The sequence below is a fragment of the Pilimelia anulata genome, from assembly GCF_014647895.1.
In the GTDB taxonomy this organism is placed as follows: Bacteria; Actinomycetota; Actinomycetes; order Mycobacteriales; family Micromonosporaceae; genus Pilimelia; species Pilimelia anulata.
In genome coordinates this window covers 112,339-170,009 of the sequence record NZ_BMQB01000001.1, presented here as the reverse complement: position 1 = coordinate 170,009, position 57,671 = coordinate 112,339, and the positions used below count along the sequence as shown (strand labels likewise).

At 74.9% G+C, this 57,671-nt stretch carries 39 protein-coding genes and 1 pseudogene (2 of these 40 only partly in view); 12 read left to right on the top strand and 28 right to left on the bottom strand.

Annotated elements, in window-relative coordinates:
- The 4 genes from IEY94_RS00750 to IEY94_RS00735 all read right to left on the bottom strand — a co-directional run.
- Nucleotides 1-991, bottom strand: partial view of an SCO6880 family protein gene (locus tag IEY94_RS00750; protein ID WP_189168037.1) — the 5' portion only. Its footprint begins 554 nt before the window's first position; 991 of the gene's 1,545 nt are visible here — the first part of the coding sequence; the start codon lies at nucleotides 989-991; its stop codon lies off the left edge, out of view.
- Entirely contained in the window at nucleotides 988-2,391 is a 1,404-nt protein-coding gene (locus tag IEY94_RS00745) for a hypothetical protein (RefSeq protein ID WP_189168036.1), read from the bottom strand. The genes IEY94_RS00750 and IEY94_RS00745 overlap by 4 nt, the downstream gene beginning before the upstream one ends.
- A 35-nt stretch (nucleotides 2,392-2,426) precedes the next feature.
- Nucleotides 2,427-2,909: a DUF8175 domain-containg protein gene (locus IEY94_RS00740; RefSeq protein WP_189168035.1), complete on the bottom strand. Its 483-nt coding sequence runs from the start codon at nucleotides 2,907-2,909 to the stop codon at nucleotides 2,427-2,429.
- A 265-nt stretch (nucleotides 2,910-3,174) separates the two neighbouring features.
- Nucleotides 3,175-3,474 (bottom strand): hypothetical protein, encoded by a 300-nt coding sequence (locus tag IEY94_RS00735; protein WP_229783214.1) that lies wholly within the window; start codon nucleotides 3,472-3,474, stop codon nucleotides 3,175-3,177.
- A gap of 411 nt (nucleotides 3,475-3,885) precedes the next feature.
- On the opposite strand from IEY94_RS00735, the gene IEY94_RS00730 reads away from it, so the two are divergent.
- The 7 genes from IEY94_RS00730 to IEY94_RS00700 all read left to right on the top strand — a co-directional run bounded on the left by IEY94_RS00730 (nucleotide 3,886) and on the right by IEY94_RS00700 (nucleotide 14,451).
- On the top strand, nucleotides 3,886-4,944 hold the full coding sequence (locus IEY94_RS00730) for a M23 family metallopeptidase (protein ID WP_189168033.1): 1,059 nt from the start codon (nucleotides 3,886-3,888) through the stop codon (nucleotides 4,942-4,944).
- A 127-nt stretch (nucleotides 4,945-5,071) separates the two neighbouring features.
- Complete coding sequence (locus IEY94_RS00725) at nucleotides 5,072-5,875, top strand: TnsA-like heteromeric transposase endonuclease subunit (RefSeq protein WP_306341586.1); 804 nt, start codon at nucleotides 5,072-5,074, stop codon at nucleotides 5,873-5,875.
- A complete protein-coding gene (locus IEY94_RS00720; RefSeq protein WP_229783213.1) occupies nucleotides 5,872-8,007 on the top strand; it encodes a hypothetical protein in 2,136 nt (711 codons plus the stop codon). Before IEY94_RS00725 ends, IEY94_RS00720 begins: the two co-directional genes overlap by 4 nt.
- On the top strand, nucleotides 8,004-9,098 hold the full coding sequence (locus IEY94_RS00715; RefSeq protein WP_229783212.1) for an AAA family ATPase: 1,095 nt from the start codon (nucleotides 8,004-8,006) through the stop codon (nucleotides 9,096-9,098). Before IEY94_RS00720 ends, IEY94_RS00715 begins: the two co-directional genes overlap by 4 nt.
- Nucleotides 9,099-9,109: 11 nt before the next feature.
- Entirely contained in the window at nucleotides 9,110-11,317 is a 2,208-nt protein-coding gene (locus IEY94_RS00710) for a TniQ family protein (RefSeq protein WP_189168032.1), read from the top strand.
- A gap of 172 nt (nucleotides 11,318-11,489) precedes the next feature.
- Nucleotides 11,490-13,889 carry a TOTE conflict system archaeo-eukaryotic primase domain-containing protein gene (locus tag IEY94_RS00705; protein ID WP_189168031.1) on the top strand — a complete coding sequence of 800 codons (2,400 nt, stop codon included), beginning with the start codon at nucleotides 11,490-11,492 and terminating at the stop codon, nucleotides 13,887-13,889.
- 4 nt (nucleotides 13,890-13,893) lie between these two features.
- Nucleotides 13,894-14,451: a M23 family metallopeptidase gene (locus tag IEY94_RS00700; RefSeq protein WP_189168030.1), complete on the top strand. Its 558-nt coding sequence runs from the start codon at nucleotides 13,894-13,896 to the stop codon at nucleotides 14,449-14,451.
- Between the two features lie 405 nt (nucleotides 14,452-14,856).
- Here the strand turns inward: IEY94_RS00700 and IEY94_RS23225 are convergent.
- The 3 genes and pseudogenes from IEY94_RS23225 to IEY94_RS00685 all read right to left on the bottom strand — a co-directional run.
- A pseudogene (locus IEY94_RS23225) lies at nucleotides 14,857-15,114 on the bottom strand (tRNA-dihydrouridine synthase); the annotation flags it as partial.
- Nucleotides 15,115-15,236: 122 nt separating this feature from the next.
- A complete protein-coding gene (locus tag IEY94_RS00690) occupies nucleotides 15,237-15,629 on the bottom strand; it encodes a DUF5615 family PIN-like protein (RefSeq protein ID WP_189168028.1) in 393 nt (130 codons plus the stop codon).
- On the bottom strand, nucleotides 15,587-16,036 hold the full coding sequence (locus IEY94_RS00685; RefSeq protein ID WP_189168027.1) for a hypothetical protein: 450 nt from the start codon (nucleotides 16,034-16,036) through the stop codon (nucleotides 15,587-15,589). Before IEY94_RS00685 ends, IEY94_RS00690 begins: the two co-directional genes overlap by 43 nt.
- Nucleotides 16,037-16,136: 100 nt before the next feature.
- Here IEY94_RS00685 and IEY94_RS00680 point away from each other — a divergent pair, with 100 nt between their 5' ends.
- From IEY94_RS00680 to IEY94_RS00665, 4 genes are all read left to right on the top strand, one after another.
- Nucleotides 16,137-16,532, top strand: coding sequence for a hypothetical protein (locus tag IEY94_RS00680; protein ID WP_189168026.1), 396 nt, complete (start codon nucleotides 16,137-16,139; stop codon nucleotides 16,530-16,532).
- A 183-nt stretch (nucleotides 16,533-16,715) separates the two neighbouring features.
- Nucleotides 16,716-19,772 carry a S8 family serine peptidase gene (locus IEY94_RS00675; RefSeq protein WP_189168025.1) on the top strand — a complete coding sequence of 1,019 codons (3,057 nt, stop codon included), beginning with the start codon at nucleotides 16,716-16,718 and terminating at the stop codon, nucleotides 19,770-19,772.
- Nucleotides 19,760-20,239: a GNAT family N-acetyltransferase gene (locus IEY94_RS00670; RefSeq protein ID WP_189168024.1), complete on the top strand. Its 480-nt coding sequence runs from the start codon at nucleotides 19,760-19,762 to the stop codon at nucleotides 20,237-20,239. The genes IEY94_RS00675 and IEY94_RS00670 overlap by 13 nt, the downstream gene beginning before the upstream one ends.
- A 118-nt stretch (nucleotides 20,240-20,357) precedes the next feature.
- Nucleotides 20,358-21,620, top strand: coding sequence for a beta propeller repeat protein (locus tag IEY94_RS00665; protein ID WP_189168023.1), 1,263 nt, complete (start codon nucleotides 20,358-20,360; stop codon nucleotides 21,618-21,620).
- 27 nt (nucleotides 21,621-21,647) lie between these two features.
- Here IEY94_RS00665 and IEY94_RS00660 read toward each other — a convergent pair whose 3' ends face one another.
- The 7 genes from IEY94_RS00660 to IEY94_RS00630 all read right to left on the bottom strand — a co-directional run bounded on the left by IEY94_RS00660 (nucleotide 21,648) and on the right by IEY94_RS00630 (nucleotide 28,388).
- Entirely contained in the window at nucleotides 21,648-23,702 is a 2,055-nt protein-coding gene (locus IEY94_RS00660) for a hypothetical protein (protein WP_189168022.1), read from the bottom strand.
- Nucleotides 23,699-24,844 (bottom strand): 5'-methylthioadenosine/S-adenosylhomocysteine nucleosidase family protein, encoded by a 1,146-nt coding sequence (locus IEY94_RS00655; protein ID WP_189168021.1) that lies wholly within the window; start codon nucleotides 24,842-24,844, stop codon nucleotides 23,699-23,701. The genes IEY94_RS00660 and IEY94_RS00655 overlap by 4 nt, the downstream gene beginning before the upstream one ends.
- Nucleotides 24,841-25,572: an NUDIX hydrolase gene (locus IEY94_RS00650; protein WP_189168020.1), complete on the bottom strand. Its 732-nt coding sequence runs from the start codon at nucleotides 25,570-25,572 to the stop codon at nucleotides 24,841-24,843. Before IEY94_RS00650 ends, IEY94_RS00655 begins: the two co-directional genes overlap by 4 nt.
- Nucleotides 25,573-25,686: 114 nt before the next feature.
- Entirely contained in the window at nucleotides 25,687-26,214 is a 528-nt protein-coding gene (locus tag IEY94_RS00645; RefSeq protein WP_189168019.1) for a DUF6036 family nucleotidyltransferase, read from the bottom strand.
- Nucleotides 26,211-26,831, bottom strand: coding sequence for a helix-turn-helix domain-containing protein (locus IEY94_RS23220; protein ID WP_229783211.1), 621 nt, complete (start codon nucleotides 26,829-26,831; stop codon nucleotides 26,211-26,213). Before IEY94_RS23220 ends, IEY94_RS00645 begins: the two co-directional genes overlap by 4 nt.
- Nucleotides 26,832-26,870: 39 nt before the next feature.
- Entirely contained in the window at nucleotides 26,871-27,944 is a 1,074-nt protein-coding gene (locus IEY94_RS00635; RefSeq protein ID WP_189168018.1) for an alanine racemase, read from the bottom strand.
- An 87-nt stretch (nucleotides 27,945-28,031) separates the two neighbouring features.
- Entirely contained in the window at nucleotides 28,032-28,388 is a 357-nt protein-coding gene (locus IEY94_RS00630; RefSeq protein ID WP_189168017.1) for an ArsR/SmtB family transcription factor, read from the bottom strand.
- 297 nt (nucleotides 28,389-28,685) lie between these two features.
- On the opposite strand from IEY94_RS00630, the gene IEY94_RS00625 reads away from it, so the two are divergent.
- A complete protein-coding gene (locus IEY94_RS00625; RefSeq protein WP_189168016.1) occupies nucleotides 28,686-30,062 on the top strand; it encodes an MFS transporter in 1,377 nt (458 codons plus the stop codon).
- Between the two features lie 9 nt (nucleotides 30,063-30,071).
- Here IEY94_RS00625 and IEY94_RS00620 read toward each other — a convergent pair whose 3' ends face one another.
- From IEY94_RS00620 to IEY94_RS00555, 14 genes are all read right to left on the bottom strand, one after another.
- A complete protein-coding gene (locus tag IEY94_RS00620; protein WP_189168015.1) occupies nucleotides 30,072-31,328 on the bottom strand; it encodes an MFS transporter in 1,257 nt (418 codons plus the stop codon).
- A gap of 32 nt (nucleotides 31,329-31,360) precedes the next feature.
- Nucleotides 31,361-37,885 carry a non-ribosomal peptide synthetase gene (locus tag IEY94_RS23880; protein ID WP_268244809.1) on the bottom strand — a complete coding sequence of 2,175 codons (6,525 nt, stop codon included), beginning with the start codon at nucleotides 37,883-37,885 and terminating at the stop codon, nucleotides 31,361-31,363.
- Nucleotides 37,886-37,970: 85 nt separating this feature from the next.
- The gene (locus IEY94_RS00610; protein WP_229783210.1) at nucleotides 37,971-39,161 is read right to left on the bottom strand and encodes a cytochrome P450; all 1,191 of its coding nucleotides are present in this window, start codon (nucleotides 39,159-39,161) and stop codon (nucleotides 37,971-37,973) included.
- Nucleotides 39,158-40,819, bottom strand: coding sequence for a (2,3-dihydroxybenzoyl)adenylate synthase (locus IEY94_RS00605; protein ID WP_189168013.1), 1,662 nt, complete (start codon nucleotides 40,817-40,819; stop codon nucleotides 39,158-39,160). Before IEY94_RS00605 ends, IEY94_RS00610 begins: the two co-directional genes overlap by 4 nt.
- A 116-nt stretch (nucleotides 40,820-40,935) precedes the next feature.
- Nucleotides 40,936-43,854, bottom strand: a complete 2,919-nt coding sequence (locus IEY94_RS00600; RefSeq protein ID WP_189168012.1) for a class I SAM-dependent methyltransferase — start codon at nucleotides 43,852-43,854, stop codon at nucleotides 40,936-40,938.
- Nucleotides 43,848-44,912, bottom strand: coding sequence for a saccharopine dehydrogenase family protein (locus tag IEY94_RS00595; protein WP_229783209.1), 1,065 nt, complete (start codon nucleotides 44,910-44,912; stop codon nucleotides 43,848-43,850). The genes IEY94_RS00600 and IEY94_RS00595 overlap by 7 nt, the downstream gene beginning before the upstream one ends.
- 52 nt (nucleotides 44,913-44,964) lie before the next feature.
- Nucleotides 44,965-50,481 carry a non-ribosomal peptide synthetase gene (locus tag IEY94_RS00590; protein ID WP_189168011.1) on the bottom strand — a complete coding sequence of 1,839 codons (5,517 nt, stop codon included), beginning with the start codon at nucleotides 50,479-50,481 and terminating at the stop codon, nucleotides 44,965-44,967.
- 52 nt (nucleotides 50,482-50,533) lie between these two features.
- Complete coding sequence (locus IEY94_RS00585; protein ID WP_229783208.1) at nucleotides 50,534-52,045, bottom strand: ABC transporter ATP-binding protein; 1,512 nt, start codon at nucleotides 52,043-52,045, stop codon at nucleotides 50,534-50,536.
- A complete protein-coding gene (locus IEY94_RS00580; protein WP_189168010.1) occupies nucleotides 52,042-52,827 on the bottom strand; it encodes an ABC transporter permease subunit in 786 nt (261 codons plus the stop codon). The genes IEY94_RS00585 and IEY94_RS00580 overlap by 4 nt, the downstream gene beginning before the upstream one ends.
- Nucleotides 52,824-53,783 (bottom strand): ABC transporter permease, encoded by a 960-nt coding sequence (locus IEY94_RS00575; RefSeq protein ID WP_229783207.1) that lies wholly within the window; start codon nucleotides 53,781-53,783, stop codon nucleotides 52,824-52,826. Before IEY94_RS00575 ends, IEY94_RS00580 begins: the two co-directional genes overlap by 4 nt.
- On the bottom strand, nucleotides 53,780-54,475 hold the full coding sequence (locus tag IEY94_RS00570; RefSeq protein WP_189168009.1) for a VOC family protein: 696 nt from the start codon (nucleotides 54,473-54,475) through the stop codon (nucleotides 53,780-53,782). The genes IEY94_RS00575 and IEY94_RS00570 overlap by 4 nt, the downstream gene beginning before the upstream one ends.
- Nucleotides 54,472-55,557: a Gfo/Idh/MocA family oxidoreductase gene (locus IEY94_RS00565; protein WP_189168008.1), complete on the bottom strand. Its 1,086-nt coding sequence runs from the start codon at nucleotides 55,555-55,557 to the stop codon at nucleotides 54,472-54,474. Before IEY94_RS00565 ends, IEY94_RS00570 begins: the two co-directional genes overlap by 4 nt.
- Nucleotides 55,554-56,909: a salicylate synthase gene (locus tag IEY94_RS00560; RefSeq protein ID WP_229783206.1), complete on the bottom strand. Its 1,356-nt coding sequence runs from the start codon at nucleotides 56,907-56,909 to the stop codon at nucleotides 55,554-55,556. Before IEY94_RS00560 ends, IEY94_RS00565 begins: the two co-directional genes overlap by 4 nt.
- A gap of 2 nt (nucleotides 56,910-56,911) precedes the next feature.
- A protein-coding gene (locus IEY94_RS00555; protein ID WP_189168007.1) for a thioesterase II family protein crosses the window boundary here: on the bottom strand, nucleotides 56,912-57,671 show its 3' portion. 11 nt of this gene lie beyond the right edge of the window; 760 of the gene's 771 nt are visible here — the last part of the coding sequence; its start codon lies beyond the right edge, outside the window; it ends in the stop codon at nucleotides 56,912-56,914.

The window sequence follows — 57,671 nt, the reverse complement described above, 5'->3', positions numbered from 1 at the left end:
CGCTGCTGTGATCGCGGCGGGCCGCGGCGCGGCGTTCGGACAAGTGTTGGACGGAGTCCGGGTCGAACGCGGTGCGGATGACTTCGGCCAGGTCTCGCGGGCCAAGCCACTCCTGCACCCGCAAATCCGCGCCGGCCACCGCCGACCCCAACGCCCGCAGGTGGCGGGTGAGGACCGCGGCGGCGCCAGCAGTGCCACCGCCGGCGTTCTTGATCTGACGGGCGGCGCGGCGGCCGTCCATCGTGAACGCCAGATACGCCTCCCGCTGTGAGGTCGCCAAGGTGGAGGTGCCCAGCAGCCCGGAGGTGACCTCGACAGCGTGCGCGGGCGCGTCGGGGTGCAGGTGGTCGGCGTGCCAGCGGCGCAGCGCCGCCGCGGACTCCGGGACCAGACGTTGCAGGGCCTGTACCCGGCTGATCGGGTTGCCCTCGGTACACAGGCCGGCCAGCAGTCCACCCCACCCAGACACCCGATGCTCCCGGCGGGACGAGTCCGCCAGCCCAAGGCTGGGGAAACGGACGCGGGCCACGGCAGTGTAGGTGCGGTCCAGGGCGTGATAGGAGATCGCTACCGGCAGGCCGTCGGGCATGCGCGCGTCGAGGATCTGGATCGGGGCCAGAACCCCGGGAAGGTCGATCGGTTTCGGCCGGTCGTGGCGGCCCAGCGGGTTGAACGGCCCGGAGATGAACTTGTGCTTGTCCCGCCACCGCCCACTGCCGTAGGAGGCCACGGCGGTCGCCCATTCATCGACGGTCCGTCCGCCCATCCGAACGAACACCAAGGCGGCCAGTAGCGCGGCGATCGGCCAGGCGACCAGACCGGCGCTCAGGTTCGACACGGTCAGCGGCCACACCGCGGTCAAGACAGCGGCGCCGAGCATGACCGCGCGTTGCCCGGACATGCCGAACAGGAACGCCACCTTTTCCGGCTGCCACCCGAAATAGGTGCGCGCCCCGGCCTCGGGTTCGCGGTGTCGTTGTCTGCGGCTCATTGGTCCCAACTCCGCTGTTCTTCCACCGGTGAACTCGGCGCCGCACGCTGGTGGCGCACCGGCCCCGGCTCGTTGCGCCGCACCGGCGGCGGTGCCGGGTCAGCCCGCAGATCACCGCCGTCGTCGTCGGGGCTGAACTCGTCTGCGTGTACTGGTGGTGTGTTGTGGTGGCCGGGCCACTGCGGTGAGGCGTGACGGGGGTAGCCAGCCGGGTTGGCGTGGGGTTGGCCGTCCAGGCCGGCGTGGCCGGCCATCTGCTCGGAGCGGTTGGCCATGGAATTGACCGTTTTCTGCGCCCCGTCCAAGCCGGCCTTGACCGCGAACGCGGCCACCGCCGCCCCACCGGTGGCAGCACCGGCCGCTCCCGCCCCGGCCGCTGCACCGCTGCCTGAAGCGCCGCTGGCACCGGCAGCAGCGCCGGCCTTACCGGCGCTGGCTCCGGCGCGGCTGCTGTGTGCGGCCATGGTGCGGGCCTCCGCCGCCTGGGAGAACTGGTCCGGGTCGACCCCCTGGGCCGGGCCGCCGCCGCGGTTCGTCGCGTTGGACCCGAACCCGACCATGGCGGCCAGGCCGCCGCCAGAACCGGCAGTGACACTGGTGAAGGGCATGAACCGGGCGATCAACCACCACGCCGCGACGGCCAATGTCAGCGTGGTCATGCCGGTCAGTAGCGACCCCAGCGCGTCGGCCTGCCCGAACAGTTTCAACCCGATGACGAACGCCACCGCGATGACCGGCTTGAGGATCGTCAGCTGGATCGCCGCCGACACCGTCTTTGCCCACCACCCCTTGGTGGTGTCGCTCATCTGCCCGACCGCCGCGATCGGTGACACCGCGATCAGTAACGTCAGCGCGGCGTTACGAAGAAGCAGCTCCACCCACAACGCCAACACCAACAAGATGCCCAGCACACCCAAGACCAGCAGCAGCGTGCCCGTGATGTCCGGGCGGAACGCGAACACCTTCGTCAGCTTGTCCCGCAGGCCCGCGGAGTCACCGAACCCGATCCGGACGATGGCGTCGGTGACCTCGTCCGAGGCCACCACTGCGGCGCTGGCCACCGCCAACGTGGTCATGAACGCGATCAGCGCCTTACCCAGCCCGACGAACGCCTGCGATACCGGGTTGCCGTCGCCGGTGAACGCCGTCCGGGCGGTCTGCACCAGCATCGTCAACACCGCGATCACCGCAGCAATACCTAGGCACATCGCGTACACCGAACGCACGCCCTCGTTGCCGAAATCCACGGTCGGGAACCCCGAGAACGACTTGGCGAAGAACTCCAACATCTTCACCGCGCCGTTGGCCGACGACTGAGCCACCGCGTCCCAACCGGCGGAGGCCGCGCTACCCACCGCCCCGCCGACCACGTCGCCGGCGCATCCCAGCGGGCGCAGCACACACGACGGGTCCGGTGCCGCGGCTAACACCGCGCTCATACGACGAAGTCCTGCCAGCCAGCCGCGGCAGCCTGCGGCGTGCCCGGCGCCACCGCCAAACTGGTGTAGTCGCCGTTGCCGCCATCACGCATCCGCCAGTCACCACCCGACCAGTGCAGCTTCGCCGGATACACGCCCAGCCGCTGCTGCACACCAGCCTGCGAAGTCGAGGTCGTCACATACGCCAACACCAGCACCGTCACCTCGTCCCCGCTCTCCTCACGCACCTGCCACCCGACCGGACCCAACGTCATCGACGCCCCCTGCGGCAGCGCCCCCGACAGCGGCAAACCGAGATCACGGCGGGTGTTACGCGGCCCCTCAGCGAAGTCGTCACCGGCGTTTTCCCAGCTCGGATCCGCGATCTTCTCCCCGATCCACCGGGCCCGCTCCGGATCCAGCGTCGATCCCAGCTGCGACCAGAACTCGATCCCCGCGGACACCGCCCCGGTCCTGTCGTGAGGAAACTCCAGCTGCATATCCCGCTCCGTGCGAGCGCCCCGGGCCAACTTCAACGGCTCGCCACCGGGCGACCCGCCAGGCTGCCCGGTGCCTGACGGCGCCGGGCTTCCTGCGGCCGGCGCCGTTGGCTGCGCCGCCGGGTCGCGGCCCGGGTCACCGGAGAACACCATCTGCGCACCGACCGCGAGCATGGCTACGACGACTAACGCCGCGAGGGTCAGCCATAGTGCTTTACGGCGATGGAATTCGGACCTGTTAAGAAAGCTTTCACTCATCGCGGCGTCAAGCCGCCGCACTAAACGCCGAATTGATCATCGGGATAGCAATCGCCGCAACGATCACCCCACCCAAAGACCACATCAGCGCCCGCTTTCCTTTATCGACACTGTCCGGCCGATTAGACAAACTCCCCACAGCCATCAACCCACCCGACGCCAAAGCCGCCACACCACAAGCGATCAGCACCCCCCACTTCACGTAAGAAATGAGAAGACCAACCCCCTTAGAACCGGCAGTCGGATCAACAGGACCCGGATTAGGCACATCCGCCAACAACCGCCCCGCTTCGGCCAGCAACGACATCCCAGACATCCTTCGCAGCAGACGACTTACGTCACACAAGCGTTCGCCCCCTGACCTGCAAAGACATCGGTCAGTGACGATGTAGGGATTCACGGTAAGGACTAGTGCCGGGGGTGGGTCAACTAGGTAATGACCAATAAAGACCATCGATCCAGATGTCCTATCTCGACCACTAAGCCGGCCTAGCCGTTCAGCCGACAGCACCCCATCCACCCATCCAAAAACCAATTGATGCCCCACCCAAGGGAACCAAACTGAAAGAGGGCACATCTATTGACATCCATGAGGCCATGCAGCTTAGGGTGTTCCGGCCGGCGACTCGGAGGCGACGAACGCAATTAAGTTGCTTAGTCAACAATGCATGGGGGGTAAAGCGATGGCCGGGATTTGGAAGTCCGACAGGCTGCTGCGATGAATGTGCGACTTGCCGCGCTTGTGGCCGCAGCATCGCCGATTTTCCTCATCCTCGGAGCCGCCATGACCGCCGCGGCCAGCGGCGCCCTCGACCTCGACCCCGGTAGCACCGCCTGCCTACCCGCCGGCGGCGCCACCCAACCCGGCGGCGCAGGACCAAGCCCCGTCAACCTGACCGCCATCCAACGCGGCAACGCACGCATCATCTACATCGTCGGCACCCGACTCGGCCTGCCCCACCGCGGCGGCGTGGTAGCAATCGCCACCGCCCTACAGGAATCAACCCTGCGCAACCTCACCGTCGCCGTCGACCACGACAGCCTCGGACTGTTCCAGCAACGCCCGAGCCAAGGATGGGGAACACCAGCCCAACTCGTAGACCCGGTCTACGCCTCCACCGCGTTCTACCAACGACTCATCCAGGTGCCCGCCTGGGAGCACCTCACCATCACCCAGGCCGCCCAAGCAGTGCAACGCTCTGCCTTCCCCGACGCCTACGCCAAATGGGAACCCCTAGCCGCCCAACTCGCCTCCGATGTAGGTTCCAAGCTAGGTCGAGCACCAGGGTCGGATTCCGAGCACTGTCTGAGCAGTCCGAGCAATTCTGGTTGGCTGCAGCCGGTTTCGGCGCCGATCGTATCGGGTTTCCGTACGGCGGATAGGCCGGACCACAATGGTGTTGACCTCGGGGCCGCGCGTGGTACACCGATTCGTGCGGCTGCGGCTGGCACCGTGTCGGTGGCGACTTGCGAGGTTGTGCCGGCGTCGTGGGGTTGCAACCGCGACGGCGGAATGTCCATTGGTGGGTGCGGCTGGTATATCGATCTGGTGAGTGCCGGTGAAGTGGTGACCCGGTACTGCCACATGTTGACCCGTCCGGCGGTCGGTGAGGGCCAGCGGGTGGCCGCGGGTCAGGTGCTGGGTGTGGTCGGTTCGTCGGGTAACGCTTCTGGCCCGCACTTGCACTATGAAGTGCATCTGCGGGGTGGGCGTGGCAGCGATTCCGCCGTCGATCCGATTGTCTTCATGCGCCAGCACGGGGCGCCGTTGAACTAGCCGGGAGCCGAAATCCCTGTTGAAGCGGACTCACAGCCCCTGGTCCTGGGTGACATGCGGCCGTGGTGGTCTATCTAAACTGGAATCGGATTCCGACGCCAACGGCGTGTCGCACCCGGTGCGGTCGATGGGCTACTGGTCGAATGTGGTCGTGGTCATGGCCGTTGTTGGCGAGCGTGGGGCCTCTGGCGCTGCCGGCGGTCTGCGGTCTGGGGTGCTCGAGGCTGTGGTGCGGGTGCGTGATGCTCGTGCCGTTGTGCGGGAGCTGCCTGCTGGGGAGGTACGGGCGGCGTTCTTCGCCGGGTGTGTGCCGTGGCGGCGTGCCAGGTCGAGGCGGGGCCAGCGGCATTTGCCGGGCGAGTATTGGTCGGCGACCACCGGTGGGCATGTGCCGTATGAGAGCCAGTTGGAGCTGGACCGGCTGCTGATGGCTGACTTTGACCGCGATGTTGTTGACGTCGTGGCGCAGCCGTGTGAGGTGACGGCGGTGGTGGATGGTCGTCGGCGGCGGCATGTGCCAGATTTCCTGCTGGTTACTGCCGCTGGGCTGGCGACGGTGGTGAATGTGAAGCCTGCGGAGCGGCTGGCGAAGTCGTTGGTGGCGCAAGCGTTGGAGTGGCCGCGTCAGGTGTTCACGGCGGCGGGGTTCGGCTACGAGATCTGGTCGGGCTGTGATCTGGTCCGGTTGGAGAATGTGCGGTTTCTGGCCGGCTACCGCAGGCCGTGGATCGCCGACGACGACGCTCTGCGGCGCGTGCGTAGGGCGGTCGGCGAGGGTGCGTCGCTGGACGCGGTTGAGCGGGCACTGGCGGCGGGCGGTCAGGGGTGGTCGGTCCGCCCGTTGGTGTTGGCCGCTTTGTGGCGGCATCAGGTGCTGACGGATCTGGGTAGGCCGTTGTCCGGCGCGTCGGTATTGAGGCGGTCGGTTTGAGTGGCGATGCCGCCCGGGCCGAGGTGGCGGTCGGTGTTCGGCTGTGGCATGACGGTGTCCGGTTCACGGTGGTGGAGATCGCGGCCGGTCGGGTTGTGCTCCTGGCCGAGGATGGCACCGGCCGGCAGGTCGACCTTGGGTGGCTGATGTCCCAGCCGGCGACCCGCTTCGAGGGCTCGGTCGATGCTGACGGCGCGGCGGGCGCGCGGGTGATGACGGCGTCTGGGATTGTGCTTGGTTCGCTGGGCGAGGAGCAGACGGTCGGGTTGAACGACCTCGCCGCGCATATGCGGGAAGTGTTGACCGGGTTCCGGCACGGGTGTGTGGAGTTGGCGTGCGAGGGCGAGCCGCGGCCGGCGTACCTGCCGAAGCTACCGCTGTTGGCCCGATATGAGGCCAAGGCTGCTGAGCTGGGGGTGGGCGTCAGTACGCTGCGCCGCTGGTTGGCGGAGTTCCGGGTGGCTGGGCCGGTGGGGCTTGTCGCGGCGGGTACGGGCACGGGTGGCCGCCCGTTGGGCGTGGCGGATCCGAGGTGGGTGCAGGCGTGCCGGGACGTGCTGGGTGAGCATGTGGAGGCCAGTCGTCCGACGCGGGCATGGATTATGAACCTGGTCGAGCAGCGACTGGAACAAGAGCATGGCGTTGGTGCGGTACCGGTCCCGGCGCGTAGTAGCGCGTACGCGCACCTGGCTGAGCTGACTCGTGGCAGCAACGCGTTCACCGGGTCGACGAAGGGCAAGAGGTCCATCGCCGCGCGCCCGAAGGGTGTGTACGGCAGGCTACGCGCGACGAGGCCAGGCGAATATCTGCTGCTGGACACCACCCGACTGGATGTGTTCGCGATGGAGTCGTTGACGTGCCGGTGGGTGCAGGTGGAGTTGACCGCCGCGATGGACCTTTACACCCGGTGCATCACTGGATTGCGGCTGACGCCGGTGTCCACGAAGGCCGCCGATGTGGCTGGTGTTCTGTATGAGTCGCTGCGGCCAGATCATGGCGGCCAAGCCGGCGGGGTGAGGCTGCCCTACCACGGGGTACCCGAAACGGTCCTGGTCGACGCGGCGAAGGTGACCGACGCGCATGGACGCCGAATACTGCCATCAGTGGCGGCGGAGGCCATCGTCTACGACCACGGCGCCGTATACCTGTCGAACCAGGTACGCAGCGCCTGCGCGAAGCTCGGCGTGTCGTTGCAGCCGGCCCGTCCGGCGACGCCGACGGATAAGTCTCCGCTGGAGCGGTGGTTCCGCAGCCTTGGTGAAGGTCTGCTGGTGGCGCTGCCTGGCTACAAGGGTCCGGACATCCACAGTCGTGGTCGGGATGTGGAGGCGCAGGCGTTCTACTTCATCGACGAGTTGGAGGCCATCGTCCGGGAGTGGATCACCGATGTGTATCACCTGCGTGCGCATTCTGGCCTGCGGGTGCCGCAGATTCCGGGCCTTCGACTGAGCCCGTTGGACATGTACAGCCACGGGGTGGCCCGCGCCGGGCACATCAGCGTCCCGTGCCGCCTGGATCTTGTCTACGACTTCCTGCAGGTGCGGTGGACCCGCCTACAGCATTACGGGGTGGACATCGACCGGATGCGCTACGACGGGCCGGTGTTGGTGAAGTACCGCAACACGACCAGTCCGTTCACCGGCGCGCACGCCGGCCGATGGCCGTTCGCCGTGGATCCGCATGACGTGCGCAGAGTGTTCTTCCAAGACCCGGCCGACGGGGTGTGGCACACGCTGTGGTGGGAGCACGCTGCGGGGCTGCGGATGCCGTTCAGCGCTGAGGCCGCCGCCTACGCCAAGAGCCTGGCCGTACGACGCGACGGCTTCGTGGACGTCTCCCGGGCCGTACGCCAGTTGCTGGCGCGCTGGGCCGCTGACGGACCGGCGGACAAGGTCGAACGACGGATGGCGTTGCGGCATGCCCAGCCGGACCTGCACCTGATCGACCCCGTCGACTCGGCGCCGATCAGCGGCGACTTAACCGACGCGCTAACCGTCGAAGGGTCAACACCCAAAGCGGTGGTGGTGCCGGCGCCTCGGCGACCCGCCGATGAGCACCGCGACGACAGCGCCGACAATCCGACGGCCGTCGAGCCTACCCAGTTCTACGCCGATGTGATGGACAGCCTGTGACCACGCCGACAGCCAGTCAGGACCGCCGATACACGCTGACGCGGCTAGCCGGATGGTCGCGGATGGTCAACACGCCGCCACGTACCGCGCCGCAGACCCTAACCCGTACCGCCTTGGCTCAACTTTCGGCGCCGGCGCGGGTCGAGTACGACGACGCGCGGGCAGTGTGGCACGCCAATCTCGGCCCGATCCGCACTCCGCAGTTGCTTCGGTTACACGAGGGCCTGGCCGAAGTGGTGGAAGCGAATCGGCAAGACGGTGACCGCAACAAACCCGCCGCCCTGGTTGACGCCTATCCCGGGTTAGGTAAGACCACGGCGGTCCTCGACTACGCCCGCGACTATCACCGCCGCAACGTCGCCGTCGGCGGCGAGGTCACCAACGACGGCGACACCCGCGTGCCCGCGGCCTACCTGGCACTGACCGGGAACACGCAGGTCAAGGGCCTCAACGCCGCGATCTGCCGGTTTTACGGCCTACCGGCCAACGGCACCGCCGACGACCTGGCCGCCCGCGCCGTCGACGCGGTCCTCACCCTCGACACCACCATGATCATCATTGATGATATCCACTTCCTGGATGTCGGTCGGCGCGACGCCCGATCGATGGCCAACCACCTGAAATTCCTGGCCAACGCGTTCCCCGTCACCTTCGTCTACATCGGTGTTGGTGTGGCCGCGCGCGGGATTCTGCGAGAGGGACTGTCACCGGCTGAGGCGTTGTACGCGCAGATCAGCCGGCGTACCACGACGCTGCCGCTCACGCCGTTCCTGGCCGCCACTGACGCTGATCGCCGACAGTGGCGGCGGCTGCTGCTGACGATCGAGCAGAAGCTGGTGCTGGCCGACAAGTACCCGGGAATGGTCGCCGACGACCTGTGCGACTACCTGTACGCGCGCAGCACGGGCCATTTCGCGTCACTGATGACGCTGATCACCCGTGGCTGCCGACGCGCCATCACCACCGGCGCCGAACGCCTCACCTGCGATCTGCTCGACCAAGTCGCCAACGACGCCGCCGCGGAGGAGGCGAGGGTCGGGTTGGCCGCGGCGATCGAGTCCGGGACGGTAACCGCGCGGCCGGGCCGATGAGACCATCGCGGTTGCCGATCACGGTGGCGCCCATCGAGGGCGAGGCTATCGACAGCTGGATCGAGGCGTATGCCCACCGGCTGCGTACCTGCTCTCGTGGACTACTTGACCACCTCGGGCTGGCGCGAAGCCAACCAGGCCGGATGCTCACCGGCCTCACCGGCGAGGAGACCACCGCGTTGACCGCGGCTACAGGAACACCTGACAGTGTCCTGGCGGCGATGACACTGCGCCGCTTCGACGGCGTCGCGGTGACGATCAACGCCCAGCGGCGGGTCCTCGAGCATCCACCGGCGTGGCGGCGGCACGCCGGAAGCCGCTACTGCCCGCGATGCCTGCGCGATGGTGGGCGCTGGCAGTTAGCTTGGCGGCTTCCGTGGACCGCGTGCTGCCCGCACCACCACCGCATCCTGGCCGAACAATGTCCGGCCTGCCTGCGCCGAGTGCGGCCCGACCGTCCAGGACACCGCGGCCGGCCCAGTGTGCCCGGCACCTGCACTGCCGCGCCGGCCGGTACCGGAGCGGGCGGTCACCACACCCCGGTCTGCGGTCAGCGGCTCGACGAGGTCGACACCGTTGTACTCAGACCCGACGGTTCCACTATCGCCGCGGCCGGTCGTGTGACGGAACTCATCGACACCTCGGCCGCAGGCGAAGAGACGGGCCGAGACGCCTTGGCCGACATATTCAAGCTGGCCACACGCGCACTATCCGCGGTTAACCACTCCGGCCTCAGCAGGCCCGCGATCGTCGAAGGCATCCTCGCCGACTGCGGGGGCGTCGTGCCCGCACCGTACGCCTCACTCGGCCCAGTCGCCGCCCACACCGTCGCGGTCTCCACCGCGGTCGCGGTCGCCGCGCACACTGCTGGACCAGTCGGAGATGAGGTGCTGGCATGGCTGCTGAACGCCAGTGGCCGGCAGCAGCCGCACAGTGTCCTGAGGCCGTGGCTGCGCTGCCAACCGCCGTTGGTCCGGCGGGTGCTGGCCGTATGCGACCCGACCCTGCGTGCCTATCATCGCCTCGCCTACCGGTCCAGCACGGCGAATCCCAGCCCACGCGACACCGGCACGGATGAGCTGGTCCACCGAGCCGCGGCATTGCCCGCGCTGATGTGGCCGACCTGGACCGCTGCGCTTCTACCGGTTGGACAAGACCGATCCGGTGCTACACGCGGCGCCCGCGCAGCACTGGCAGCGCTGACACTGGTGCCCGGCAGCCGTGTCAGCACTACCCAAGCCATGCGCATGCTCGGCGCCCCGGCAGCCCCCAACGCGATAAGTAGCTACCTGGCCCGGCTCACCGAAACCCAGCATCGGATCACCATCGACTGGCTCGCCGAACTCGCGGACCTACTCGACACCGACGGATCCGCCATCGACTACCGGCGTCGACGCGCCCTGTTCAGCACCGGTGCCACAGTCGACCGCGGCGCATACGCCGAACTGGCTTCCCAACTCGGTTGGCCCACGCCCAGCCGGCTGCAGCTGCGAATCCTCGACCAGCACCTGACCGTGCTGCTCACCGGAGCGCCCCCTTGCGGCATCAATATCTATGACGGGTTCAACCCACTCACCGTCGCGCTACCCACCGCACTCCAACGGTTCTTGGACCAGCAATCACGCCACTGCCTCGACACTCACCACATCTCCGAACCCTGCACGTGGGCACCCAACCTGCCAACGCATCGACCTCCGCTCGGGATCGACTACCGCCTCGTCGACATCGCCCACCTCGCCGACCAGATCACGGCGCACCTGGACGCCGGTCGCCCGCTCGCCCGGATCACCGACGCCACCGGCATACCACCCGGGCACATAAAACTCCTCGCCGAGAGCACCGAGGTAACCGCGCCAGCGCGATGGTGGAACCGGCTCGCCGACGACCCAGACCACGACACCCTGCTCGACCCCAACCGGCTGCGCTGCCTCTACTACGACCAAGAACTGCCGTTACGGGACATCGCACTACGCTGCCTGGCCGACCAAACGACAGTCCGAGCGGCGATGACCGCCGCCGGAATCCACCAAAGCCCCAGCCGGCCGCGCAAGGCGAATATCAGCCGCGAATGGTTCGACCAACACTTCATCGGCAGCGGCAAAACTGTGCGACAAGCGGCGCGAGCAGCCGGCTGCAGTGCCACCACCCTGCGTACCTATGCCAAGTCCTACGGGATCGCACTGGGCGAATCGGCGTCCGACAGGGGTGCGCCGGCTTGATCATTGTCCTCACAGGCGATCGTCTGAACGTAACGGCGGCCGGAACGCAGTTCCTCAACCCCGCCCGCCAAGCCCTTCGACACCTCGATCAAGATGGCGACGACCAACGCCGGCACGCTGACACGACAGGCCAATCGTCCGCTGCACCTATCGACAGTGCAGGATGAATCACATGGGCGGCACCCATGACACTCACCAGCAGCTCAGCCAGGCACTGGCCGAGATCGACCAGCTGCGCGCCGAGAACCGTGATCTACGCGCCGAGGTGGATCGACTCCGACGCACGCTCGGCCAGCCCACCGCGCCAGATGTCCCGGTCTGCTCGAACGCCGGCGCCTCGGCCGCCCCACACCTGGCCGTGGGTGCTCTGCCGTGCGCTGATCGCGGCTCGCCACCGGAGATGAAGATCGCCCTATTCCGAGCGTTGTTCGCCGGCCGTAACGACGTGTACGCGACACGCTGGGTGTCGACCCGCACCGGGAAGAAGGGCTGGAGCCCTGCGGAAGCTGACCCCTGGGCCAAACGCGACGACGCCGACCGGGTCTTCCTGCCGCTCACCGACGCGGTCATCGACCGGCACCTGCGCGGCAGCGACGACCCCCGCCAAGACCTGCACATCGGCCTGTATCCGATGCTGCCCGACGACACCTGCCAACTGCTGGCCGTCGACTTCGATAGCAGGACGTGGGCCGAAGACGCCGCCGCCTACGCCGCGACCTGCGCTGACGTTGGCATCCCCACAGCGGTGGAAATCTCCCGGTCCGGCGACGGCGCCCACGTGTGGACATTCTTCACCGCCCCCGTCGCGGCGGCCACCGCCCGGGCACTCGGATTCGCGCTACTACGCCAGACCATCGCCGGCCGCGCGCAGATGGGCTTGGCCAGCTACGACAGGTTCTTCCCCGCCCAAGATTTCCTGCCCACCCGGTCTAAAGGCCCAGCCCGGTTCGGCAACCTCATCGCCCTGCCGCTTCAAGGAACCCGGCGGCGGGACAACCAGACCGTGTTCTGCGACCCCGTCACATGGCAGCCCCACCCAGACCAGTTCGCCTACCTGTCCAGCATCGAGCGAATGACCCCGGCCGACGTGGTCAAACTCGCCGACGAGTACGGCGACATCGACATCGGCCACACCACCACCGGCGCCGTCGCCCCACCGCCTCTAGCCAAGGGCGTTAAACGACCCAAGAAGCTACGAGCCCGCGCCGACGCCACGATCAACATCCCGACCGGGCGACTCGCCCCCGACATGATCGCAGCCCTCAAACACGCCGCCTCGCTGCACAACCCTGAGTTCTACCGGCGGCAGAACCAGCGATTCTCCACCTACGGAACCCCGCGGTTCGTCCACTGCTACACCGACGACAACAAACACCTGCACCTGCCCCGCGGCCTCGCCGACAAAGCCATCCGCCTATTCGCGACCGCCGGAACCCGCATCACCATCACCACCACCCTGCCCGAACACCCGCCCATCACCGCCACCTTCGTCGGCGCGCTCAACCCCACGCAAGACGAAGCCGTCGACGCGATGGCCGCCCACACAACCGGTGTTCTCGTCGCCCCGCCCGGTACCGGGAAGACCGTCATGGCCTGCGCGTTGATCGCCCATCACAAACAGCCCACCGCCATCCTGGTCAACAAAGCCGAACTGCTCACCCAATGGCGTGAACGCCTCACCACATTCCTGGACCTCGGCGACGCCACGATCGGGCACCTCGGCGGCGGCAAAGACAAACGCGGTGGCACCGTCGACCTGATCATGCTGCAGAGCCTCGCCCACCGCGACGCCCCCAACGGCCTCCTCGACCGCTACGGCCTGGTCATCGTTGACGAATGCCACGCAGTCGGCGCCCCCGCCGCTGAAGCCGCCATTCGCAAAGTCGGGGTCCAGCGATGGATCGGGCTCACCGCGACCCCGTTCCGCGCCGACGGGATGGACGACATCATCACCATGCAATGCGGACCGGTACGCCACGAAATCGACGCCGAGCAGCACTTCCCGCACCTACTCGACGTCCACACCACCGACTTCACCACCGACGAACCCGGCACCGACGGCGCATCCATCCAAGCCATCTACGGCGAACTCGCCGCCGACAGCGCCCGAAACGACCTCATCACCGCGCACATCACCGACGCCCACCACCGCGGACGCAACAGCATCGTGCTCACCAACCGCGTCGACCACATCGAAGCCCTCACCCGACGCCTACGCGCCCAAGGCCTGGCACCACTGGAACTCCACGGGAAAATCAGCAAAACCGAACGGACAACCGTCCGGGCCGCTCTCGCCGCCGACAGCGACGAGCCGCTGCTCCTCGTCGCCATCGACAAAGTCGCCGGCGAAGGATTCGACGTGCCACGCCTGGACACGCTGTTCCTGGTCAGCCCCATCTCCTTCAAAGGACTGATCATCCAACGGGTCGGGCGAATCATGCGCAAGACCGCCGCAGGCAAAAGCCACGTCGAGGTCCACGACTACCACGACCGCCACGTACCCCTACTCGACCGCATGCACGGCAAACGCCGCCGCTTCCTCGCCCGCCACCTCGGATTCACCAACGTCTGACCATTTGAGCACCACTGCTCAAGATCAGTCGGAACCTACATCCGACGCCGCAAAATCCATCGGCAGAGACCCCGCCACCGGCGGCTGCCCCGTCATCAACGGCTGGACCGCCCCCGTCAACGCCCCCGTCGTCTCCGCCTTCCGCGGACCCGGCCGCCCCGACCACAACGGCACCGACCTAGGCGCCGCCCGAGGCACACCCATCCGCGCCGCCGCAGCCGGCATCGTCAAAGTCGCCACCTGCCAAACCACCCCCACCAGTTGGGGATGCAACCGCGACGGAAGCCCCAGCATCGGCGGGTGCGGCTGGTACGTCGACATCGCCCACCAAGGCGGCATCATCACCCGCTACTGCCACATGCTCACCCCACCCACCGTCCGAGCCGGCCAAACCGTCACCGCAGGACAGCTACTCGGGATCGTCGGCACCAGCGGGAACTCCTCCGGCCCACACCTACACTTCGAAACCCACCTCGACGGCGACAGCAGCGGCTCGGGCGCGGTAGATCCAGTGGCGTTTATGCGAGCGCAAGGGATCAGGCTTGGCGGAAGCTACCGCTGATCAGCGCGTGGCACAATCCCCGAGGCACGGTGCAATTGCCCGAGAACGCAACAATAATGTGGACGGCTACCTACCCACCTCGATGATCGAGTGAGTCAACCCCCGCCGAGCATTCGCTCATTGGAGGTCGCGCTCGACTTGGCTCCGAAATTTTCGCGGGGCGTGGGCGCAGCGACCCTGCCGCCCCGGTCGGCCGGGTCAACCTGTCCGCGTCGCGACCAGGTTGACACCGCCAGCGCCCGCGCCGGCTGTCGGGCCGCGACCCACGCCCACTTGCATCGCAACCGGCATATGGTCGATGCACAGGACTTCTTTCATCTTCTTGCTGAAAGGTAAGATCCCCTAGAATCAAGGCACTTCTTTACAGATTTGCCCCGATTTCAACTGTTTGCAATTTGCCAACTTCGGGCAGCCGAAGTTGAGGTCGATGTGGTCGGCGAGGTCCTCGTCGACGATCCTACGAACCGCTCTGGCGGTGATGTCGGGGTCGACGCCGTAGAGCTGGAGTGACCGCGGCTTCTCGCTGGCGTCGAACCGGATCATTTTCAGGGTCTTGGGGTTGCGCTCGACCAGGGCGACGGTGGTGACCATCTCGCAGACGTACAGGCCGCCGCCCTGCTCGGCGCAGAGCAGCCGGAACGCCGAGTTGGTGATCCCGGCCATCGGCGCCAGCACCACCGGCGTGGCCAGGGTGTGCGGGCCGAGCTGGAGCGGGGGTAGGACAGCGGTCACCGCGCAAGGATGCCATGCGCTGTCCGGACGACGGTCCGCCGATGTCGGCAGTACTACTCCGGCAACCATATGACGCCGCCGGTGCCCGGGACCCCGCCCGAGATCAACACCGCATGCAGCCCGTCACCGAGTCGCTGAAGTCCGTGACGTGTCCGCGGGAACCTTTTCGCGCGTACGAGAATGAGGCCCCGGTGCGCGGCACCCTGCGACGCCAGCCGGCCGAAATCGCTGACGTTCTCCGTCACCACGCACCGGCGGTGGCGATTCGCCCACGCGAGCACGTCCTCATCCGACCTGGAGGCGAGGCCGACCCCGAGGTCCAGCACCGCGAGCACATCGTGCCCCTTGCCGCGTAGCCGCTCGGCCAGAGCGGGCGGATACATCTCGTCGAGCAGGATGCCGGTCAGGACCGCCGGCGCCGCAGCAGGATCTGCTGGGCTGCCCATAGTTGTTCCTCCCGGTCCGCTACATCCCTGTTGCTAGCGATTCGTTCGTCGACGTCACCCGGGTGGGCCGCGTAGTAACGCAGCGCTGCACTCACCTGTGGGTGACTGAGGCCGGTGACTTCCGCGAGTTCGTCCAGGAGTGAACCCCCGTCCGCGTCGGGGTCCTCCACCTTGATGGCGTTGAGCGCTTCGATGACCTCCCATACGTCAGGCCCGCCGGAGAGCGCCGCCCGACGCCCGGTCGGCCCGGCCCGGAAGACGATGCCGGGATGCTCGTGCATCCGCAGAGCCTCGTCGACAAGCATGTTGGCGACCGACGAGGAGGAGGAGCCCGGGTGTTCCTTGACATATCGGTCGAGCCGCGACAGCACCTCCTCGTCGAAGCGCACGGATCGCGGAGTTGTCATGACTACAGCGTAGTCGCCGGTAGTGACTCCCGTTATAGTACAGCATACTCACTTGTGTTTCGACTTTTGTTTACGAACTCCTCTGGCATAGGATCAACCGGTGGATCAGATCGAGGTCAACGACAAGGTCATGCGCGAACTCACCCTCATCGCACGCGCGGCCGGGATCAGTCACGCCGAGGCGATCGCCCTGCTGATTGAGGAGTTTCACCGCACGTCCAAGCCGGACGCTGAGCGGCAGCGCACGGAGTCCGGCATACCGGTACACGCGGTCTACCAAGGGCAGCGGGTGGACGGGGTCTTCAACGCCACGACCGGTGGGTTGACCGTGACGTCCCCGCCGCTGGCCGGTAGCTGGTTCCGGTCCCCCAGCGGTGCGGCGAAGGCGGTGGTCGCCGCCCTGAAGCCGGGAGTCACACCGAACCGCAGCGGCTACGACTTCTGGTTCGTCGACAGCACCGGCAAGACCCTGGCCTCCGTCCGGAAGGGCCGCTGAAGCAGTGGTAGCCGTTTCTCGACTTCGGGCGCCGGCCGGTTTGCTGCGCCGGAGCATGGCACCCGCGCCCGAGTGACGTCCGGGTGCGCCCCGTTGGCAAGTCATTGACTTGATATCGACAGCCGTGATTGGTTTCCCCCGCAGAGCCCACCCCACTGCGCCTCTCGCGAGGAGTCGATCACCATGGCGATCCCCGGGCGAGCCCTTCGTACCCTCGTCGCGGCGGGCTCGGCCGCCGCGCTCGCGCTGTCCGTCCCCGCGCCCGCCGGCGCCGGCGCCGCCGTCGCCCCGCTGCTCCGGTTGCGCACCGGCGACGTGGCCCTCCCCGCCTCCGACACCCCGCGGCTCGACCGCGCCCCCCGACTCGCCGACGGCGACCGCGGCCTGTTCGTGGTGCAGTACGACGGCCCGGTCGGCGCCGCCGCGCGCGCCGCGCTGGTCCGCCGCGGCATCACCGTCGACGGCTACCTGCCGGACCACGCCTATCTGGTCCGGATGACCGCCGGGCAGGCGGACCGGGTCGCCGCCGGCGCCCGCGTCCGCGCGGTCGTGCGGTTCGCGCCGGAGTGGAAGCGCAGTGCCGCGGCCACGGACGGCGCCCGCCTCTACACCGTGGCGCTCGCCGGCGACGCCGACCCGGCCGCCGTCCGGGCCGCGGCCGCGGCGGCCGGCGCGGTCGCCGCCGGATCGGGGCGCACGCTGCTCGTGGCGGCCACCGGCGCGCAGATCGGGGCGTTGGGGCGCCGCGAGGACGTGACCGGCATCGACGCGTACGCGATGATGCGCACCCGCAACGAGTCGGCCGTCTTCACCACGATGCGGGGCCAGCCGGCGGCGGACCGGGGCTACGACGGGTCGACCCAGATCGCCGCGGTCGCCGATACCGGGTTCGGCACGGGCGTCGCGGCCACCGCCCACCCCGGCGTGCCCGCCGACCGGATCAGGGTCATCCGCGACTGGCCCACCGCGGACATCGCGAACTGCCGCGTCGCCGACCCCGACGGACCCCGCGACGTGGACTCCGGCCACGGTACCCACACGGCCACCTCCGTCGTCGGCGGCGGGGACGCCCGCGGCATCGGCCGGGCCGCCGCCCACCGGGCGCAGCTCGTGTTCCAGGCCGTCCAGGACTGGGTCAAGCCGCTGGGCGCCTGCGCCAACGCCTTCGCGGAGGGGTACCACCTGGGCGGGCTGCCGACCGACATCCGCGCGCTGTTCGCCCAGGCCCACGCCGACGGCGCCCGGGTCCACTCGAACTCCTGGGGCGGCCCCCGCAACGGCGTGTACGAGGACAACGCCGCCGGGGTCGACGACTTCGTCGCCCGGCACCGGGACATGACCATCACGTTCGCGGCCGGCAACGGCGGGCAGGACGCCGACCGCAACGGCGTCGTCGACCCCGACTCCGTCGGCGCGCCCGCGACGGCGAAGAACGCCATCGCCGTCGGCGCCTCCGAGAGCGGCCGCGCGACGTACCCCTGCGACCGGGACCTGACCTACCCCGGCCAGACGGCCAGCGAGAAGCGCTCGTGGGGCGCGGACGGATCGTGCCGGAAGCTCGGCGGCACCATGCCGCTGCCGACCTGGGGCGCCTGGTTCCCGTCGATGGCCCCGGTGCCGCCGCTGAAGGACGACCCGCAGGCCGGCAACCCCGAGCAGATGGCGCCGTTCTCCGGCCGCGGGCCGACCGACGACGGCCGGATCAAGCCCGACCTGGTGGCGCCGGGCACCTGGGTCCTGTCCGGCTACTCCCCGCTGTTCCGGCAGGGGTACGACCCGGCGCCGAACCCGAGGAACAAGGCGTACCAGTCGGACGCGATGGGCTTCCCGTACGACGGCGCGTACAAGTACAACACCGGCACCTCGATGGCCAATCAGCTGGTGGCCGGCGGCGCGACCGTCGTGCGCGACTACTACCTCAAGCGGTACGAGCAGCACGCCTCCGCCGCCCTGGTGAAGGCGACGCTGGTCAACAGCGCCACCGACCTGCTCGACGAGGACGGCGACGGCCGCGACGACAACCGCCACCCGGTACCGAACATCCACGAGGGCTGGGGCCTGGCGAACCTGGACCGGGCGACCGCCGGCACCGCCGTCTGGCTGGACGAGGGCGCGGCGCTGGACACCGGCGCCGTCCGGGAGTACCGGGTCATCGCCCGGCCGGACGTGCCCATGCGGATCACGCTGGCCTGGACGGACCCGGCCGCCAAGGTCAACGCGGCCACCACCCTGGTCGACGACCTCGACCTGGAGGTCACCGGCCCGGACGGCACCCGGCTGGGCAACGTGTTCGCGAGCGGCTGGTCGACGACCGGCGGCAGCGCCGACCGGCGCAACAACCTGGAGAACGTGTACGTGCGGGCGCCGGCCGCCGGCACGTACACGGTGCGGGTCCGCGGCGCCAACGTGCCGCTCGGCCCGCAGACGTATGCCCTGGTCATGGACGGCGTCACCGCCGGCGCGGGCGGCGTCAACCGCAACCCCCGGATCGCCGCCCGGGCCGACCAGCGCTCCACCCTGGCCGTACCGGTGAACCTCCAGATCAGGGCCACCGACCCCGACGGCGACCCGGTCACCGTGACGGCGACGGGCCTGCCGGACGGGCTCGGCCTCGGGGCCGCCAACGGCCTGATCTCCGGTACGCCCACCGGGCCCGGCCGCTTCGCGGTGCGGATCGCCGCCAGCGACGGCCGCGGGGGCGAGGCCGCGATGGTGTTCCGCTGGGACGTCGAGCCCGACACGACCGGCAATCCGGTCGCCAACGCCGGGTTCGAGCAGGGGCGCAGCGGCTGGACCGGCGACCCGGGCGTCATCGTGGCCGGCACCGACCCGCTGCCCCGCAGCGGCGACCGGTACGCCCGCTTCGCCGAGGACAAGAACGCCACCCAGCGGCTCGCGACGACGGTCGCGGTACCGGCGACCGCCGCCGACCCGAAGGTCTACTTCTGGGTACACGTGGCGACCACCGAGATGTCCTCCTTCGACCGCGACACCCTGGTGCTGGACGGCAACGGCACCCGGCTCGCCGGGGTGTCCAACGTCCAGGCCGGGCCCGACTGGCAGTTGGTCGGCGCGGACCTGTCCGGGTTCCGCGGCCGGAGCGTCACGCTGACGTGGACGATGCGGCTGGACAAGGCCCTGCCGACGATGTTCGCCCTGGACGACGTGGCGGTCGTGGCCCGGCCGTCCCGATCCCCCGCGGCCGGCGGATGTGGGAGCATCGCGCGATGCCTGAGGTGACCGTGCGGGACATGACCGGGGACGAGTTCGAGCGGTGGCGCGGCCGGGCCGTACGGCTGTTCGCCGATTCGCAGGTGGCGGCCGGGAGCTGGCCGGCGGACCGGGCACCGGAGTTGGCCGTCGAGGCGAACAACGCGGTGCTGCCGGACGGTTTCACGACCGCCGGAATGCTGTTCCTGCAGGCCGTGCTGCCCGACGGCACGTCCGTCGGTGCGGCGTGGCTGAGCTTGACGCATCCGCGGGGTGTGGCCGACTGCGCCTACCTCTACAACATCGAGATCGACGAGGAGTACCGCGGAGCCGGGTACGGGCGCGCGCTCCTGGCCGCCGTCGAGGACGCCGCCCACGGCCGCGGCATGGCCAGTGTGGAACTCAACGTCTTCGGTACGAACGCCCGGGCGATCCGGCTGTACGAGACGGCCGGCTACCACGTGGTGGCCCAGCAGATGCGCAGGTCACTCGGCTAGCCGGACGCAACGCCGCGGTACGCGCGGGCTCGGGCGTATCCACTGGCGACGGGGGCTGTCCGGAACCCGACAGCGGTCGGGAGCACCCGCGCGGGCGGGGTCCTGCCACCATGTCGGCATGCATCGATTCAGGGCGTACGCCGCTGTTCTCGTCGCCGGTCTCGCGCTGGCCGGCTGCGCGGCCGGGGGCGGGGCCGGCGCGGCGACCGCTGCCGGACCCGGCGGTGTGGGGGCGGCCCCGGCCGACCCGCTCGGCTTCGTGCGGTACCCGAACGCCGTGGGCTGGCCGGCGGTCGGCGACTGGGTCCCGCAGGGGCGGGGGCTGACCCTGCTGCTGCCGGTCGGCGGCTGCGCCCGCGGAATCGGCGGCTACCAGAACGGCTACCGGGAGGTCAACGCGAACTGGGTCGGCGACGGCTCCTGCACCCGCCTGCGCCTCGACCCCGCGCCGACCGGCGGGCCGGGCGGCATCCCGGACGGCCCGCCGGGTTCGTCCGGCGGCTGGCGCGGCGGCGGCATCGCGGCCGACGCGGCGGTCGTGGGGCCCGACGGGGCGATCCTGGCGGCCACCGGCTCGGGACTGCGGCGGCACCGCCCCGACGGCACGAGCGAGGAGCTGGCCCGAGCCGACCTGTCCCCGGACGGGCGCAGCACGGTTCGCGGCCTCGTGACGTTCGACCGGGGGAACCGCGTGCTGATCGGCACCAGCACAGTGGTGGCAGGCCAGCGCGGTCCGGTGGTCCTGAGTTCGGACGACGGCGGTCGGACGCTCACCCGGCGGGTCCTTCCCGTGCCGTCCGGGTTCGCCGAGCGGGGGCTGATCTTCCGGCTGGCCGCACACGGCAACGAGGTCGTCGCATTCGGCTGGGGTACCGGCGAGACCCCCGCACAGCGCCGCATCCCGGTCTGGCGGTCCGGCGACGCCGGCCGGACCTGGTCGGCGTCGCTCGTCCGGGACCTGCCGGCGCACCTGATGATCAATGGCCTGGCGCACACCGGCACCCGGTGGGTCGCCGTCGGGGCGGCCGACAACACCCACGCCGATCGGCAGGACACCACCCACGTCCTGACCAGTACGGACGGTCTCAGCTGGACGCCCGCGGCCGCCGCGGTGCCGGGCGTCGGGGCGGCCGACTCGGTGACCGTCGACCGTGCCGGGGGGCTGGTCATCACCGGGGTGGTCGACGACGCCGAGCCGACGGCCCCCGGCGAGCGCACCACCTACTGCGGGGTCGTCTGGACCGGGGACGGGGTCGGGCCCTGGCAGCGGGGCGAACTCGGCTGCGGCGACGCGCCGCCGCGCGCGACCGCGACGCTGGCCGACGGCCGCGTCCTCATCGCCGGCAACCGCGACCTCTGGCTGCGCCCCGCCACCCGGTAGACCCAGCAGCGCCGGCGCCTCGGCGAATCAGCTCAGCGGGGCGGGTGCACGGTCGTCGATTGTCTTGAATTCGACAGACTCGTCCAGGACCGCCCTGGTGTGCAGTTGCTCGCGCTCCCGCTCGCGCTGCACCCACGTCTTCCCGTCAGCAGCGATCCCCTCGAGAATGTAGAGCGTACGAGGCACGCCGGCTGCGTCCAATGTCAGCTCCAGTGCTTCTGTCGAGCCGTGGACCAACTCGGCTTCGTCCAAGTCCAGGTCGGCGACCACCCGGCTCCCCCCGCGGCGCCCCAGGCGACCGGACATCGGCCGCAGCTTGGCGATCAGCTCCTTGATGTCGATGGCGTCGCCGTTGACCAGTTTCAGGATGAACTCCCGATCACTGTGCTCGGTAGCCTTGACCCGCACCGACGCGACGGCATCGAATCGGTACGTGACCCGCTCCCGGTCACCCACCTGCCCGGTGTTGAAGTCCATCCGTGCCTCCAACTGGCGTACGCCGTCCTCGGTGAGGAGGAATACCACCAGCTTGTAGGTGGCGTAGCGCCACGGCCCGCCCTCCTCGCGAGCGGTTCTGGTACCGCGCTTCGCTGGCGCCTCCAATACCGCATAGGTGACGGTATCGCTGGGGCGGAGCTGGTAGAAACGCATCGCCTCATGCATGAGCAGGGTCCGGTCGCAGTCCAGCCAACGCGCCACCTCGGCGTCGTCAGGCCGATTCTCCAGCCTCGCCTGCCACCGCAGAAACTCCCGGGTTCGCGCACGCAGTAGTTCTCGCGCCTCGACGAACTCATCCCGGTACCGGTACTGCTGGTGGATGCGGCGCACCAGCACCAGTGCCGTGTACCAGGCGGCGGGGAGGGTGAGGACCAGCGCAATCGACGTCAACGCCGGCCGCGCACCCCAGGCTGCCACGATCACCACAGCCAGGGCCGCGGCACACAGGACCCCGCCGCCGATCGCCCGTCCCCGCACGGCGGGAGCGACTCGTGGCCGACCACGCCTCGCCAGGATGCCGGCATCCCATCGACGCCGTAGGTCCCGGACGAGATAGCGAATCAACCAGGCCACCTGCCGCGCCTCGATCCGGTCCGCCCAGTAGAGGTCGACCACCTCGTCACACAGCGCTGCCCGCAGCCCCTCGGTCACCTCATCCCATGCGATCCCCTCGGCCCCGCCGGGTCTGAGACGGCGATGAGCGGAGCCGAACAATGCGCTGACCCGGGCCACAAAGTTCGCCGATCGAAAATCCGACCGCGGCCGGCGCGCTGTGATCGGCACCCACCCACCGGAGTGTCGGCTGTGGTGCGTCCACCAGCGCAGCACGCCGGTCAGCAGAAGCCACCCCCCGATGCCGCCCACGAACGGCACGGCGGCCAGGAGCCAACCGAGTCGGCCCACCGTGAAACTGATGATCGCGACGCTACCGGCAACAGTTGTCAGGATCGCGGGGATCAGAGCGAACCAGGCCCGCAGCGTCAATCGGGGCCGCTCGGGCCAGCGCACCCGCGGTCGCAGCGGCACCGGCTGGAAAAACATCCAGGCCCGGTCGGTCCGGGATCGGGCGAACTGCCGCTTCCTCGCGATCGTGATCATGTTCTTCCAGGCGCGGTCCTGGACCGCACCGTCCATCATCAGCGTCAGGTGCCGTTCCAGCTCCGCACGCTGCTGTTCGGGAAGACTCTCCAACTGCGCACTGATCGGCTGTCGGGTGTTCAAGCCCCGCCGATGAAGCAGATCGTCGATCAGCGCCAGCGCGGACGCCCACTGATCGGCCCCGGGGTCCGGATGCCGGGCGAGAATCTGCCGGACCTGAGCCCGGTCACCGCGGTCGAGTTGGGACATGGTTCGGCCGCTGAGCAGAGCCAGTACCAGGTAGTAGTCGATTCTGCTGTCGACGGGGAGCCGCCCGGCCGCCGACTCGATCCGCTCCCGGGCACGGCCGGGAATTCCGTAATCGAGGTAGCGCAGGCCCTGATTGAGTTGCTCCTGCGGCGAGTCGTCACGGGCACCGTAGACATTGAGCTCGTGGACCACGGCGGCCTGGGCGCCGACTTGTGCGCCATCGGTGGCGATGTTCATGAGAAGGCCTGAATCGCTGCGGCGATAGCGGCGATCTTCGCGGCGAGATCCACCACTTCGAGAGTCAGCCCCCGCAGCCGTTTGATCGGAACCGCGACCCGGCGGGCGCTCGCGGGGTCGTCCTCCCGCCACTCCCGGCGTATTGCCTGCAACTCGTCGCGGGCGGCGCGGAAACTGTCCGCGTCCAGCCGGCCGTCCGTATGGGCCTGCTTCAGTGCCCGATCCAGGTCGTCCAATTTCTGGGGAACGCCGGTGCGGTGCCGTGGCACCGGCGCCGCCATGGCTACGTGGACCGGTCCGGTGATGTGACCGGCTTGGAATCCGACGTGCGCACCCCCGGTGGCGATATTGCGTACATCACCCATGACGTCCCCCTGCCCGTTGATGGCCGGCCGCGCCGGTCCGTCAATGCGGTACTCGCCGATCACGCCGACGGCGAATTCCGCCGCGTTGGCCGCTGCCCGGGGCTGCCAGCCAGCAGTGTCGCTGGTGCTCTTGCTGCCGTCGGCTCGGTCGCTGACACCGCGGATAATCAATGCCGACAGTGCTCGATTGAGGTGGGCCGCCTGGGCCACTCCCGCGGCCTCCATCTCGATGGCGAGCGCGTCATGGTAGGTCTGCCGCACCCACCGGGCATGTGCCGAAACCGCCGAGTCCTGGACGACCTCGCCGGCGGCGATCGGACCGAATCGGACCTGCGGATGGCCGTCCGTGCCGTCGGGCCGCCAGCGACCCATTCGCGCGACGTGCCGGGCGACCTGCTCCGGGGCGTGCGGTGCCTGCCACACCCGTGGGCGGGCTTTGAGGCCGTCGTCCTCGCTGGTGCCGCCGTGGTAGGCGTAGACATGGGTGGCGACGATGACGTCGCCCAGGCGAATGTCGGGCCAGAGCGCCCCGGCAACCCCCACGAACATGATCATCGGCGGCCGGTAGTGAGCGATGGCCCGCTCCGCGAGGACCGCGGCCGGATGGTTGCCCTTTCCGACCAAACCGATGGCGATCGGCGCTCCCCCGGCCGTCCGGCCGACCTCGAACCGGGTACCGGCGGGGTGCCAGTCGGCCCGTACGTCCCGCAGGAGCCGCCTCATCGCCAGGTACTCGACGTCGAGGGCGGTGAGCACCACGATCTGTTCGCCGGTCATGCGCCACTACCGGGCTGGGTCGGCCGGAGAATCGCCGGATGGAGTTGAGTCGCCGGTCCGGCCCTGTAGTAGAGCGGCGGACGCCCCGGAGCACCGCGCCGCGGCCCGGTCGCGGGAGCGACGAACCCGTCCACGCTGCGTACCTTGCGGTAGAAGTTTCGGGCGTCCAGCGGGCTGCCCCACACTGCCTCGTAGACCTGCTGCAATTCGGTCAGCGTGAACGTGGAGGCGCAGAACGCGGTGGAAACCGTGGTGTGCTCGAGGTTTCGCCGTGCCCACTCCACCCCGTCGCGCAGAATCGTGGCGTGGTCGAAGGCCAGCGGTAGCTGTGCGGCGGTGTCAGCCGGGACCCAGCGCGCTCCAGCCGCATCGCTGCCGGCCGTCGGGCAGGGCATCCTCGGCTGGATGGCGACGAAGGCAGCCGAGACGATCCGACCACGCGGATCGCGGTCCGGCGCGTCGTAGACGCCGAGCGGGATCAAGTGCTGCTGTCCGAGCGGGACGCCGGTCTCCTCCGCCAGCTCCCGGCTGGCTGCGGCCCGGAGCGTCTCGGTGTCGTCAGCGAGGAAGCCGCCCGGCAGGGCCAACTGCGCCCGGTACGGCGGCTCACCGCGATCGATCAGCAACACCTGGAGGGATCCGTCGATGATGGTGAGGATCACCAGGTCCACGGCGAGAACCAGGGCTGGCGGCACCCAATCGGTCCCGTCCGATTCATTGTCGTTCATGGAATCGAGCGTAGTTCTTGTCAGAGCTACAAAAAATGGCCCCGACGCACATCCTTGGTTCATTGACCACGCGATGCAACTATGCGTCCCGACCCACCCGGTCGAGCCGGGCGTTCACAGGTCCGCGGCCGGATCGAGGAGTTCGCGCAGCAAGAAGCCCGCCTTCGCGGGCAGCACGTGCGCGGGGTAGTACTGCTCCACGCAGGCCAGGGCCTCGTCGACCGACGAGAAGCCACACATGCGGTACAGGTACAGGATGTCCTGCGAATCCCGCTCCACTCGCGCCGCCGCCGCCTTCATGGCGAACAGGTACGGCGCGGACGCCACCCGCACCGTCAGGCCGGCACGCTCGAACAGGGTGGTGGCGTTCGGATCGGCGCCGGGCAGGAAGCCCTTGACCGCGTCGTTGAGCCAGTCGGCGGGCAGGCCGCGCCGCGCGCCGACGACCCGCGCCGCCTCGTACACCACCTGTTTCGGCTCGAAGACGGCGTCGAGGTCGCGGGTCGATCGGCGCACGTTGTAGGCCAGCGCCAGGGCGGCGCCGCCCACGACGAACACATCGCCGCGCAGGCCGCGCCCGGCCAGCTCCGCGCCGACCTCCTCCAGTAGGCTCACCAGTTCGGCGCGGGACAGCAGCGTCATACGCTCACCAGCGACTCGCGGTCGAGGAACACGCCGCGGCTGGCCATCTCCGGCGGGGACGCGACGAAGGCCAGCGCCGCCAAGCCGCGGGAACGCCTGCCGAGGATGTCCTCCACGACGAACCAGAATCGGCGCAGGAACCGCCCCGGTGCGCAGGCCCAACCGGGCACCGGCGAGCCCTGCCGTCCGCTGACGTACTCGGCCACCCCCGCCAGCAGGGCGTCCCAGCGGGCGTCGCCCAGCGCCTCCGGTTCGGCCCGTACCGCGGCGCTGCGGACGATCGTGTCGGCGTCGCGGAGGTTGTCCAGGAACTGCACGACGTACCGGAACGCCTCGTCCGCGGCCCCCTCAGCGAGGAGGGGGCGCATCAGGTCGGCGGTGCGCGCCAGCGACGGAGCCGCCGGCTCCGCCGGCCGCACGATCACCTCGGCGCCCACGGCGTCGGCGAAGCGGACCAGCGTGCTGAGCCGGGGGTCGGATTCGCCGGTCTCCATCCGGGCGACGGCCGACTGGGTCGTGCCGATCCGCTCGCCGACGGCGGCCTGGGACAACCCACGCTCCCGGCGCACCCGCCTGAGCACGTCGACCGGCGTCCGCTCATCATTCAACACGCCCATGAGTATAGCGTATTCGCTATACTCATGGGCGCCTACGGGTCAGGTGTTGGCGCCGCGGGCGGTGACCGGCCACACGTCGGCCGCCGTGCCGTCGCTGAGCACCACCAGCTCGTCGGCGAGGTTGACCGCCGAGCACACGTGGTTCGGCACCACCCGCACGGCATCACCCAGCCCCGGCATCGCCGCGCCGTCCTCCCACACCACCGTCGCGTGGTGCTCCGACAGCGCCGTCACCCGCGCCCCGGGATGGTCGGGCAGCCGGCCCCAGCCGGTCGTCCACGGCGGCCGGTCGGCGCCCAGGACCTTGCTGCCCGCGTCCAGGATGACCCGGTCGGCGCCGCGGCTGACCACGCTCGCCGCGAGCCAGAACGCCAGTTCGTCCGGCCCGCAGGTGCCGAGTTCGAGCTGCTGGGCGTCGTTGAGGGCGTACACGCCGGGGCGCAGCTCGGTGACCGCGCCCGCGGCCGTCGCCGCCGCGGTCGGCGTGGAGCCGCCGCTGCGGATCGCGCAGTCCAGGCCGGCGGCGCGGAGGGCGGCGGCCGCGCGGTCCAGCGCCGCCGCCTCGTCCGCCGCCGCGCCGGCGCCGCCGCCGGGGGCGTAGCCGTGGCCGGGGAAGGTGAAGACGCCGCGGACCGGCAGGCCCGCTTCGGCCGCCGCGGCGGCGACCGCGCCCGCGCGGTCCGGGGTGACGCCGCTGCGGCGGTGGCCGCTGTCCACTTCGACCAGTACCTCGGCCGCGGTGCCGGCGAGCGCGGCGGCCAGGGCGCGGGCGCCCTCGGCGGAGTCGACGCCGACGCGCAGGCGGGTGCGCTCGGCCAGCGCGCGCAGGCGGGTGGCGCGGGGGCCGGTGGCCAGGATCGGGTACGCGATGAACAGGTCCGTGCAGCCGGCGTCGGCGAAGACCTCGGCCTCGCTGATCGTCGCGACCGTCAGGCCGGACGCGCCGCGGGCGAGCTGGCGGCGGGCGATCTCCGGGGACTTGTGGGTCTTGGCGTGCGGGCGCAGGGCGAAGCCGCGGGTGGTGGCGAGGGTGGCCATCGCGGCCAGGTTCCGGTCGAGGGTGTCGGTGTCGACGACGGCGTACGGGGTGCTGCGGGCGGGCGGGTGCTCCATCGGGCGAGGATGCCACGCCCCGGGTCGGGGGCGCGAGGAGTCGCCGGGACCGGCAAACCGGGTCGGGCGGGCCGCGACGTCGGGCGGCTAGTCGTGGTCGGGGATGCCGCGGACGTGGTGGTCGGCGGCGCTCAGGGCCTCGGCGACGAGTCGGCGGACGTGGGCGCCCGCCGCGCGGTGGATGCTGTGCCGGCCGGACCGGCGGACGGTGACCAGGCCGGCGAGCTTCAGCTTGGCCAGGTGCTGGGAGATCGCCGGGCGGGCGACGTTCAGCCGGGTCGCCAGGGTGTTGACGTCGTGCTCGCCCGCCGTCAGCAGCCAGAGCAGGCGGAGGCGGGTGGGGTCGGCGAGCATCCGGAGGGCGGTCACGGCGGCGTTCACCTGTGCGGGGTCCGGGAGCGCGGTCGGGTCGTCGGGCGGGTGGCGGTCATCGTGCCGGTGCATGCCCCCATCCTCGACCATCACCGCCGCCGGCCCGACCGCCGACCCGCCGACCCGACCGCCAACGGCCAACCGCCAACCGCAGCTCGTCCCGGCCGAACCGGACCACCACCGCCCGCCAACCCGACCGCCAATCGCAACCGCCGGCCCACCGGCCCACCGGCCCACCGGCTCGCCGGCTCGCCGGCCCCACGGGCTGCCGATGCACGGGCGTCGTGGGCGACCCTGCCGATCACGTTCGTGTGTGCGCACGCATGCACTTATGATGCGAGGGGCGCAGGCACGACGGAGGGGGCGGCCGTGTGGCGGGTGCTGGCGGAGCGGACGTACCGGAGGCTGTTCGTCGCGCAGGTCGTCGCGCTCACCGGGACCGGGCTGGCGACCGTGGCCCTGGGCCTGCTCGCGTACCGGCTGACCGGGGCCGGCGCCGGGGCCGTGCTCGGCGGCGTCCTCGCCGCCCGGATGGTCGTCAACGTCGCCGTGGCGCCGCTTGCGGGGGCGCTCGCCGCCCGGCTGCCGCGGCGGCGGCTGCTCGTCGGCGCGGACGTCGTCCGGGGGCTCGCCGCGCTCGCGCTGCCGGCCGTCGGCCGGGTGTGGCAGGTGGTCGTGCTGGTGGTGCTGCTCCAGGCGGCGTCGGCGGTGTTCACGCCGGTGTTCCAGGCGGCGATCCCGGACGTGCTGCCGGACGAGCGGGACTACACGGCGGCGCTGGCGCTGTCCCGGCTCGCGTACGACGTGGAGGCGCTCGCGGCGCCGCTGCTCGCCGCCGCGCTGCTGGCGGTGCTGCCGGCGGGGTGGCTGTTCGCCGGTACGGCGGCGGGGTTCGCCGGGTCGGCGCTGCTCGTGCTGTCCGTGGCGGTGCCGGCGGCCGGCGCGGCGGGGCGGCGGGGGGTGTACGACGACACCGTGCGCGGGGTGCGCACCCACCTGCGGACGCCGCGGCTGCGGGGGCTGCTCGCGCTGCACCTCGCCGCGGCGGCGGCGGGGGCGCTGGTGATCGTCGGGACGGTCGGGTTCGTGCGCGGCGGGCTCGGGCGCGGGGCGGTCGACGTCGCGGTGGCGCTGGGGGCGTTCGGCGGCGGGTCGGCGGTGGCGGCGGCGGGGCTGCCGCGGCTGCTGCGGCGGTACGGGGACCGGGCCGTGCTGGTCGGCGGCGGGGGGCTGCTGGCGGGCGCGCTGCTGGGGGCCGCCGCCGTGGCCGCCGGGGGCGGGTGGGGGTGGCCGGTGCTGCTGGGGGTGTGGGCGGTGCTGGGGGCGGCGGCGTGCCCGATCGGCGCGGCGAGCGGGCGGCTGCTGCGGCGGTCCGCGGCGGACGGGGACCGGACGGCGGTGTTCGCCGCGCACTTCGCGCTGTCGCACGCGTGCTGGCTGGTGGCGTACCCGGTGGCGGGGTGGCTGGCCGCGGGGGCGCCGGTGGGGGCGGCGCTCGCGGGGTGCGGGGTGCTGGCCGCGGCGGGGGCGGCGGGCGCGGCGGGGCTGTGGCCGGCGCGGGACCCGGCGGTCGTCGCGCACGTGCACCGCGGGCTGCCGGCGCACGATCCGCACCTGCGCGGGGCGGCGGCGCACGGGGGCGGGTGGCGGCACGCGCACGTGCTGCACATCGACGACCGGCACCCGCGGTGGCGGGCGCCGGGCCGCCGGCCGGCATCCGCGGCGGCGGGCGGCCGCCGCGGATAGCCGGGTCGGTCAGGCGCCGACCGGGGCGTCGGGGACCGGCGCCGCCGGGCCGCGCAGGGCCGTGCGGCGCAGGGCCACCAGCAGGCCCGCCGCGGCGCAGCCCGCCGCCACCAGGACGGGCAGGCCGGGCCGGACCTCGTACAGCGCCGTGCCCAGCAGCGGGCCGACGATGAACGTCGCGCCCATCGTCGCGCTGACCAGCCCGGCCGCGGCGCCCTGGTCCGCCGCCGGGGCCGCCGCCGTCGCCGCGATCGTGAAGCCGGGGAAGCCGAGGCCCAGGCCGACGGCCAGGGCGACGCAGGCGGCGGTGATCGTCGGCAGCGTGCCGGCGGCGGCCAGGCCGAGGTACGCCAGGGCGGCGATCGCGGCGCCGACCCGGACCATGCGGTGCGGGGGCCAGGCGAGCTTCGGTACGACCGCCGCCTGCACCGCGACCAGCACCAGACCGGTCGCCAGCAGCGCGACGCCGACCGCGCCGGCCGTGCCCTCGGGGCTCAGGCCCAGCCGGTCGGCGACCAGGAAGCCGACGACGACCTGGATGACGCTGAGCGACAGGTACAGCAGGAAGCCCACCGACAGCGCCGGCAGCATCGGCCGCCACGGCGCCCGGCGGCGCTCGGCCGGGCGGGCGACCGGGGTGTGCCGGGGGACGGTGGCGACGACGACCGCGAGCAGGATCGCGGCGACGGCCGGGGCGACGTACAGGGGCAGGACCAGGGCGACCGCGGCGAGCGCGCCGCCGGCCGCCGGGCCGAGGACCAGCGACAGGCCCTGCGCGGCGCCGACCAGGCTGACCCACTTGGTGCGGGTGGCCTCGTCGTCGGCCGTGGCCGCGGCGACCGCCAGCGCCGCCACCGGGACGGCCGCGATACCGGCGCCGAACAGCAGGCTGCGGAAGACCAGGAACGCGGTCATCGTGGCGCCGACGCCGGCGTGCCCGCGCAGGGCGAGCACGCTGGCGGCGGCGAAGCCGGCCAGGCCGACGGTGGCCAGGCCGATCCCGGAGAGCAGGACCGTGCGGACCCCCTTGGCGTCCAGGGCCCGGCCCCACAGCGGGCTGCTCAGCGTGAGCGCCGCCGCGGCGACCGTCACCACCAGGCCGAGCTGGGACTCGGTCAGCGCCAGCCGGCGGGCCAGCGGCGCCATCATCGGGGTGAGCAGTTGCTGGGCGGAGTACAGCACGAGGACGGCCACCAGCAGCGGGCCGATCCCCGGCCGACGGCGGGCGTCGGCGGGGGCGGTCGGCTCGGTTTCGCGCAGGGTCACGGGATCACCTGATCATGTCGACATCGGATGGATTACACCTCGCCGTCCTCCACCGGGCCGGTCGGCCGGGCGGCCCGTACCGCCGCGGCGACCCGACCCAGGGTGGGCTGGGCGAAGAATGGGGCCAGCGGCAGGTCCACGCCGTACCGGCCGCGGGCGAGTTCGACGAAGCGGACCGCGCGGACGCTGTCGCCGCCGAGCCGGAAGAAGCTGTCGTCGGCGCCGATGTCGGCGACGTCCAGCAGCTCCGTCCACATGGCGGCCAGCTCGCGCTCCAGCGGGTCGGCGAGCGGGGCCGCCGCGCCGCCCGCGGCCGCCGCGACCGCCGCGGCGACGGCCGCGCGGTCGACCTTGCCGTTGCGGGTCAGCGGCAGGCGCTCGGCCGGGACGAGCCGGTCCGGTACCAGGTGGGCCGGCAGCCGGTCGGCGAGCCAGGCGCGCAGCGCGGCCGGGTCGGCCGGGCCGGTGCCGGCGGCGGGGACGGCGACGCCGACGAGCCGGCGGGCGGTGTCCCGGCCGACGGCGACGACCGCCGCCCGGTCCACCGCGGGGTGGGCGGCGAGCGCGGCCTCGACCTCGCCGGGCTCGATCCGGTGGCCGCCGACCTTCACCTGGTCGTCCAGGCGGCCGAGGATCTCCAGCAGGCCGCCGGGGCGGTACCGGCCGCGGTCGCCGGTGCGGTACCAGCGGGTGCCGCCGGCGGTCGGGAACCGGGCCGCGGTCAGCTCCGGCGCGCCGACGTAGCCGCGGGCGACGCCGGCGCCGCCGATCCACAGCTCGCCGGGGGTCCAGTCCGGACAGTCCCGGCCGAGCGGGTCGACCACGCGGAAGCGCTGGTGCCGCAGCGGGCGGCCGTACGGGACGGTGGGCCAGCCGGGCGGCGGGTCGCCCTCGTACGCGTTCGACCAGATCGCCGCCTCGGTGGCGCCGCCGAGCGCGACCAGCCGGGCGGCCGGCGCGGCGGCGCGCAGCCGGGTGCCCAGGTCGGTGGGGACCCAGTCGCCGGAGACCAGCGCGAGCCGCAGCGCGGGCAGGGTCCGGCCGCGGGACGCGGCGACGACGAGCAGCATGTCGAGCAGGGTGGGGACGGAGTTCCACACGGTCACGCCGTGCGCGGCGGCCAGGTCGAGCCAGCGCGGGGCGTCCCGGCGCTCCCCCTCGGCGGGCAGGACCAGCGCGCCGCCGGTGCTCAGCGGGCCCGCGATGTCGAAGACGGACAGGTCGAAGTCCAGCGCCGAGAGGGCCAGGACGCGGTCGGCAGGGCCGAGGTCGTACCGGGTGGCGATGTCGTCGACGGTGTTCGCCGCCGCCCGGTGGGTGACGTCGACGCCCTTGGGGGTGCCGGTCGAGCCGGAGGTGAAGATCGTGTACGCGAGGTCGTCCGGGTCGACCGGCGCCGGGGCGGGGGCCGGCGGGTGGGTGAGCGCGTCGGCGACCGACAGCGCGGCCACCCCGACCGGCCAGCCGGCCGCGCCCGCACCCCTGCCGGCGGCGGCCGGCGGGCCGGCGGCGGGCGGCGGGGCGTCGGTCAGGGCCAGGGTGGCGCCGGCCGCGGCGAGGATCGCGTCCCGGCGCGGGGCCGGCTGGTCCACGCCGATCGGCAGGTACGCCGCGCCGGCCGCGAGCACCCCGAGCACCGCGGCGACCTGGTCGGCGCCCTTCGGCAGCGACACCGCCACCCGGTCCCCCGGCCGGGCGCCCGCGGCGGCCAGCCGGCCGGCGATCCGCAGCGCCCGGTCGGCCAGCTCGCCGTACGACAGCGCGGCCGGCGGCGCCGGTGCGGTGAGCAGGGCCGGGGCGTCGGGGTGGCGGGCGGCCAGGGCGAAGAAGTCGCTGTGCAGCAGGGTCCGGCCGACGGGGGCGGCGGTGTCGTTGGCCGCGTCCCGGGCGCGGCGCTGGGCGAGCGGGAGCGGGGCGTCGAGCGGGGCCGCCCAGTCGGCGGCGGCGAGCCGGCCGAGCAGGGCGCGGTGGGCGGCGACCAGGTCGTCCAGCAGGCCCGGCGGGAACAGGGCGTCGACGGCGTCCCAGTTCAGGTCGACGGTCGGGCCGGCGGGGTCGTCCGGGCGCTCGACGACCTGGTGGTCCAGCCACACCTGCGGGGTCTGCGAGACGCCCCAGGTGTGGTCGGCGAAGGGGCCGCGGGCGGCCCGGTCGGCGGCGGCGACGCCGAGGGCGCTGGTGAACACCACCGGCATCGTCGCGTCGCCCTGACCGGTGTGCCGGGCCAGCTCGCGCAGCACCCACACGGTCGAGCCGGCGCGGTGGTCCAGGGCGCCCCACAGCTCGGCCTGGATCCGGCGGACCCGGTCCAGCCAGGTGTCGCCGGGCTCGGGTACGCAGGCGATGAGCAGCAGCGAGGTGAAGTCGCCGAGGACCCGGTCGACGTCCGGGTGGACGTCCCGGCGGTCGAACAGGGTCAGGTTGAGGGTGAGGTCCGGGCGGGCGCTCCACCGGCCGAGGACCTCGGCGTACGCGGCGAGCAGGACCGCCGACGGGGTCAGCCCGTGGGCCCGGGCGCGGTCGGTCAGCGCCCGCCAGGTGGCCGGGTCGAGCCGGGCGCAGCGGCGGCTGAACCGCGGCACGCCCAGCGCCGCCGGGTCGGCGGCCAGCGGGAGCTGCGGGGCCGGCGGCAGCGCGGGGACCCGGTCGGCCCAGTACGCCCGGGCGGCGGCCCGCTCGGCGTCGTCCGGCGCGGCGGCGGCCAGGTAGTCGCGGAAGGACAGGTCCGGGGCCGGTGGGAGGGCGGCCGGGTCGGCGTACGCGGCGTCGAGTTCGGCGTAGAAGGTGAGGATGCTCAGCGCGTCCAGGATCAGGTTGTCCAGGCCGACGCCGATCCGGCAGCCGGCCGGCGAGCGGACCACCCGGACGTCGAACAGCGGCCAGCGCGCCGGGTCGAACACCGCCGCGGCCATCCCGTCGCGCAGCCGGGCGAACGCCGCCGCCGGGTCGGGGCCGGCGTCGTCCACGGTCAGCCGGAACGGCGGGACCGCCGGCAGCACCCGCTGGTTGCCGTCGGCGTCGAACACCGCGCGCAGCATCGGGTGCCGGGCGACGACGGTGTCGATGGCCCGGGCGAGCCGGTCGACGTCCACGTCGGGCACGTCGTACTCGCGGTAGAAGTGGCAGCCGACGCCGCCGAGCGGGAAGTCCGGGGAGCGGCCGAGCAGGTACGCCCGCTGCACCTCGGTGGGCGCGAACGGCGCCCCCGCCGCGGCCGGGTCGGGCACGGCCCGGGGCGGCGCGCCGGCGGCCGGCGCGGTGGCCAGGGTGGTGGCGAACGCGGCCAGCCCCGGGTGGGCGAACAGGCTGCTCAGCGCCGCCCCGGCCAGCCCCTCGTCGCGCAGCCGGGCGACCAGCCGGGTGGCCAGCAGCGAGTCGCCGCCGAGCCGGAAGAAGTCGTCGTCGCGGCCGACCGCGGGCAGGTCGAGGACGTCCCGCCAGGCGGCGGCGACCCGCTCCTCCACCGGGCCGCGCGGCGGCTCCCCGGCGGGGGCGGGCGCCGCGTCGGCGGCCAGCAGCGCGGCCAGCGCGGGCCGGTCCACCTTGCCGTTGCCGGTCAGCGGCAGCGCGTCGACCGCGGCGATCCGGTCCGGTCGCAGCGCCGGGGGCAGCTCGCCGGCCAGGTGGGCGGCCAGCGCGGCCGGGTCGGCGCCGGCCGGGGTCACCACGGCGCCGAGGCGCCCGCCGTACGCGAGCGCGACCGCGCCGGTGACGGCCGGGTGCCGGCGCAGCGCCGCCTCGACCTCGCCCGGCTCGATCCGGTGGCCGCGGATCTTGAGCTGGTGGTCGGTGCGGCCGAGGAACTCGACGGTGCCGTCGGGGCGGTACCGGGCCAGGTCGCCGGTGCGGTACCAGCGCACCCCGTCGGCGGGAACGAACCGGTCGGCGGTGCGGTCGGGGTCGCCGCGGTAGCCGCGGGCCACGCCGGCGCCGCCGATCCACAGCTCGCCGGGCACCCAGTCGGGCCGGTCCCGGCCGAGGGCGTCGACGACGCGGCAGGCGACGTTGCGCAGCGGCGTGCCGTACGGGACGCAGGACCAGTCGGCGGCCGGCTCGCCGACCTCCTGGACGGTGGAGTGGATGGCCGTCTCGGTGGTGCCGCCCAGCGCCGCGAACCGGCAGCCGGGCGCCGCGGCGCGCAGCCGGCCGGGCAGGTCGGTGCCGACCCGGTCGCCGCCGAGCAGGACCAGCCGCAGCGGCAGCGGCGTACCGGTCGAGGCGGCCTCGGTGAGCAGCATGTCCAGCAGCGCGGGCACGCAGTTCAGCACTGTCGCGCCGTGCGCCGCGGCCAGCCGCAGCCAGCCGCCGGCGTCGCGGCGGCCGCCGGCGGCGTCGCAGATCAGGCTCGCGCCGGCCGACAGCGGGCCCAGGATGTCGTACACCGACAGGTCGAACTCCAGCGCGGACAGCCCGAGGAACCGGTCGCCCGGCCCGACGCCGAAGCGGGCGTTCAGGTCGGCGACCGTGTTGCCGGCGGCGGCGTGGCTGACCTCGACGCCCTTGGGCGCGCCGGTGGAGCCGGAGGTGTAGATGACGTACGCCAGCGCGTCCGGGTCGCCGGTGCGCGGCCGCGGCAGCGGCTGGCCGGGGCGGTCCAGGTGCTCCTCGGTGAGCAGCAGCCGGGCGCCGGCGTCGGCGAGGATCCGGTCCCGCCGGGCGGCCGGCTGGTCGGCGCCGATCGGCAGGTACGCGGCGCCCGCGGCCAGCACGCCGAGGACCGCCTCGACCTGCCGCGGGCCCTTGGGCAGCGCGACGGCGACGAGGTCGCCGGGGACCACGCCGTACGCGGCGAGCCGGCCGGCGACGGCGAGCGCGCGGGCGGCCAGCTCGCCGTACCGGAGGCGGCCGTCGGCGCCCCAGCGCAGCGCGGTCCGGTCGGGGTCGGCGGCGGCGTGCCGGAAGAACGCGTCGTGCAGCCGCCCGCCCGGCAGCGGGCCGGCGGTGGCGTTGGCGGCGGCGCGGGCCGCCCGCTGCGCCGCGGGCAGCACGGCCGGCGGCGGCGCGGTCCACGCGGCCGGGCCGGCGCGCAGGCCGTCGACCAGGTCGGCGTACGCGGCGAACATGGCGTCCAGGACGCCGGGCGGGAACGCGTCCTCGCGGGCGTCCCAGTTGACCAGCAGGCCGCCGGCGTACTCGGTGACCTGGGCGTCCAGCCACACCTGCGGGCCCTGCGAGATCACCCAGGACGGCTCGCCGAACGTGTCCCGCACGTCGGCGCCGAACAGGTCGCCGAGGCCGACCGCGCTGGTGTACACCACCGGCGCGACGACCCGGTTGCCGTCCCGGCGGGACAGCTCACGCAGCACCTCGACGCCGGAGAACGCGTGGTGCGCGGCGTCGGCGTGGAACCGCGACTGGAGCGCCCGGGCGCGGGCGGCGAGGTCGCCTGGGGCGGCGCCGTCCCAGGCGAGCAGGACCGAGGAGGTGAAGTCGCCGACCAGGTCGTCCACCGCGGGGTGGGTGGGCTGCCGGTCGAACAGCGGCAGGTTGAGCAGGAACCGCGGCTGCGCGCTCCACCCGGTGAGCGTCTCGGCGAACGCCGCGGCCAGGGCCATCGCCAGGGTCAGGCCGTGCGCCCGGGCGTGCCGGTCCAGCTCGGCCCGGGCGGCGGCGTCGAACAGCCGGTGCCGGCGGACCACCCGGCTGGCGCCGACCGGGCCGGCGGCCGCGGGCAGCTCCGGCGGCCCGGGCAGGTCGGGCAGCCGGCCCAGCCAGTGCTCGCGCGCGGCCGGCGCGCCGGCGGTGTCCCGGTCGGCGAGGTACTGCGCGAAGTGGTACGGCAGCGCCGGCAGCTCCCCGCCCCGGTACAGGGCGGCGAGGTCGCGCAGCAGCACCCGCAGGCTGAGCGCGTCCGCGGCGATCATGTCCAGGTTGACGTGCAGCCGGGTGCCGCCGGGGCGCAGCGCCGCGGGCAGCCGGGTGAGCTGCACGTCGAACACCTCGCCGGCGGCGATGTCGAGGCTGCGGTGCGACAGCGCCCGGCGCAGCTCGGCGCAGGCCGCCCGGGCGGTGTCGGCGGTGGCGCCGCGCAGGTCGTGCACGCGCAGCCCGGTCCACGCCGCGGCGGCGGGGACGCGCTGGGTGCCGTCGTCGCCGACCCGGACCCGCAGCATCGGGTGCCGGTCGAGCAGGGCGCGGACGGCCCGGTCCAGCCGGTCCGGGTCCACGTCGGTGCCGTCGAACTCGTGGTAGAAGTGCGCGGCGACACCGCCGAGCTGCTGGTCCGGGGCGCGGCCGACCCAGTACGCGTGCTGCATCAGCGCCAGCGGGAACGGCGCCGCCGGGTCGACCGGCGGCCGGCGCTGGGCCGGCACGGGCGGGGCGGGGGCGGCGCCGCACAGGTCGGCCCACGCGGCCAGGGTGGGGGTGCGGGCCAGGTCCGCGAAGCCGACCGGCACGCCGGCCCGGCGCAGCGCGGTGGCCAGCCGCATCATCCCGATCGAGTCCAGGCCGAGGGCGATCAGGTCGTCGTGGGCGCCGATCCGCTGCGCCGGCAGGTCCAGCAGGTCGGCGACGCGGTCGCGCAGGGGGGTGGGGGGCGGCGGTTGAGGCGACACGGGTCGCTCCGTTCGGTACGGCCGGGCGGTCCGGCAGGGGTCGGCAGCGGGGGTGGCGGCGGGAGGGCGCCGCGGGGTCATCGGCTCACCACGTCACCGGCATGGCGCGGGGGCCGCGGAAGAACGTCTCGGTCCGCCACTGCACGGGCCCGGCCGGGCGCAGGCCGGGCATCCGTTCGAGCAGCGCGGCGAGCGCCTCGTGCAGCTCGAGCCGGCCGAGGGCGGCGCCGAGGCAGTGGTGCAGCCCGTACCCGAAGCCGAGGTGCCCGGTGGCGTCCCGGTCGGGGTCGATCCGGTCCGGGTGGGGGAAGCGGCCGGGGTCGCGGTTGGCGGCGCCGATCGAGACGAGCACCGGCTCGCCGGCCCGGACGACGGTGCCGCCGATCCGGACGTCCTCGGCGGCGTAGTGGGCGAACATCGCGCCGGTGGCCAGCGGCGTGTACCGGAGCAGCTCCTCGATCGCCGCGGGCAGCCGGGCCGGGGCGGCGCGCAGGGCGGCCCGGTGCTCGGGGTGGCGGTGCAGCAGGTACCAGAAGTTCGGGATCTGCGCGGAGCTGGCCTCGTACCCGGCGACGAGGATCGCGATGCAGAGCAGGACCAGCTCCGGCTCGGACAGTGCCCCGGCCTCGTCCCGGGCGGCGATCAGCGCCGTGATCAGGTCGTCGGCCGGCTCGGCGCGGCGGCGGTCGATCAGGTCGCCGATGTACCCGCGCAGCGCGCCGAACGCCGCCGCCGTCGCCGGGCCGGCGTCCGGCCCGGTGGCCAGCAGCGCGTCGTTCCACCCCCGGAACCGGTCCCGGTCGGCGTGCGGCACCCCGAGCAGGGTGCAGATCAGCGCCGTCGGCATCGGCACCGCGAAGTCGGCGACCAGGTCGGCCGGCGGCCCCTTGGCCAGCATCGCGTCGATCAGCTCGCGGGCGAGCTGCCGGACGTGCGGGCGCAGCGCCCCCACCCGGCGGGCGGTGAACGCCTGCCCGGCCAGCCGGCGGATCCGGCTCAGCGCGGGCGGGTCCATCGTGACGATCCCGCCGATCGCGCGCGGCAGCGCGCGCGGGGCGTCCCGGTCCGCGGCGGCGGCCCGGGAGAACCGCCGGTCGGCGAGGACCTGCCGGGCCTCGTCCCACCGGGTGACCAGCCAGGCCGGCTCGCCGAGCGGCAGCCGGACCCGGGTCAGGCCGGGCGCCGCGAGCGCCGCCCGGTAGCCGACGCCGAGGTCCAGGCCGGTGAAGTCGTTGAACGGGTACGGGCACTCCTCCACCCCGGCCGGCGCGCTCACCGGCGGTCCCGGGCCCGGGCGGCGAGCGCCCGGCGGTCGACCTTGCCCACGCCGGTGCGCGGCAGGTCCGGCACGACGCGCAGCCGGTCCGGGATCTTGAACGCGGCGAGGCCGAGCGCGGTGAGGTGGGCGGCGAGGTCGCGCCGGTCCGGGCCGGCGGCGCCGCGCTGCCGGGGTACGACGAACGCGAAGGTCCGCTCCCCCAGCACCGGGTCGGGCACGCCGACGACGGCGACGTCGGCGATGTCGGGGTGGCGCAGCAGCAGGTCCTCGACCTCCTCGACGGGCACCTTGTCGCCGCCGCGGTTCACCACGTTGGTGCGCCGGCCCTCGACCCGCAGGTGCCCGGACGGCAGCCGCCGGACCAGGTCGCCGGAGCGGTAGAACCCGTCCTCCGTGAACGCCCCGGCGGTGGCCGGCCCGTCCGGGTAGTAGGCGCGCAGCGTGTACGGGCCGCGGGTGTGCAGCTCGCCCAGCTCGCCGTCGGGGACCTCGGCGCCGGCCCGGTCCACGATCCGGATCTCGTCCGCGGGCGACAGCGGCCGGCCCTGGGTGTCGTGCACCAGCGCGGGCGGGTCGTCGGGCCGGGTGAAGTTCAGTAGGCCCTCGGCCATGCCGTACACCTGCTGGAGCGCGCAGCCCAGCTCCGGCGCGACCCGGGCGGCGACGCCGGCGCTCAGCCGCGCGCCGCCGACCTGGAGCAGCCGCAGGCTGGACAGGTCGGCGCCGCCGTCGGCGGCGGCCTCCAGCCAGACCAGCGCGAGCGGCGGGACCAGGGCGGTCACCGTGACCCGCTCCCGCTCGACCAGCGGGAACACCGTGGCCGGGTCGGCGTCCGGGCAGAGCACGACCCGGCCGCCGACCGCCAGCGTGCCGAGCAGGCCGGGGCAGGCGAGGGCGAAGTTGTGCGCGGCGGGCAGGGCGACGAGGTACCGGTCGTCGGCGGTGAGGGCGCAGACGTCGGCGCTGGCCCGCCAGTTGTACGCGTAGTCGTGGTGGGTGCGGCCGATGAGCTTGGGCAGCCCGGTGGTGCCGCCGGACAGCAACAGCACCGCCACGTCGCCGGGGCGGGGACCGGGCGGGGCCGCCGGCGTCGCGTCCGGGGGCGCGGCGGGTTCGGCGGGCGGCGCGGGGTCCGGGGTGGACAGGGCGGTGAACGGGGTGAACTCCGCCGGGTCGCCGACGACGATGACGGTGTCCAGGCCGGGCACGCTCGCGCGCAGGCGGCGGGCCAGCGGGCGGTGGTCGTACCCGCCGGCGACGTCGGCGGCGACGTACGCGCGCGCCCCGGCCAGCCGGGCCAGGTGGGTCAGCTCGGTCTCCCGGTGCGCCGGCAGCGCGCAGACCGGGACGGCGCCGACCCGCGCGGCGCCGAGCAGCAGCAGGACGAACTCGGCCACGTTCGGCAGGTGCACGAGCAGCCGGTCGCCGTCGCCCAGCCCGAGTCGGCGCAGGCCGGCGGCGACCGCGGCGGCGCCGGCGGCCAGCTCGGCGTACGTCCAGCGGCGGTCGCCGTCGACCAGCGCCGTGCGGTCGGGCCAGCGCGCGGCCCCGGCGGCGGCGAGGTCGCCGAGCAGCTCGTCGCGCCAGTAGCCGGCGGCGCGGTACCGGTCGGCGAACTCCGGCGGCCAGCCGGTGAAGCCGGCGAGTGCGGCCATCGCATCCTCCTCGGACTCGGTGCGCGGGGCCGAGGGGCCGGCCCCGCGCGGGACGTTGTCGGCGGCGCCGGGGCGCCGGGGTCGGGCGGCCGGGCAGCGGCGCGGCACGCGCGCGGTCACGGCACCGCGAGGTCGTGGCCGGACCACGCGCTCGCGGGGCCGAGCGGGTCGGTGCCGGCGGCCGCACCGCCGCCGGCGGACCCGGCGGGCGTCGCCGCGGCGTCGGCGGCGCGCAGGACGTGGACGTGGTGCCCCAGCTCGGCGAGCGGGTGGCCGGGCGGCGGCAGCGCGGCGACGAGCGCGAGGCCGGCCCGGCCGTACGACTCGCGCCAGCGGGCGGCGGTCAGGAACGTCGTCCGGTCGACGGCCCGCGCGTCGGCCGGCGGGGCCAGCAGCAGCGCCTGCGAGGTCATGATCCAGTGCTCCTCGGCGGTGGGCTCGCTGACCACCAGGTGCCCGCCGGGGGCGAGCAGGTCGGCCAGGTGGCGCAGGCTGACGTCGGTGTCCCGGGCGGCGTTCAGCACGCCGCCGCCGATGATCACGTCGAACCCGCCGGGCGCCAGGCCCTGCAGCCCGGGCGGGGCGTCGATGTCGTACCGGGCGCCGCGCACCCGGCCGCCGCGGGCGGCGAGCAGCGGCGCGAGGAACGCCCGGGACACGTCGGTGAGCAGGTAGTCGACCGGCCGGCCGGCCAGCGCGGGCAGTACCGCGTCGGTGGTCGCGCCGGTCCCCGCGCCGATCTCCAGCAGCCGCGGCACCGCGCCGGGCGGTCGGTCGGCGCACAGCGCGGCGACCGCGGCGGCGACGGCGGCGTGCTGGTACCGGGCGGTGACGCTCTCCCGGTACAGCGCGCGGGCGGTGCCGAGGCTGCCCGCCGGGAACAGCACCTCGACCGGCGAGCCGCGGCCGCGCAGCAGGTCGGGCAGGGCGGCGGCGTTGCGGCGGGCGTACGCCACGGTCCGGTCGCCGCCGACGGCGGCCCGCCAGCGGGCGGCGAGCGCCTCCCAGTCCGGGACGGGCGCGGCCGGGTCGGCGGGGGCGATCAGGTCGCCGTCGCGGCGGACGAGGCCGGCGGCGCCGAGCACGTCGAGCCAGCGGCCGACGAGGGCCCGGTACGGCGGGGCGACGCCCGCGGCGGCGGCGATCCCCGCGGCGTGCGCGGGGCCGGCGAGGACGCCGCAGCGGCGGAGCGTGTGCAGCATGGACGCCCGGCCGGCGGCCTGCAACTCCCGGACGGCGGCGATCGCTGCCGGCACGTCCACGGCGGCGAGCGCGGCGTCGCCGGCGGTCCCGGCAGCGCCGGCGAGCGCGGCGTACGACGCGGCCGGGGTGGCGGGTTCGGGGGCGGCGACCAGCACGATCGGCACGCCGCCGAGCGCGGCGGGCACGGCGGTCGCGGCGGGGGCGAGGGCGATGACGGCGGTCAGGGTGCCCAGGTCGGTCAGCGGCAGGGTCGGCGCCGCGGCGAGGGCCGGCAGGAGCGCGGCGGGCAGCACCACCCGGTCGGCGCCGCTGCGCTCCACCGCCGCGAGCAGCCGGGCCGGGTCGGCGACGGGTGCCCGGTCGACGGCCGCGTCCGCGGCCAGCTCGGCGGCCCGGGCGGCGGCGGTGTCGGGCAGGCCGGCGAGCAGCACTCGGCGGGCACCGGACAGGGCCGCGGACAGATCGGTCATCACTCCCCCTGGTATTCGGTCCGACCGCTCGACCCGGCCGTGACCGGGCGCGGTGCGGTGGTCGGCGGGTTCGGCGCGGTGGTCGGCGGGTTCGGCGTGGTAGAGCCGTTGGCCGGCGACGGCCAGCGGGCTGTCCGGCGGCGGCAGGTCGGCGACGGCGGCGAGGCCCGCGGCGGCGAGCAGGCGGCGCCAGCCGGCGGCGTCGCAGAACAGGTCGCCGGTGGCGGCGCGGACCGGGTCGCGCGGCCGGCGGTCCCGGCCCGGCGGCGGGGACAGCAGGAAGCTCATCGACGTCAGCACCACCGGGTTGGCGCCGGTGGACTCGGTGAACAGCAGCCGCCCGCCCGGCGCCAGCGCCCGCCGTACCTCGGCGAGCGTGGCCGCGAGGTCGACCGCGTTGTGCAGGCTGTTGCCGGCGATCAGGACGTCGACGCTGCCGGCCGGTACGCCCTGCTCGGCGAACGGCCGGTCCAGGTCGAGCAGCCCGGTGCGCAGGCCGGGGAACCGGTCGGCGGCGGCCGCGGTGAACAGGCGGGACACGTCGGTGAACAGGTACGTGTGCGGGCGGTCGGCCAGCGCCGCGCGGACGGCCGCCGTGGTGCCGCCGGGCCCGCCGCCGACCTCCAGGACCCGCAGCGGACCCGGTGTGTCCGGCGTGGACCGGGCGAGCCGGGCCAGCTCCCGATCGAGGTGGTCGACGAAGACGTTGCGCTGGTACGTGGCCAGCGCCGCCACGGGCTCCCGGTCGGCGAACAGGATGCCGGCGAGCTGGCACTCGTCGCGCAGCAGCGGCCCGAGCCGCGCGATGACCCGCCGGTGCAGCCCGGCCATCTCCGGCGGGAACCCGAGGTCGGCGTACGCGGCGGCGAGGCCGGCGAGGTCCGGCGCCGCGGGCGCGGCGGGCGTGGCGGCGTACCGGTCGGCGGGGTCCGGCGCGGCGGACCGGGTCGCGGGGTCGGCGGGGAGCGCGGCCGTGGTGCCGGGTCCGCGGTGGGTGCGTGCGGGGTCGGGCGCGGCGGCCGGGTCCGCGGCGGCCGGGAGGTGGTGGGCGCGGCCGGCGGCGGCCAGGGCGCGCAGCCAGGCCGCGACGAGCCAGCGGTGCCGGGGCGCGGCGCCGAGCACGTCGGCCACCTCGCGGGCCGTGCGGAACACGCCGGCGGGCAGCGCGCCGTGCCGGTCCAGCAGCGCGGCGACCGCGCCGAGGCTCGCCCCGGCGAGCCGCGCGAACGCCGGCCGCGGATCCGCGGCCACGCCCGGGTCGTCCGCGATATCCCCGATCCCGGCCGCGGCGGCGGTCGCACCGGCCGCGGCGCGGCCGCCCGGGTTCACCGCGAGCTGGGGTGTTCGGTCGGGGGTCAGCATGTGCCCTCCTCCACGTCGTCGGCCGCGACCCCGTCGCGGACCGTCAGCGCCGCCGCCCCCGTACCGGTCAGCCGGGCGATCGCCGCCGCCGGGTCGAGGACGTCCGCGGCGAAGTGCCGGCCCGGCGGTACCGCGCCCGCCAGCACCGCCTCGACCGTCAGCCCCACCACCGCGCCGGTGACCGCGGCGTTGCCGGCGGCGTGCACGACGACCGTCCGCTCCCGCTCCCCGGCGACGCTGACGACCAGCACCACCCGGGCGGGCCGCCCGCACAGGTCGAGCCGGCTGGACCGGCACAGGTCGGCGACGGCCGCCGGCCGGGGCAGCGCGGGCGCCCGGTCGAACGCGGCGGTCATGTGCGGGCCGGTCAGGGCGGTGTACCACTCGCCGTCGGCCAGGCGCAGCGCGGCGGCGACCCGGCCGGCCTCCGGGTCGAGGTAGGGCAGGGTGGTGACCGGGCCGTCGAGGTGCGGGAGGGCGGGCAGCGCGCCGCGGCGCAGCGCCCCGGCGACCACCCGCCCCCCGCGCCACGCCGCGCGCGCGGCGCCCCCGGCGGCGGCGAGGTAGTCGGCGGCGGCGACCTCGGTGAACGCGTCCCGGACGGCGAGGTGCGAGCGCAGCGTCGCGCCCGGCCCGAGGTCGCGGGCGGCCCACCGTGGCAGCAGGCCGGTCAGGCCGGGCCGCAGGCCGGCGGAGAGGACGGCGACCCGGCCGGCGGCGGCGTACCGGTCCGGGTCGAGGGCGGCGTGCAGCGGGTCGTCGCCGCCGGCGTCCACGTAGTCCGCGCCGGCGGCCAGCGCGGCCAGCGCCACCCGGTCGCCGACGGTGTGCGCGGGTCCGGCGCAGTTGACGACGAGCCGGCAGCGGCCGGCGAACGCGGCCAGGCCGCGCGCGTCGGCGACGTCGACCTGCTGGTACGCCGACGCGGGGCAGCCGGTGCCGCGCGGGTGCCGCCCGCCGACCAGCACCGGGCCGAGCCCGGCGGCGGCGAGCCAGCCGACGGCCGCGCTGCCGACGTCGCCGCGCCCGCCGACGACCCCGATCGGCCGCCGGCTCACGCCGCACCCCCGGCGGCGGCACCGGGTCGCGGCCGGCCGCGGTGCCGGCGGGTCACGCCGGACCACCGGCGGGGGCCAGGGACAGCGCGGCCACGACCTCGGCCAGCGCCGGCGGCTCGATCACGCTGAAGTGGTCGCCGGGCACGTCCAGGATGTCGAACGTGCCGAGGCAGACCTTCTCCCAGTACGGCACGGCCAGGTGCCCGACCCCGGCGGTCACGCCGAACGAGCGGGCCCGGGCGGCGCGCAGGAAGCGCACGTCCCCGACGTACGGCTCGGGGTCGAACCGGGCCGCGCGCATGCTGTGCCGGCACATCCGGAACAGCGCCGGGACCAGCTCCGGCCCGACCGGGACGCCGGCCCGGTCGGCGGAGGCGGCGGCGTACCGGGCGAGCCGGTCGGCCTGCGGCACCGCGGCGGCGCGGCGGGCGGCCGCGGCGACCGCGCGCAGGCCGGCGTCGCCGTCGAGCGCGCCGAGCGCCCCGGCGGGGACGCGGCCGTCGTGCCGGAGCATCAGCTCGTCGATGGCCCGGGCCAGGTCGGCCGGGTCGAGGTCGGGGCCGAGGACGGTGGCGACCGGGTCGAGGTCGAGGTTCGGTACGAAGATCGACTCGAACACCAGCTCCTCGTCGGTCTCGACCAGCATCGGCAGGCTGTCCACCAGGGACAGGTCGACGACCTCGTGGCCGGCGGCCTGGAGCCGGCGGGCCACCTCGATGGCGAGCAGCCCGCCGAGGCAGTACCCGATGAGCTGGAACCGGCGGTGCCCCTGCCCGGCGAGCGCGGTCGCGTAGTCGTCGGCGAGGGCGGCGACGAGGTCGCGGTGGTCGACGGCGAGGTACGCGTCCGGGTCGGCGACCGCCACCCCGAGCACCGGGCCCTGCCCCTGGTCGGCCAGCGCCCGGCCGATCCCCTGGAAGTAGTCGAGCGTGCCGAGCGCGGCGTGGAACAGCACCCGGGCGGGCCCGTCCGCGCCGCCGCCGAACGGGACGAGCAGCGCGTGCCGCCCGGCCCGGACGGTGGCCGGCGCGTCCGCGCCGACGGGCCCCGCGGCGGCCGGGGAGGGCGGGCCGCCGCGGAGCATCGCCGCGAGCGCGGCGACCGTCGGCTCGTTCAGGAGCTGGCGGAGCAGGGTGTCGTACGCGTGCGGGGCGGCCTCGGGGATCTCCTCGCGCAGCCGCCCGGCGACCCGGGCGAGGATGAGCGACTCGGCGCCGTGGTCGTACACGTTGTCGCCCGGCGCGACCCGGGGGACGCCGAGCGCGCCGGCCCACAGCTTGCACAGCCGCCGCTCGAGGTCGTCGCCGACCTCCGGTTCGGCGACGACGCTGCCGCCGAGGACGCCGAGCCGGCGGTCGGCCAGCGCCCGGCGGTCCACCTTGCCGTTGGCGGTCAGCGGCAGCGCGTCGAGGACCTGGATCCGGCCGGGGCGCATGGCCGGCGGCAGCCGGTCGGCGAGCGTCGCCCGGACGTCGTCCTCCCGGACGTCGGCGCGGTCGGAGCGGAACCGGGCGGCGAGCACGTGCATCCCGCGGGCGGCCGGCGGGTCGCCGGGGCCGGGCAGGGCGTGCACGAGCGCGCCGCCGGCCGCGGCGATCCACTGTGCCCACCGGTCAGCGGCGTACAGCGGCGGCTCGCCGTCCGGGTCCGGGCGCATGAGGAAGCCCTGGGTGAGCAGGATGTGCGGCAGCGCCCCGGTCGGCTCGGTGGCGATCAGCCAGCCGCCGGCGGCGAGCAGGCCGGCGACCCGGCGCAGCGCGGCGGCGGGGTCGGCGACGCTGTTCAGCATGCCGGCGCACAGGACCAGGTCGGCGGCGTGCGGGGCGAGGCCCTGCGGGCCGGTGTCCCGGTCCAGGTCGACGACGCCGAAGCTGACGCCGGGCGTGCCGCCGAACCGGTCCCGCGCCTCGGGCAGGAAGGACGGGTTGACGTCGGTGAACAGGTACTCGACCGCGAACCCGGCGAGCAGCGGCAGCACCGCGGCGGTCAGCGCGCCGGTACCGGCGCCCAGCTCGACGACCCGCAGTGGCCGGCCCGCCGGGGCGGCCGCGGCGATCCGGTGGGTGAGCGCGGCGGCGGCGCCGTTGAGGTACCGGCTGGCCGGGTCGTCGCGGTAGATGGCCGCGGCGCGGTCGGCGGCGCCGTCGGGGAAGAGCAGGGCGTACGGGTCCTGCTCGCCGCGCAGCAGCGCGGGCAGCCGGTCGACGTGCTCCCGGTGGTACGCGACGAAGTCCGCCCCCGCCCCGAGGGCGGCGACCCGGTCCCAGGCGGCGGCGACCGCCCCGGCGGCCGGCGGCGCGGGCAGCCGGTACCGGTCGCCGTCGACGGCCAGCGTGCCGGCCGCGGCGAGCAGGCGCAGCCAGTGCCGGACGAGCCAGTGGTGCCGCTCGGCGACGGCGTGCGCGGCGATGACCTCGTCCGCGGTCCGCGGCACCGCCAGGACACCGGCGCCCCCGGGTGCGCCGGTGTCCGCGGTGCCCCCGGCGTCCGCGGTGCCCCCGGCGACCGCGGCGGCGGCGCGGGGGTCGGCGGCGTGCAGGCCGGCGGCGAGGGAGATGAGGGCCGCCGCGCGCAGCGCGTCGGGCAGCGCGGCCGCGGCGTCGGCGTCGACCCGGGCGGCGGCGTACCGGCGGGCCGCGGCGGCCCGGGCGGCGTCGGCGGCCGGGTCCGCGGGCGCCGGCACCCGGCGCGGGGTGACGAAGCCGAGCAACGCCCGGTCCGCGCCGGAGCCGGCGACGACGGCCGCGGCGTCCGCGACGTCGGGGTGCGCGGCCAGCGCCGCCTCGACCTCGCCCAGCTCGATCCGGTGGCCGCGCAGCTTCACCTGCCCGTCCTCGCGGCCGAGGAACTCGATGTCGCCGCCGGGCCGGTACCGGCCGAGGTCGCCGGTGCGGTACAGCCGCTGCCCGTCCACGGCCGGGAAGCGGGCGGCGGTCAGCGCGGCGTCGCCGAGGTAGCCCAGGGCCAGGCCGGCGCCGGTGATGCACAGCTCGCCGGCCGTCCACACCGGCGCGTCCCGGCCGTCGGCGGCGCGGACGCGCCAGCCCTGGTTGGCCAGCGGCCGGCCGTACGGGATGCTCGGCCACGCCGGGTCGACCGCCGCGACCGGGTGGGCGATCGACCAGATCGCCGCCTCGGTGGCGCCGCCGAGGCTGACCAGCCGGGCGGCCGGCAGGGCGGCGGCGCAGCGGGCCGGCAGCGCGGTCGGCAGCCAGTCGCCGGAGGCCAGCGCCAGCCGCAGCGACGGGAGCTGCGCGCTGCCCAGGTAGTCGAGCAGCATGCCGAGCTGGGCGGGCACCGAGTTCCACACCGTGACGCCGTGGGTGCGGACCAGGTCGGCCCAGTGCGACGGGTCGCCCGGCCGGGCCGGGTCGGGCAGCACCAGCGTGCCGCCGCGGGTCAGCGGCCCGAAGATGTCGTACACCGACAGGTCGAAGCCGAGCTGGGCCAGCCCGAGCACCCGGTCGTCGGCGCCGACGCCGTACCGCCGGTCGATGTCGTCGATGGTGTTGGCGGCGGCCCGGTGGCTGACCAGCACGCCCTTGGGCGCGCCGGTGGAGCCGGAGGTGTAGATGACGTACGCGGGGGCGTCCGGGTCGCCGCCGCCCGGCGCCGGCGCGTCGGCCGGCGGCAGCGTGTCGACGGCGACGACCGGGCACTCCCCCACCCCGGTGGTGTCGGTGCCGGCGGCGGTCAGCACCAGGCGGGCGTCGGCGTCGGCGAGCAGCCGGGCCCGGCGCAGCGGCGGCTGGTGCACGTCCACCGGCAGGTACACCGCGCCGGCCAGGCCGCAGCCGAGGACCGCGGCGACCTGCGCCACGCCCTTCGGCGCGAGCACGGCGACGACCTGCCCGGCGGCGACGCCGTGCGCGCGCAGCGCCGCCGCGACCGCGGCGGCGGAGCCGGCCAGCGTGCCGTACGTGGTGGGGCCGGCGGCGTCGACCACCGCGACCCGGTCGGGGTCGGCGGCGGCGCGGGCCAGGAAGCCGTCGGTGAGCAGCCGGTCCGGCAGCGGCCCGGCGGTGTCGTTGGCGGCGGCCCGCTCGGCGGCCTGCCACGCCGGCAGCGGCACCGGGCGCGGGTCGGCCCACGCGCCGGGGCCGGCGGCGAGCGCGTCGAGCAGGTCGGTGAACGCGGCGAACATGTCGGCGGCGACGCCGTCGGGCAGCACGCCCTGCCGGACGTCCCAGTGCACGACCAGCTCGCCGGCGTCCTCGCCGACCTGGCAGTCGAGGACGACCTGCGGGGTCTGGGTGACGCCGTACCCCGGCCGGCCGGCGCCGCGCGAGTCGATCCCGGCGGCGGCGCCGAGCGCGCTGGTGAACACCACCGGCAGCCGGGCCGCCTCCCGGCCGCGCCGGCGGGTGACCTCGCGCAGCACCTCGACGCCGGAGAACAGCCGGTGGTCCAGGTCGGTGTACAGGCGGGTGCCGAGCGCCGCCGCGGCCGCGGCGAACGGCTGCCCGGCCGGGTCGGCGACGTCGAGCACGTTGACGGAGGTGAAGTCGCCGACGATCCGGTCCACGCCCGGGTGCAGGGGCAGCCGGTTGAGCAGGGTGACGCTGAGGGCGAACCGCGGGTGCCGGCTCCACCGGCGCAGCACCGCGGCGTACGCGGCCAGCACCGCCGTCGCCGGGGTGAGGTCGTGCGCGCCGGCCCGCTCGGTCAGCGCCGCCCAGCGGTCGGCGGGCAGCCGGTACCCGTGCCGGGCGAACCGCGGCGGCCCGGCCGGCGGGCCGGCGGCGGGGGCGGCGGGTAGCTCCGGGGCGGGCGGCAGGTCGGCGGCCCGCCCGGTCCAGTACGCGCGGTCCCGGGCGTACCGGGGGGTGTCGCGCAGCCGCCGCTCGGCGACCAGGTAGTCGCGGAAGGTCAGGTCCAGCGGCGGCAGGGCGTCGGCCCGGCCGGCGAGGACGGCGTCCAGCTCGGCGAAGAGGATGCCGGCGCTGGCCCAGTCGGCGACGAGGGTGTCCAGCGAGGTGTGCAGGACGTCGCCGGCGTCGGTGCGGGTGACCCGCAGGGTGAACAGCGGCCAGGTCGCCGGGTCGTACACCGCGTGGTCCAGCTCGGCCCGGGTCCGGTCGAGGTGCGCGGCCAGCGCCGCCGGGTCGGCGCCGCGCAGGTCGGCGGCGGCGATCCGGTACCGCGGCACCTCGGCCAGCACCTGCTGGTGGCCGTCGGGGTGGACGGTGGCGCGCAGCATGTCGTGCCGGGCGACGAGCAGGTTCCAGGCGTCCTCGGCGGCGGCCGGCGGCAGCTCGGGGAAGGTGAGTTCGAGGTACCCGTGGCAGGCGACGCCGCCGAGGTCGAACGAGTCGCGCCGGCCCAGCAGGTACGCCGTCTGCACGTCGGTCAGCGGGAACGGCTCGTGCCGGGCGGCCGGGTCGGCGGCGGCGGCCGGGGTGTCGGCGGCGGCGAGCAGCGCGAGCAGCGCCGGCTTGTGCGCGCGCAGCGCCGCCCGGTGCTCGGCGCCGAGGGCGCCGGCCGGGGCGCGGAACCGCAGCGCGTCGCCGTCGGCCCACAGCCGGACGCCGAGCGCGGTCAGCTCGCTCAGCAGGTGTTCGGGGGTCATGTCGGGCTCACTCCTACGGGCGTGCGGGGGCAGCGGGCAGAGGGGCAGTGGTTCAGGTCCGGGCCGCCGGGCGGAGCAGGCGGGCGGCGAGGGCGTGCACGTCGGCGCCGGGCGGCAGCAGCGCGGCGGTCGGTCCGGTGGTGAGGACCCGGCCGCCGGCGAGCACCAGCAGCCGGTCGGTGCCCGCGGCGACCCGCGGGTCGTGGGTGATCAGCGCGACGGCCAGGCCGCGGCCGGCCCGCAGCTCGGCCAGCAGCGCGAGCACCCCGGCGGCGGTGCCGTCGTCCAGGGCGGCGGTGGCCTCGTCGCAGATCAGTACCCGCGGGTCGGTGACCAGGGCGCGGGCCAGCGCGACCCGCTGCCGCTGCCCGCCGGACAGCTCGGCCGGGCGGCGCCCGGCGCAGTCCGGCGGCAGGTGCACGGCGGCGAGCAGCGCGGCGACCCGGCCCCGCTGGGCGGCCCGGTCGCGGACGCCGAGCAGCGTGCGCATCGGCCGGGCCAGCGCGGTGAACACGTCCTGCCCCGGGTGCAGCGCCTCGGCCGGGTGCTGGCCGACCAGCCCGATCGCGCCGCGCTGGGCGGCGTCCCGGTCGCGCACGTCGGCGGGGAGGACGGCGTCGCCGAGCCGGACCTCGCCGGCCGCCGGCCGGTGCAGGCCGACCAGGCAGCGGGCCAGGGTGCTCTTGCCGACGCCGGAGATCCCGAGCACGCCGAGGCTCTCCCCCGCGGCGACGGCGAGGTCGACGCCGTCCAGGACGGTCGCGCCGCCGTACCCGGCGGTCAGGCCGACGGCGCGCAGCAGCGCCGGGCGGGGGCGGCCCGCGGCCGGGCGGGCGGTCAGCGTGGGCGGGTGCGGGCTGCGGGTGACCGACGGGCGCCGGCACGGCGGCGGCGCCGGGGTGCCCAGCGTGCCCTCGGGCAGCCGCAGCACCTCGTCCACCAGGCCGCCGACGGAGGCGAGGTCGTGGCTGATCCACAGCAGCGCGACGCCGTCGGCGCGCAGCCGGGCCAGCTCGGTCCGGACCTCGTCGCGGGCGAGCAGGTCCAGCGCGGTGGTCGGCTCGTCCAGCACGAGCAGCCGGGGGCCGCGGGCGAGCGCGGCGGCGAGCGCGACACGCTGCTGCTGGCCGCCGGAGAGCTGGTGCGGGTACCGGCGGGCGAACGCGGCGTCGCCGGGCAGGCCGACCCGGTGCAGCAGCGCGGCGACCGTGCCGGCGCGGTCGCGCCGGGGCACCCGGCGGCCGGTGGCGGCGAGCAGGGTGGCGCCGAGGCGGGCGTACGGGTTCAGCGACAGGCCGGGGTCCTGGCCGACGTACCCGACGGGCGGGCGGTCGCCGCCGGCCGCGGGCAGCACCCGCCGGCCGCCGACGGTGACGGTCCCGCCGACGTGCCGGATGCCCGGCCGCAGGTGCCCGAGGACGGCCAGCGCGGTCGTGGTCTTGCCGGAGCCGGACGGGCCGACCAGGGCCAGCGCGCCGCCGTCCGGGCAGGACACGGTCAGGTCGGCGACGATCGTCGTACCGCCGGTGGCGAGGGTGAGCCGGTCCAGCCGGACGGCGCTCACCGGGCACCCCGCGGCCGCTGCGCCCGGTCGGCGAGCAGGTTCACGCCGACGGCGAGCACGGCGATGGCGAGCACGGGCGCGAGCAGCGCCCACGGTTGCAGCGGCGCGCCGGGCAGCGCCTCGACGATCAGCGAGCCCCAGTCCGGGCCGGCGGTGCCGACGCCGAGGAAGCCGGCGGCGGCGACCAGGTACACGGCGCCGACGAACCGGATCCCGGCGTCGGCCAGCAGCACCCCGCCGACCAGCGGCAGCAGCTCCCGGCCGATCAGCCAGGGCCATTTCTCGCCGCGGGCGACGGCGACCTCGACGTGGCCGCGGCCGGCGACCTGCGCGCCGGCCGCGGCGGCGAGCCGGGCGGTCAGCGGCAGCGCGGCGAGCGCGACGGCGAGGATCAGCCCGGCCCGGTGCGGCCAGGCGGCGAGGACGAGCAGCATGAGCACGACGGCCGGGACGGCGGCGAGCGCGTCCAGCGGCCGGGTCAGCGCGGCGGCCAGCCAGCGCCGGCGGGACACGGCGGCGGCGAGCCCGAGGCCGGCGCCGGCGAGCGTGCCGAGCAGCGCGCCGGCAAGGCTGGTCAGCACGAGCGGCCGGGCGCCTTGCAGCAGCCGGGAGGCGACGTCCCGGCCGAGGTGGTCGGTGCCGAGCCAGTGGGCGCCGGACGGCCCCCGGTACGGCGGGCCGACCGGTACGGCGGCGTCGTGCGGGGCCAGCGCGGGCCCGGCGACGACGCACAGCGCGAGCACCCCCGCGGCGACGGCGGCGCCGGCCCAGCGGCGGTTCATGCGGTACCGCCGGTGCGCAGCCGCGGGGTGAGCAGGACCAGGGCCACGTCGGCGAGCAGCAGGGCGCCGAGCATCGCCCCGCCGAGCAGCAGCACGATCGCCTGCACCACCGGCAGGTCGCCGGTCTGCACGGCGGTGACCAGCGCCTCGCCCAGCCCGGGGTAGCCGAACACCCGCTCGACCAGCACCGCCCCGCCGATCAGGCTGACCCCGGTGACCAGCCACACCTGGACGGCGACCGGCAGCACGGCCGGGACGACGGCCCGGCGCACGAGCGGCCAGCCGCGGGCGCCGTTGAGCCGGGCGCACTCCACGTGCGGGGCGGCGGCGCTGGCCGCGGCGGCGCCGCGGATCACCCGCAGCGCGTGCGCGGAGCTGACCAGCAGCAGGCTGAGCACGGGTAGGACGAGCACCTCGGGGCGGTCCAGCGGCCCGGTCCCGGACGGCAGCAGCGCGACCGCCGGCAGCACCGGCCAGGCGACGGCGAAGGCGAGGATGAGCGCGGCGGCGACGACGAACTCCGGCACCGACACCAGCAGCAGCGCCGCCGCCGACACGCCCCGGTCCGCGCCGCTGCCGTGCCGCAGCCCGGCCCACACGCCGACGCCGAGCGACAGCGGGACGAGCAGCGCCAGGCAGACCGCGGCGAGCAGGCCCGAGTTGGCCAGCCGGCCGGCGAGCAGGTCGCCGACGGGCCGGCCGGAGACCGAGGTGCCGAGGTCGCCGGTGGCGAGGTCGGCGAGCCAGCGGCCGTACCGGGCCAGCACCGGGTCGTCCAGGCCCAGCCGGGTCCGCGCCTGCGCGACCTGCTCGGCCGAGGCGGTGACGCCGAGCCGGGCGGTGACCGGGTCGCCGGGCAGCAGGTCCACCCCGACGTACACCGCGGCCGAGAGCAGGAGCAGCAGCCCGGCGCTGCCGAGCAGCCGCGGGCCGAACCGCCGCAGCACGGCGCTCACGCCGCTGCCCCTGCCCTCAGTGCCGCCCCGTGCAGGAGGGCGGCGTCGGTGGCGCCGGGCCAGCCGGCGATGGTGACCGCCGTGACCGCGGTGCGCTGCGCCGGCCGGACGTCGAACACCGGGTCGCCGCCGGTGATCCGGTCGAACGCGGCGGCGTCGGCGGAGTGCACGTCCACGTGCACGGCGGCGATCCCGGTGGCGCCGTTGGCGTGCGCGACGTCGGCGGGACGCTGCGGCGGCCGGTACGGCGAGACCAGGAACGGCACCCGGTCGGCCCGCGGGTAGGCGAACGCGAACCGGACGACGTCCCCGTCCGGGCGGCGCCGCCGCCACCGCCACTGCCGCCCGACCGGCACCCCGGCGGCGCGCAGCCCGGCGATCACCTCGCCCAGCGGCGCGGCCTCGTCGACGACGGCGACGTCGCACAGGCCCTCGTCCTGGACCGCCCAGCGGACCATCCGCCGCCCGGAGCCGCGCCCGCCGACCAGGTCGATCGGCAGCCGCATGTGCCGGGCCGACGCCGGGGTGGTGAGCAGCTCGATGATCGGCCCGTCGGCGAACCAGACGTGCGCGTGCTGGGCGGTGGCCGGGTCGGTGGCGTACCGCACGTCGAAGCCCAGCGCCCGGTAGTCGGCGACCGCCCGGGCCAGGTCGGCGACCCGGACCAGGACGTGGCTGCACCGGCGGCTCACCACGCGCCCCCGACCAGCGCCGGGGCGACCACGGGCGGCTCGGCCGGCCGGATCAGCCGGGGCATCCCCAGCCGCCCGGTGAGGTCGGCCCACGCCTGGCTGACGCCCAGTGCCCACACCCCGGCGGCGGCCCGGCGGGCCGGGTCGCCGATGTCGGCGGCGAGGTCGTGCAGGGCGGCCCGGACGGCGTCCGGCCACAGGTCGGCGAACACGTCGTGGAAGCTGCCGGCGGCCGTGCCGGGGACGGCGGCGTGGCTGGGCGCGGCCAGCCGCTCGGTGCCGGCGCCGGCGGTGACCAGCCGGCCGGTGTGGTCGCGCGGGGCGTGCAGCCGTGGCTGCCAGGTGACGGGGCCGTGGGTGTCGGCGAGGGTGAGCAGGCCGCCGTCGAAGCCGACCTCGATCCGGTGCATGAGGTGGGCGTGGTTGTCCGGGTCGTCGGGGTGCACCTCGTTCTGGACGCGCAGCGTCACCGGCACCCCGCCGACGGCGGCGTGCAGCAGCCGGAACGGGTGCGGCTGCCCGTCGATACCGCCGGGGTCGGCGGCGGGGTCGGCGAACGCCCACGGCCGCAGCCCGCCGGCGAGCCGGCCGAGGATGTCGACCAGCGGGTACGCCACCTGGCTGTTGGTCGCGGCGGCGAGGTACCGCACCGGCCCGTGCGCGCGCAGCGCGGCGGCGACCGCGAGCAGCTTGCGCACCGGCCGCAGCCACGGGTACAGCGTGTGCACCGCGTACGCCGCGCCGCCGGCCCGGGCCGCGCGCAGGCAGTCGGTCAGCTCGGCGGCGTGCACGGGGTGCTCGTGCAGGACGTGGATGCCGCGGGCCAGCAGCGCCCGGGCCACCTCGGCGCCGGGCCCGCCGGTGGCGCCGGAGCGCAGCACGACGCAGGCGATGTCCACGTCGTCGGGTACCTCGTCCGCGGTGGCGTGGAAGGGCACGCCGTGCGCGGCGGCGAGCGCCCGGGACCGCTCGCTGCCCCGGGCGAGCACCCCGGCCAGCGCGAACGCCGGATCCCCGGCGACCGCGTCGAGGTACACCCGGCCGAAGCCGGTGCCGGCGACGACGACGCGCAGCGGTCTCACGGCGCCACCCCGGCGACCGCGGCGGCGGGGTGGGCGTCGCCCGGCGACCGCTGCGCGACCAGGTACCGGGACACGCTGCGCAGCTTCTCCCTGGTCTCCTCCAGCTCCCGGTCGGCGGTCGAGTCGGCGACCACGCCGGCGCCGGCGCGCAGCCAGGTCCGGCCCGCCCGGCGGAACACGCTGCGCAGCACCAGGGCGGCGTCGAGCGCGCCGTCGGGGTCGACGGTCAGCACCGCGCCGGAGTACAGGCCCCGGTGCTCGGCCTCGCCGGCCCGGATCGCCGCGCACGCCGCCGGCTTCGGGATGCCCGAGGCGGTGACGGCGGGGAACAGCGCGGCGAGCACGTCCCAGGACGTCCGGCCGGCGGCCCGCTGCCCGGTCACCTCGGAGGCGAGGTGCTGCACGCTGCCCCGCTCGGCGACGCCCATGAACTGCCGGACGGCGACGCTGCCCGGCGCGCACACCCGCTCCATCTCGGCCACGGCGAGCCGGACGGAGATGGCGTGCTCGAAGACCTCCTTGGCGTCCCGGTACAGCTCGGCCCGGCGGCCGGCGTCGCCCGCCCCGGACAGCGCCCGGGTGCCGGCGAGCGGCTGGGTGCGCACGGCGCCGTCGGCGCCGACCTGCACCACCACCTCGGGGCTGAACCCGGCGGCCTCCCAGCCGCCCCAGCGCAGCAGGTACGAGCGGGCGGGGGTGTTGGCCCGGCGGCCGGCGAGGTACGTCGCCGGCAGGTCCACCGGCACCCCGACCTCGACCAGCCGGGACAGGATGACCTTGTCGTACCCGCCGGCCCGGATCCGGGAGACCGCCGCGGCGACCGCCGCCCGGTAGGCCGGGTCGTCGGCCCGGCTCCACGCGTCCGGCAGGGCCGGCGGCGCGGCGGGCGCGTCGGCGGCGGCGACGGCGGCGAGGACGCGCCCGCGCAGGTGCTCCAGCGCCGCCGGGTCCTCGGCGTGCAGGGTGACCGCGCCCGGCGTGCAGATCACCTCCCGGCGCGGGACGGCGACGTGCAGCAGCGCGGCGTCCGGGTCGGGGCGCCCGCCGAGCAGCAGGTGGGCGGCCTCGAAGCTGATCCAGCCGTACGCCCGCCGGCCGGCGCAGTGCGCGGCGACCGCCCGCCCGGCGGCGGCCAGCGGCGCCCCGTACAGCGGCCGGGGCGGCCCGCCGTCGACCAGCAGGCCGGCGGCGGTGAGGGTGACGGCGGCGCGCTCGCCCTCGGCGACCGCGACCCGGCCGTCGTCCTCGTAGGTCAGGTAGGGCCCGTCGGCAGTACGGGCCAGGGCGGCGGCCAGCGCGGTCGGCTCGGCGGCCGTGCGCCAGCGCAGGGTGTGGGGGTACGGGGTGGGCACCGCTAGTCCCTTTCGACGACGACGGGGTGGCAGAGCGCCGGCGCGGCGGTCCGCGCGCCGGCGAGCAGCAGGTCGAGCACCGCGCGGCGGCGCGGCAGCAGGTAGAAGTGGTCGCCGGGCTGGACCGACAGCGCGAACGCCCCGCGGGTGTGCGCGGCCCAGCCGCGGGCGAGGTCCGGCCCGACCTCGCCGTCGGCGTCGCCGACCACCGCGGTGATCGGGGCGCGCAGCAGCGGCCCGGGCGCGTGCCGGTACGTCTCGGCGGCCCGCAGGTCGGCACGGATGCCGGGCAGGAAGATCGCCCGGGTGTCCGGCCGGCTCAGCAGCAGGGTCGGCCCGCCGAGGGCGGCCAGCTCGGCGACCAGGGCGTCGTCGGCCAGCTCGTGCCGGATCCGCTCGGGCGGCACGGCCGGCGGGCGCCGGCCGGACACCACCAGGGCGAGCGGGGTACCGGCGTCCAGCCGCCGGGCCACCTCGTACGCGACCAGCGCGCCCATGGAGTGCCCGAACAGGACCAGCCCGTGCTCCCCCAGGCCCGCCGCGGCGGCGGCGAGCGGGTCGGCGAGCGCGGCGATGTCGGTCCGGGGCGGCTCGTCGAGCCGGTCCTCGCGGCCGGGGTACTGCGCGCACCACAGCCGCAGCCCGGCGGCGCGGGCGTCGGCGGCCCACGGGCGGAAGAAGCTCGCGGCGCCGCCGGCGTGCGGGAAGCAGACCACGTCCGGGGCGGGCCCGGCGGGGCCGCCGAGGGCGGGCAGCCAGGGG

Excerpts from the sequence above, each read along its gene's own strand:
- IEY94_RS00690 (WP_189168028.1), bottom strand. The coding sequence starts at position 15,629 with ATGGGCAGCCCAGCAGATCCTGCTGCGGCGCCGGCGGTCCTGACCGGC.
- IEY94_RS00590 (WP_189168011.1), bottom strand. The coding sequence starts at position 50,481 with ATGACCCCCGAACACCTGCTGAGCGAGCTGACCGCGCTCGGCGTCCGG.
- IEY94_RS00670 (WP_189168024.1), top strand. The coding sequence starts at position 19,760 with ATGCCTGAGGTGACCGTGCGGGACATGACCGGGGACGAGTTCGAGCGG.
- IEY94_RS00735 (WP_229783214.1), bottom strand. The coding sequence starts at position 3,474 with ATGTCGTTGCTGGCCGAAGCGGGGCGGTTGTTGGCGGATGTGCCTAAT.
- IEY94_RS00660 (WP_189168022.1), bottom strand. The coding sequence starts at position 23,702 with ATGAACATCGCCACCGATGGCGCACAAGTCGGCGCCCAGGCCGCCGTG.
- IEY94_RS00645 (WP_189168019.1), bottom strand. The coding sequence starts at position 26,214 with ATGACGCTGCTGTCCCGCGCCGAACTGGTGAGCCTACTGGAGGAGGTC.
- IEY94_RS00580 (WP_189168010.1), bottom strand. The coding sequence starts at position 52,827 with ATGAACCGCCGCTGGGCCGGCGCCGCCGTCGCCGCGGGGGTGCTCGCG.
- IEY94_RS00600 (WP_189168012.1), bottom strand. The coding sequence starts at position 43,854 with ATGCTGACCCCCGACCGAACACCCCAGCTCGCGGTGAACCCGGGCGGC.
- IEY94_RS00635 (WP_189168018.1), bottom strand. The coding sequence starts at position 27,944 with ATGGAGCACCCGCCCGCCCGCAGCACCCCGTACGCCGTCGTCGACACC.
- IEY94_RS00630 (WP_189168017.1), bottom strand. The coding sequence starts at position 28,388 with ATGCACCGGCACGATGACCGCCACCCGCCCGACGACCCGACCGCGCTC.
- IEY94_RS00730 (WP_189168033.1), top strand. The coding sequence starts at position 3,886 with ATGAATGTGCGACTTGCCGCGCTTGTGGCCGCAGCATCGCCGATTTTC.
- IEY94_RS00655 (WP_189168021.1), bottom strand. The coding sequence starts at position 24,844 with ATGACCGGCGAACAGATCGTGGTGCTCACCGCCCTCGACGTCGAGTAC.
- IEY94_RS23220 (WP_229783211.1), bottom strand. The coding sequence starts at position 26,831 with ATGGGCGTGTTGAATGATGAGCGGACGCCGGTCGACGTGCTCAGGCGG.
- IEY94_RS00675 (WP_189168025.1), top strand. The coding sequence starts at position 16,716 with ATGGCGATCCCCGGGCGAGCCCTTCGTACCCTCGTCGCGGCGGGCTCG.
- IEY94_RS00685 (WP_189168027.1), bottom strand. The coding sequence starts at position 16,036 with ATGACAACTCCGCGATCCGTGCGCTTCGACGAGGAGGTGCTGTCGCGG.
- IEY94_RS00650 (WP_189168020.1), bottom strand. The coding sequence starts at position 25,572 with ATGAACGACAATGAATCGGACGGGACCGATTGGGTGCCGCCAGCCCTG.
- IEY94_RS00605 (WP_189168013.1), bottom strand. The coding sequence starts at position 40,819 with ATGGCCGCACTCGCCGGCTTCACCGGCTGGCCGCCGGAGTTCGCCGAC.
- IEY94_RS00740 (WP_189168035.1), bottom strand. The coding sequence starts at position 2,909 with ATGCAGCTGGAGTTTCCTCACGACAGGACCGGGGCGGTGTCCGCGGGG.
- IEY94_RS00725 (WP_306341586.1), top strand. The coding sequence starts at position 5,072 with ATGGGCTACTGGTCGAATGTGGTCGTGGTCATGGCCGTTGTTGGCGAG.
- IEY94_RS00665 (WP_189168023.1), top strand. The coding sequence starts at position 20,358 with ATGCATCGATTCAGGGCGTACGCCGCTGTTCTCGTCGCCGGTCTCGCG.
- IEY94_RS00705 (WP_189168031.1), top strand. The coding sequence starts at position 11,490 with ATGGGCGGCACCCATGACACTCACCAGCAGCTCAGCCAGGCACTGGCC.